Consider the following 57671-nt stretch of genomic DNA (forward strand, 5'->3'; position numbering starts at 1 on the left):
TCGGGAACTGAAGCTCACGATACTCTGTTCTTATAACTATTTTTTTAAAGCGATATCAGCATCAGAGTAAAAAGAATCTTGGCTTTCTTTAACTTTATAACGACGATTCATCATTAAAAAGATGCTGTCTGCAGCGACGCCGATAGGTTCGCCATTATAGTTTTTTTGCATGCCCGCTAAGTTTGCCGGATCACGCTCTAACTTAACCCCAGAACCACCGCCACCTGATCCATCAGAGGAATCTGATGAAGAAGCATAACCGCGACCACCGCCGCCACCTTCATCATAACCACCTGAAGCGGTCATTGCGCCGAGTTTTAATTTATCTACTTTATCTTGCATCTCTTTAGAAATTTTCGCGCCGTATTCCATCGCTCCAGAAATTGCTCCTGGTGGGAATCCCGCGGCCGCCATACCCTCTGGAGTTCCGCCATTTTTAAGATCATAAGTCTTACCATCATAAGTCGTTAGGGTTCCCTTTTTAACGTCGATCTTAGAACCCGCAACGCCTTTTTCAAGTTTCGCTAAAGCATCTTTAGCTTGTTGATAAGCCGCCGCCGTTTGTTCTGCATACGGATCATTATATGCTGGAGTAAAACCCGCGGAACCATCCGTCAACCCAGAGGAATAATTTGCTCCGGCGGCTGTTCCACCATGCGCCCCACCTTGCATCATCGACAGCGCACCCATCATTGCCTTCAAAGCTCCAAGCGCACACTGCGATCCATTTTTAGGGCATTTAGCAAAGTGCGCCGCACTTTCACCAAATAGTTTTGCCCCTGTTAGATAGGACATCATCTGTCCTGCACTGTTTTGGCTGCTAGTTTTATCAGAAGAATCCTTCACCGAAATAGTTCCGGCAGTCGTCTCTGTACCCGTGGCCAAAACGGCATTGGGAGCCATGAGGAGGCTAAGAGCACAAACGTATTTTATCGTTTTCGTTTTCATACTTTTTGCCTCCGGTTAGTTTTGATTCAAAAGAGTGCTTTTATTATCACGGTAACGGTCTTTGACTTTTTCCCAGTTGGATTTACCACCCTGGCCCGTGACTTCATTTTTCCAAGACTGCTGACCCGCTAAGGCTTTTGCCGGATCTTTAGCTCCACCTGGAAGATACTGACGATACTTATCGCCCGCTCCCCCGGCTCCCCACGCGCCACCGCCGGCTCCGCCGCCGCCTGCTCCGCCAAGGATATTTGTATTTAAACCTTTGCCACCGGCACCCTCGCCACCGCCCGCACCATTGCCATTACCGACAGTACTGCTTCCGATTCCTGCTCCACCGCCACCCATGGGGGCGCCAGCACCGCCGTCACCACTTGGTGAACGAGCCGCTTGTTCCATGCCACCAAGGCCGTTGTTATCGAGTGTTCCTGAATTGCCTGACGGATCCACGTTCGCTTTATCGTTAATACCGCCGCCCAATTCGTTTTTGCCGTTAGCGCTCATACTTTGATAAGCCGCCGAACAGCCCACGGTTCTTGGATTTGCTTTACAGATACACTCGGGCAAAGAAGCATTTTCTGGCTGCATACATTTGTCTGCCAGTGTTCCCAGCTGTTCAGCTGTACCATCAGTTTCTTCTTCGCATTTGCTACCTTGTTTCATTCCTGCAAGCATCGACATGATACCTTGCAAGGCCGAACCAATGTTTGCGGTGTATTTTTTGTCACAAAGTGACTGTTTTCCCGCTACAGCTTCTGGATCTTTAGAATCCATTTCTTGTTCAGCCGCTTGAATACCTTCTTGCAAAGCTGACTTGTAAGCCTCCAACAGAGCCGGACAAGCTGCTTGCTGTTCAGGAGTTACAGCTTGAGAACAATTTGCAGAGCTCATAGCCGCTTGCGCTTTTTTCTTAAGCGCCGCAAGACCCGAGGTCGCTTTAGAGCAGCTTGATGAACAGCCTCCTTTAGCTGCACCACACTGCCCATTAAAAGCTGCAAGACCGGCCTTAGCCAGATCCATAGCTTTAGAAAACTTACCGCAAGTGTCGGAAGCATTTTGTCCCACCTGACCAAGAACATTATTCACGCCTGCGGCTGCTTGATCCGTATTCGGGCTTAAGCCCTCAAGACATTGATTGGCAGCTCCTGCCTGATTTGTTAGGCAAGCTTCACGATTTTTTGCATATTCTTGCAAGTCTTTTTCAAGCGCAGGAAAGTTTGTTCCCGAAAGACCTTTTTTTCCGACTTCGCCTTGCTGATAAGCCTGACGAGCTCGCTGATCAAAGCTTCCGTTGATTTGCTGGCATGCAGATTTTTTACCAACTCCAGGTTTATCTGCTACACCGACATCGGCACCTTTATTTTTTAAGGTTCCTTTATTCTTCGCTTGGGTATTTTCTGGATCTGAAGATGTGTCGTTACAATTTGCGGAGCTAGATCCGCTAGAAGCCTGCTGTGGTTGTTCTTCATTTGAGTTCTGGTTTTGGTCTGGGTTTCCGCCAGTCCCTTGTCCCGAATTCGTGGGCTGTGGGTCCGATCCATCTTTTCCCTTTTTCTCGCACTTAGAAAGTCCGTTCGGCAATTTACATCTTGATGAAGTGCTTGAATTCTGTTTACACGAAAAATATGCGTCGCAATTTTCGTTAGGTATTGGAAGATTAGGATCTACCGTGAGTGTAACCCCTGCCGTGTTATCATTTGCCGCATCTTGAGTCGAAGCTAAGGCAAAAGAAACCGGCGCCAGCGATAAAAACGCGGCACTCGCAAGAATGCTAACTGATCTCATAAATAAATTCATAAGATTCCCCTACAGTCTTCTTTTCGGACAAAGGTCTGTTTTTCTAAAGAGAATTATGGGTCGTTTCAAAATGAGACACTAAGAATGAACTGATTAGAAATCGTCATCACTAGGCGGAGGATTCTTCAGTGGACCGGCCCCCGCAGCTTCGCCGCCTAAGACTAATTCTTGTGAGCGCAAGTACTGTGAAGACACCATTTTTACCGAATAGCCTGTCGATCCACCGACCACGCAATTACCTGGATTTGGGGGTTTGGGATTGTTGTCTTTAGCGCCTAATGGTTCGGCTTTGCATTTACCAAAGTTTTCCGTATCCAACGAATAATCCATCAAACTCTTTGGCGCCCACGAGGTTAAAAGATTCGCCCAATCCGTCACGGTGAAAGTAAATTTATCTTCGATCGGAAGATTCAAATCACCTTCTTTTAATACCTTCATCTGATCGCGGATCGTGTATCTTTCTAAATCATTCTGTCCAGATTTAAATCCCTTGTGATAACCGATATCAGGTCTAAATGGAGCATTAAGATCCTTGCCCGGTCCTTTTAAGTATCCATCCCTAATACGCAGGTAATAGTTGTGATAATAATCCGGATCTATAGAATAATAAGTCATATCGAAATTATCCGGCGCTATCCCCGCAATTTCCAAACGACGCATCATCGATGGTGTATCTCGTTTCACATCCCAAGCCAAAACATCGCCCGACCCCTCACCAAAATTAAATGGCAAGTCATCCCAATGAGCGAAGTTCGGCGAATCATCGCCTTGATACATGTCATCTTTTATCCCACTATCCATGGTATCCGTCTGCCACTTGGAATCCAGCTGATAAATGGCTTTTCCATAGTGAGCGAGCATACGAAGTGTTTTTAATCCAAACTTATCGCCAACGAATCGGCTAAAGTTTGCCGCACGGGTCGCCTTATTTTCCGCATCATTCATATTACCCAAGGCTGACAAATCCGTCACACGTGGAGGAAGTAATGGATCCACTTTATCACCAGCATTAGACCGTTCACTTCCCGGGGACCAACGTTCTTGATACCAAGGGCCAATGCGACCACCGAAAGGCTTATAAAATGCGCGGGCTTTTAATTTTACGCCACCAAATGGAGAAAATGGAATTTTCGGCATGGCTTCGGCCGAAACACCAACATACCCCATGCACCACGGATTCTTTTCAACACCCATAGAGAAATTGTAGTTGTCATTAAGATTTCCCCGATAGCCGATATATTGAGATAACGTTCGGATATCACGCTGAACATCGCTATCTAAATCATTCATGTGATGAGGAAAGTTCGCCGGATTCCCGTCGAGTTCTCGTCCCACGGGGGTGATGGATGCGCCAGAGCTTCCCGTTTCACCTCGGCAGATAGTGTCGATATAACTAAATCCCGGATAAATGCGAACCGGATTAAGCCACTTTGCCGGCTGTCCATCCGCGGCACCTTGAGAGTTACATCCATCAGCACCCAGAGAGTTAAAAATTTTAACGTCTGATTCACCCAAAGAACTGCGGTTTGCAGAGGTCAGGTTGTTCAGCAGTGTATTTTTAATTCCGGTACTCACTTTTTGCCCATCGATGTCGTAAAAATCATCCGGCGCTAGGCTTGAGGCTCGCGAAAGGCCCGCAATGAAATTCATGCGATCTCTTTGGTCTAAGTTAAATGTGACCATGAATTTTGAAAGCATGATGTAATTATAGGCCCCAAAGTCTCGACAACGTTGAAGGGCGTTATTCAACATCACCTTGGTGGCATTCTGAATGACTTTTGAAAAAGCCTGATGGGCGGCGATAACGGGAGGTGTTTTAAAGAGTTGAACTCCGCTGTACGTTGCCATTTGCTTACAAGTATTTTCACCGGGGGGCATCGGCTTAAATGGAATATAGGTGATACAAAAAGCAGGAGCGTCTTGCATCTTTTTGAAGTCTGCATTGCTGGAGTAACCTTCCGCGTCCCCACCGCGACTGTTATCGATCTGCTTGGTTTGTTTGTTAAATGGATGATTGTCCCACTCCCCCGCGCTTCCAATCATTCGATAACGCCAAGCTAATAATTTCCAGCTTTGACGAATTTGATAATTCACGTGAGCAATGGCGTTCATATTTTCTGCTTGCTTCATCGCGCCGTAATAGGCCGCAAGATCCACGGAATTTTGCAAGTTGATCTTGTGATGTACTAACAATCCGACGTTGATCACCATCGCAAAGAACAAAAATAGAATTTGAAATATCAACGCGACAAAAAGAGCCATCTGGCCTTTTTTATTGTTAACATTCTGAAGAAAGGTGCTTTTTTTGTTCAACATCAGCGTTTTATTATTCTCTCGTAGGATGTGCTTTGAAGCAATAACTCGACCTCGAAAACTTTGACTTGTTCTGGAATGAGATGACAGACTTTAGTATCTGATTCCGAAGGGAAACTCGACAATGGTCCGATTTAAATTATTGATCCTTATCGTCCTTATAGCATTGCCTTCGATCTCGCTGGCCGATGTTCTTTTTGAAGGCTATTCCAAAATCCTTTCCGGGGAAGATCATATCGGATATGTGATCAGCCGTTATGAGTTTGATTCCAAAAAGAAGCAATTTGTTTCCACGTACTTTCTTAAAACCGGCAAGGGTGCGGGTGAGTTGACCGAAAGCCTAAAGGCTTATGCTGACTCTGAATTGGCACCGATCTCTTACGAGTACACATCGCTGACGGGTAAAGATACCAAAACTATTGATGCAAAGTTTAAAAACGGAAATTTAAGTGCGATCGTTACCACCAATGGAAAAACTTCGCGCATTGAAAAAAAAGTTCCTAAGGGAACTTTCCTTTCCACGTTCTTAGTTTACCTAATGCTAAAAAGTAAAGACGGCCTGAAATCAGAAACAAACTATGAATATCAGGCTATCGCCGAAGAAGACGGCGGCATCTACAAAGGCCAAGCCCTTGTTGGTAAAGAAGAAATGTTTAACGGATTTAAGGTTTTTAAAATCTTAAACACGTATAAAGACAGCAAATTCTTAAGTTACGTGAACGAGCGTGGCGAAGTCTTAGGAACAAATGCCTTAGGCCAAGCTATTTCCACAGAACTTGTTGGCAAAGCGGGCGACGCCACCGCAAATCAGTCTGTAAGTGCAAACCTTTTAAAGACTTTATTTGGAGCCACACCGGCAGGCGAAGCCAATGTTATTTTTAGAGCCAAAAAGCTCAACGACGCTGAAGCACAAGCAGCCCCGGCAACAAAACAACTTGGAGTGCCGCAAGGAACCCCTGGACAAAATATTCAGATCAAAGCTCAACCAGGACAATCCGAAGAACCGAGCAAAGGAAAAGGCCGATGAGTATCAAGCACGTTATCGGGCAGCATTTTTTTATTGGCATCTCAGGTCACGCTCTGACGACTGATGAAAAGAAATTTATTGTTGAAAACAATATTGGTGGCATCTGTCTTTTTGGTCGCAACGTGGCAGATCCAAAACAAGTTCATGACTTGTGTGCAGAAATTCAATCACTCCGTCATCGTCAAGCTGACAAGGTTCCATTATTTATTGGTATCGATATGGAAGGTGGCCGGGTTCATCGCCTAAAGGCCCCTTTCACTGTTTGGCCACCGGCTAAAAAACTTGGCGACCTTGATGCGCCCACAGTTTCTTTTCATTTTGCAAATCGCATGGGCCAAGAATTAAAGGCCGTGGGGATTAATTTAGATTTTGCCCCTTGCGTGGATGTATTCACGAATCCAGAAAATAAGGTCATCGGTGATCGTTCATTAAGTTCAGATCCCGAAATCGTAGCAAAACATGCTTCGGCCCTGGTTCGTGGATACATCAAATCAGGCATCGTCACTTGCGCTAAACATTTCCCAGGCCACGGCAACACCTTGATTGATAGCCATGAAGACTTGCCAGTTGAAAATTCCGATATGGCAAGACTTGAAGAAGTCGAACTTATTCCCTTCCGTCGCACGATCAAAGCACGTGTTGATATGATCATGACTTCGCATATTAAGTTTCCGACGATCGATCCTGATTGGCCGGTGACCTTATCAGAAATCTTCGTCACTAAAATGATCCGTGAAGAGTTGCGTTATCGCGGCCTCATCGTCACAGATGACTTAGGAATGAAGGCCATGACTAAACATTATGGCATCGACGAAGTCCCCGTGCGCGCTTTGCAAGCCGGTGTTGATATGCTTCTTTACTGCAATGACCCTGAAGTTCCACCACAGGCCCTAGAAGCCGTTATCGGCGCCACGGCTCAAGGATCCCTGAGGGAAGAAAATTTGAAGGTTTCTTTCAACCGCATCATGGATTTGAAAAAACAAAAACTCGGAAATCCAGATCCACTACCGATGTCAGAGGTCTTGCAAATTGTAGGAAATGCGGAGCACCTAAAAATGGCTTCGGCGATTTCTCACGGGCAAATTCCTGAAGGACTTTTGCCGGAATAGAGATTTCAATCCACAAAAATTTCAACGCGTTCTTTGCCTTTACCGGGATTGACGCGTTTAAGCTTAATTTTCCCTATCTCTTTGGTATTCGCCAGATGAGTTCCTCCACAGGGCACTTGCGAGAACTCTTCAATCTTCCAGAATCGCCTTTCGGATTCTTGGTCACTAAAATCGCTAATGATAGGTTGAGATGAATCAATAATCTTTTGCGCAGCTGCTTGAATGTCCGGAAGAATTTTTGAAATATTCTCGGGCCACTGAAAGTCAATTCTAGCTTTATCCTGCGCGATATGGGCGCCCACTTTTTCGGTATCCGGAAATTTTTGGCAAATAAGCTCAAGAACAAGTTCCGCCGCAAAATGAAGTCGCATTAGACGATGACGACGCTCCCAATTTATCTTGACGGTGACCTTATCCCCGATCTTTAAAGAGTGTTCGGGTTTAAGTGTGTAGACAATATCTTTGTTACGCTTTTCCGCCTTTAACACTTCAAAGCCAGCGATAGTTCCCGAATCACTTTCTTGACCGCCAGAAAATGCAAAAAAAATAGTTCGGTCTAACTGAATATCCGCACCATCGACTGAAGTCACATGTGCCACCGATTCTGTTTTATATGGATCCATCCAAAACTCTTTTACAGTCATACATAGAGTATAGTGCGGGCAGGCCATGGCCAATCAAGAAACAAATGGAAATAAGTTTTAAGGCGGTTTATATTCTTCCTATGAGTGATTCACCATCAGCAGACTATTAAGCCGCAACAAATATCTTTATTAGTTGTTGCGGCACCGCCAGAATCTAATGGCAGCCGCTAAATGTAAACTTCCATTAGCGGAGATCTTTACTCATGCCTATTCACAATCAAAATCGTGGTTGGAGCTATTCGCTTACAGCCTCACTTATTCTAATGGCTCCTTTTGACCTGCTAGCATCGCTGGCCATGGACATTTATTTACCCGTAATTTCAGAAATGCCAAAGATACTACAGACGTCGCCCCAAGCGATTCAACTGACATTGAGTCTTTACCTGATAGTTCTCGGTTTAGGTCAACTTGCCTTCGGACCCATGTCTGATCAAGTCGGCAGGCGCCCTGTTTTGCTATTTGGTGCATTTCTGTTTGCGGGCTCCTCGCTTTTAATAAGCGTTCTTTCTTCAGCAAACTTGTTCATAGCCTTGCGCGTGCTTCAAGGGCTTGGCGCGTCTGCGATGTTAGTGGCGACGTTTGCCACTGTTCGCGATGTTTACGGAGGACGGCCGGAATCGGCGCTTATTTACAGTCTGTTTAGTTCCATGCTCGCCTTTGTTCCGGCACTGGGCCCGATTGCTGGCGCCCTGATCGCAAATCAATTTAGTTGGCGTGGGATTTTTATTTTTTTGGGAGTCGCGTCTTTCGCCGCAAGTCTTCATGCTTTCTTGCGGTGGCCGGAAACTCTCCTCACTCCTTCTGTGCAGAAGCGTGTCTCATTTAAAGAGATACTGTCTCATCAACATTTTTGGACTTACACCGTTGGCTTCAGCGCGGCGATGGGAAGCTTTTTTGTTTTCTTCTCTACCGCTCCAAGGATTCTGATTGAACGACAAGGATTGAGTCAGACGGAATTTAGCTTCGCGTTTGCCAGTGTGGCCCTGGTGATGGTCATCTCAGCTCGTGGCGCAAAAAACTTCATCAACAGATGGAAAATACAAGGCTGTTTTAAGCGCGGATTGGGAGTTCTAATTCTAGGAGCAATAATTCTTGCTTTGATCGAGATGACTGTCGGGCAGAATCTCTGGACGGTCCTGGCATCAATGTCGTTGATCGCCTTTGGTATCGTGCTCACCGTCTCGGTCACTGCAAATGGCGCGCTTGAACGCTTTGCTCATGTTGCCGGTTCCGCCACCGCTCTTTATTATTCGATCCAGAGCCTTATCGTCGGAACGGTTGGAACATTCTTTATTATGATTCTTCCCGGCGACACGATTTGGCCCTTGGCTGCATTTTCTGCCCTTATGGCTTCAGTTTCGCTGGGACTTTTAAAAGGGACGAGGTAGCTTGAAGACGCTAGAGGCGGCCGAATGGTCGCCTCAATCTGCCGTCAATGGTCGGAACGCTCCTGAATTAAATACAATAGGCAACCCCTCAGATCGCACATAATCCGTCTAAATCACTGAATTTTTGGCCCAAGATTTGGATGTTTGTGCTGTTGCTAGCAGAAGGAGTTTTCCATGGGCAATAACGATAAGAACTACAGTACCAGCGTTGCTGACTATGAACTATGGGCCCTGGCTCATCGTGAAAAAGAGCCTTCAAAAGCTCCTCGCTTTGTCACACTTTCTGCGGCGGCTCATCTTTCAGCCCTTATCGTGGTGGCTTTGTTTGCTACACCTTTAGTGAATGAAATTAAGCCTGAAACTATCACGATTGAAATCGAAGACGTTAACCCACCAATGGTTTCCAAGGGCCTTGATGTTCCCGCGACTCAAGGATCATCAGCACCGGTCACAGAAGAGCTGCCGAAGTTAGCCGAAAAAATTTCCGTCGACGATATCGTTGCTCCGACTGTTGCTGAAGTTCCAAAAGAACTGCCAGCGAAAGTCGTTGTCCCCCCTGCGCAAGCTTTGCCGGAAAAAGTGGTCGCCGCTAAAGCTCCGAAAGCCGCTGCTGCTAAGCCCGTAGCCGCCGCGAAATCCGTGGCACCAAAAACAAACTTCAAAGCTGTTCCAGCGACGATCGATGACATCGAAGCGCCGGAACTTGATAAAGGTGATTTTGCTAAAACTCCCGTGGCGTCTGATGATTTGGGTGATGATCTAAATAATGACTTTGCCAAAGTAGATCAAAAAAATGCTGACGAATTAGAAAACGAAAAGCGCAACATGGATCACATGGCAGCGGCTTTAGCTTCAGAACAAGATGAGAGTTTAAAAGGCCTTGCGCAAGATAATGAAGAAGAACAAGAACGCTTAAATGCAGCTCAGGAAGCTCTTCGCCAAAAAAATGCTGATGCCGTTGCAGCAGCTTTAGCTTCTGAACAAGCCGAAGCAAATGCCGCTGCTCAACGTGAAGCAGCTCGCCAAGCAGCGGCTGCGAGAGAAGCGGCCGCTCGAAAAGCGCGGGCGGATGCTGAAGCGCAAGCCTTGGCTGGCCAAGGTGTAGGGCAAAATCAAGGAAAAGGGGCCGGCAATAATGGTGATCCTAACCAAGCAAGTGCAGCTTTAGCCGGAGCCCCCACTGGAATCAGAAGCCTAGATCAGCTTCGCCAAATGCCCGGCAACCCACGTCCTCAATATGATCGTGAAGAACGTCGTCGTGGGGATCAAGGTGAAGTCGCTTTTGCGGCATACATCAGCAAAGAAGGCGTTCCGACACAGTTCCGAATGATGAAATCAACGGGGTTTAGAAATTTGGACGGAAAAACCCTGGCCGCCCTTAAAAAATGGCGCTTTTATCCAGGACAAGAAGGTTGGGTCGAATTGCCGTTCCGCTGGGACCTTAAAGGTGGGGTTCAAGAAGACGGCGGATTGTTAAGACGCGCTGTTAGCAGTAACTAAGTTTAAAAAATTAAAGTCTAAGAACAAAAAAAAGCCCACGGATGATCTCCGCGGGCTTTTAAGTTCTTGAAATAAGGGTAAAAACCCTAAATCAGCTTAATTAGTCTTTGAAAAGAGCTTTAGCAGATTTAGTCGTACCTTTAGTACGTTGAGCGGCTTTACGTTTTTTACCGCTAGTAGTTTTTTTCTTTTCGCGAATGTACTCAGTTTTTTTCGTTTTAGAAGCCATTTTTCCTCCGAGGGTCTCTAACGGAACGAGTTAATTATCAAAACGGAATCTCCAAGTCAACCGAATGGCGGTAATCTCCTGAGTTTTGTGGATTTCCCTGATAAGCGTAGTTTATAGCGAATTTAGGGCCTTTAAAGGCCAATCCCAGGGTTCCCAGGTCCCTTTGATCGTCCGTATCACTGGAATAACCGACTCGTAAAATAAAGAAATCATTCAAGTAACTCTCAAGTCCGCCCATGAAAATCGACTCTGATGTGATATCGGCGCGAAAACGGATCTTTGCCTCATAAATGTAATTAAATCCCGCGCCGACCGAAAATTTCTTCCGGAAGTTCTCAGGGATGTCCTTGTTCTCTCCAAAAACATTATAGGCCACCAGCCCCAGGCCGATGTGCGCTTTAGGTGTATACATCATCCCGATATCCCCATTGATTTGGCGATAAGAGTTTCCCGGAATTGTTTGTGTGTAGTAATGCCCCGTAACTCCTACCGACCACTTATCCTTCACGAAGTCAGAAAGAGCGAAAACAATGTCTTGTTCCTCAAGCTCCCCTTGAGGGACCTCTGACTTTTTTTGCAAAAATCCTAACGAAGCCGGCAAAACGCTCGCGGGAGAATTGTCAGTTAACGTGACGGCAAACTCATCTTTCGCAAACGAAGAATACAAAAACGATCCCCGCAAATGCACGAGTGTACTGGGGTTCAAGAAAACCGCATCACCGGCTTCCACCGCCGCACGTCCAGTTCCTCCGGTTGCAGAGGAGATTGAGGAATTAAAAACTTGGGCCGAGGCACTCAAGGCGATAAGATGAATTAAGAAAAACAAGGATGTTTTCATGAAGAACCTCGTCAAGTTTGTGATGCTATTTTTCGCACTCACATCCTATCAATGCGTAGAGGCCGCGGCCAACACTTTTGCAGCAAAGCCCATTCAAATTGGCGACAATGTCATTTCTATTTTGCGGCGCCACGGGTTTTCCCAAAAGCAACGTGATCAGGTTTTGGCTTCAAGCAAGGGTTTGCGCCAAGTTTTTCTGACCTTAGATACAAAATACCTCGTAAAACAAATTCCAAATGGGGCCGAGCTTCGTATTTATGATTCGCAAACTTCCGAAGCCTTTCGCGTGGTACGTCAAGGCACGACGGCGAGCGTATCCCCCTACAAACCGGCTTATTCTATTCAGATCAGTCGCACGGACGGTCGCATTTATGGTTCCATGCTAGGAAGTATTTTAGCCAAAATTAAATCCAATTGGATCGCTTCACGTTTTATGGATGCTTATGTTTTTGATATGGAGCATTCCCGTGACGTCGCCCGCGGCGCGCGATTTTCGCTGACTTTTGAGCGCCTTTCAGAAGGAGGTCAGTTTATAAAATACGGTGAAGTATTAGAGACTTCCCTAGAGCTTGACGGCGAGCTTGTTCGCAAAAGATTCATCCGCAGAAATAACGCCGGCATCTTTTTTTCTTCCAAAGATTTATTAGAGCAACGTCCGTTTTATGCGCCCGTTGAATACATTAAAGTGGCCAGCCGATTTAAACCCAACCGCTTGCACCCCATCACCAAAAGACTGCAACCCCATCTTGGAATTGATTTCGAACTTCCGGTAGGTGATCCGGTGTTTGCGCCTCGTCAAGGCACGGTGGTTCGATATGGACATAATCGCGCCGCGGGAAATTATATTGTTTTGCTTCACTCTAACGGCATGGAAACTTCATACAATCATCTCAACCGTATTGATCGCCGTATTCGCCAAGGCTTGCGCGTAAATCCCGGCGAAAAAATTGGCGAAGTGGGTTGCACAGGATATTGCACCCGACCGCACTTGCATTTTGCGGTAAAGAAAAAGGGCCGAATGGTCGACCCAGTTAAGTATATTAAATCTTATCCGTCCCAAATGGAACAATGGTTAGAAGATCGCGTCGCCGTTAATTAGCGCGTGCAAATCGAAATATAGTGCAAGCATTGAGCGGCGTTAGATTTTACTGGATAGCAATCTCTGGCTAATTCATATTCAACTGTAGGCAGACCGGCAACAACCGCCGATTCGTCATAACATGAAACACCTGTTTTCGGAACAGCACACATACGATTGACGTTGATTTCCCATTGGTCGGCGCGGAGATGACGACGAGCTATTGCAAGCTCTGAGCGAATGCGATCACTCTTTTCTATTTCATCTGCTGTATGCGGTGGACAATAAGCATTCGTACCCACCGCCGTTGAGTCCTCAACCCGGATGATCTTGTAAACACGATTGCAAGTCCAAGGCGTTCCTGACGTTGTCGGTTTAGAAAGATCTGTTTCCGTTACACCTGACAACACACGGTTGATCGAAGATCCTGTCGTGGTACCCGACATGGATGAGAAGTTCATGCTATAGCCTTTACCGTAAGCCGTTTTTACCGGATACGTCGTGCTGGCCGCCGCGACCTTATAAATTTCTTGATTGGGAGGAGTGAAGGTCAAAGCCAAAGTGGCTTGATTAGAAAGCTTGCCGCGAAAATCGGCCGCTTGATTTTCATCGTTATTGAAAGACAATGCGCCTTCCATCACCCGCAATTCTGGAGAAAATCTGAAATAATTCGCCGTCACACCTTTATTGATGATCGAGTCCGATACCAATGGATTTGATAATTCCGCGACCATTGGGATGATGTCTTTAAATAGAGTTAAAGCACCGGTGGTTTGATTGTAGTAGATATCCGTCAAGCTGCTTTTAGCCCGAACTGAAATGTTCGGCGTTACACGCGAATTCGCTGGTGAATCTTGCAAAAGTTCTTTGTATTTTTCATCGCTTAATGAGGTCGCCGGATAAATCGGGCTGAAGTTTTGATCGGCGTAATCAAAAAAATCCTGTTTTAGTTTAATACCACCTGTATTGTAAGCACCCGCTTTAATAGAAAAATAACCATCTTTACCCACGATGTTTTTTGTCGCACATGAGTTATAAGTGATGGTGTCCAAGCTCGCTTCATAGGCAAAAGGGATTTTAGAAACACGCTCTGCCGTGCTAGTGCCGTATTTAGCAGTCAGGGCCGCGTCGGAACCTAGATCCAGCTCTCCATCAAGGTTCGAGTCAAATCCGGCTTTACCGCAGTTCTGAAAAGAAACTACTAAAATGAAAGAGGCAGCAATGCCACCGACGGCCCGCCATGTCGTTTTTTGGAAACGTGCTTTCATGGTATCTCCCCTATTCATTACAGTACCATATACCTTTTCGGCTCATAGACAGAATTCCCCAAGCATTCTCACAATAAGACGTCCGCACCACAGGAAGTCAGCGCTTGTATTAGAATGAAACGTTTGAGATCAATTAAACATGTCTAAGATTCGCAAAGCCATTATTCCAGCAGCAGGTTTAGGTACGAGATTTCTTCCGGCAACCAAAACGGTTCCCAAAGAGATGCTCACTATTGTCGACGCCCCCATTATTCTATATGTCATTGAAGAAGCCGTGGCCGCCGGCATTGAAGATATCGTCCTGGTTGCCGGTCGCGGCAAGCATGCGATCGAAGATTTTTTTGATACTTCGTATGAGCTAGAAGACAAACTTGCTAAAGACGGCAAAGAAAAACTTTTAGAGCGTGTAACTCGCGTGCGCGACCGCGCCAATATCATCAGCATTCGTCAAAAACACGCCTTGGGCTTAGGCCATGCGGTTCTTTGCGGATTGCCGATCATTGGCAAAGATCCTTTTGCGGTTCTTTTAGGTGATGAAATCACCATGGGTTTTCACGGTGAGCCGAACGTCACCGCGCAATTGGTGAGTTCTTTTGAAGAAACCAACACCTCCACGATTTCGGTGATGAAGGTTTCTGAAAAAGATGTTTCGAAATACGGTATTGCCGAAGTTGAAGAAAAATCAGGTGCTCCTTATTTCAAAGTAAACTCTTTGATTGAAAAACCGAAACCGAGCGAGACTTCCAGCCGCTGGGCTTTGCCTGGTCGTTATGCTTTTGACAATGCCATTATGGACATTTTGCAGACCGCAACTGCTGGTTTGAATGGCGAAATCCAATTAACAGACAGCATGAAGGTTTTATGTCAGTCAAAAGGTCTGAATGCGATGACATTTACAGCAAAGCGCTATGACGCCGGGGACAAACTAGGGTATCTTCAAGCTAATATCGAGCTTGCTTTGCAAAACCCTGAGTTTGGGCAAGAGCTAAAAAGTTATATTTCTGAACTGGCGCAAAGTTGGAAATAGGAGTGTTTATGAAAACCACATGGATTGTACTGAGCTTGTTTTTATTTCCGGTTTTTTCGCAAGCCTACATCATTCCGACTCGCACCATTTTGCAAAAAACTTCTGAAAATGCAGGATCTGGTATTTACGCCATTGAACAAGAAGTTCAGTTTGCCAATGGTGATGATACGCTGACTTTAAAAGAAACTTGGCTGATCGAAAACGAACGCTCGATGCGTTTGACCGTCACGGGCGGTAAAGATTTACAGAACGCTTTTGTATTGCAGTTTGTATATTCTGCCGGTCAAAAATTCAGTCTTAACGGTGGCTCGCGCAAGGGCGAAAAAATCCCTGATGATTTTTTAGAAAAATATCTTCACTTCCGCAACCCTGAAGTGTTCGCTAATAACTTAGCGCAGTTAAAAATCATTCCAGCCAATGGTTATCAAAAAAGACCTTTAGCACGATCCGGAACCGATTTTAAACATGAACCAGAAAGCTGGGTTCGCTATTCCCGCACGGGCGGCACGGTTAATTATGCTTTAGGAATTGCCACGCCGGTGGAAAAAGATGTGAATTACCCGGGACTGTGGATCGAACAAGATCAATTTTTACTTAGAAAGCTAAGACTGCCGACTCAGGTTGAAATGAGTGCCAATAACTACAATCAATTTGCGAAGGGACTTTCTTTCCCTAAATCTCGTACTATTCGCTGGGGAAATCAGACCGTGACCATTCGGACTCTCAGTGTGTCCGCTCGCCCCGCAACGGTCGCTAACTTATTACAGCCGGCTTCACTTGATAAAACTTCCAACTGGGAAGGCATTCGTGCGTTGCCTGCTAAAGACGTCGTGACGGAGTTTTACTCGAGGTTTCGATGAGTTCTAGCTCTCTGTGGAGGGTCGCCGTCGATGCGCCCCTTCCTGAAGCGCTGACTTACAGCTCTTCTCTTCCTTTGCAGCGTGGCCTTTTGGTGGATGTTCCATTGGGAAAACGCACGGTCAAAGGATTGGTCTTAGGACCCACCAACGAAGTTCCCGAATTTGAAATTAAGAATGTCATCGACATCGATCCGGAATATCCCGTATTGCCTGAACCCTTTATGAAGTGGCTGGAGTGGTTGGCGCAATATTATCTGCATCCCATCGGTCAGGTCGCAGCTTCCGCCTATCCTCCGCTAAAGAAAACGGAGAAAACTCGAGCTTCCAAACGAGCTCCCGTAATTCCCCAACTTGAAAGTGATTCGGCTTTAGATTTAACGCCAGAACAAAAGCAGAGTTTTGAAGATATCAATCGTCATCAAGACTTTTCCACGCATTTACTTTTTGGGGTCACCGGCTCAGGAAAAACGGAAGTTTATCTTCGTCTTTTAGATGAAGTTTTAAAACGTGGTCAGCGGGGATTGGTTTTAGTGCCGGAAATCTCGCTCACCCCCCAGTTGATTCAACGCTTTGCTCGTCGCTTTGGCGATAAAATTGCAGCCCTGCATTCGCAGCTTACTGATCGAGAAAGAACCAATCAGTGGTGGGATGTAGTTGAAGGTAAAAAATCTATTCTGATCGGCGCAAGGTCCGCGCTATTTTGCCCGGTTCCCGATTTAGGAATCATTATCGTCGACGAAGAGCATGAGCCCAGCTTTAAGCAGGACGAAAAATTAAAATACAACGGGCGCGACGCCGCCGTTGTCATGGGTAAGATGATGAATTGCCCGGTCGTTCTGGGTTCGGCAACGCCAAGCTTAGAAACTTGGAAAAATGCCAAAGAAGGCAAATATCATCTGCACACCTTAAAATCCCGCGTCGCCAATCGATCGCTTCCAGAGATCGAAGTGATCGATTTGCGAAAGTTGAAGTCTGACGATGATGAGAAAAAGAAAATCATCGAAAAATATTCTCATCTGCCATTTTGGTTAAGTCCTGATCTGTATGAGCGTATGGTTGAAGTGTTAGATAAAGGCGATCAAGCAGCCTTGTTTTTAAATCGTCGCGGGGTCGCACAAATGGTGGTGTGTCCCTCTTGCGGTCATACGACCGAATGCCCGAACTGTGACATTTCTTTGACCTTGCATGGACATTCACACTTGGTTTGCCATTACTGTGATTATCATGAAAATTTTAAAACCAAATGCCCCGACTGCAAAGAAGGCACGATTGAAGCTGTCGGCTTAGGCACAGAGTTAATTGAAAGAGATTTAGCGCGCCTTTTTCCCGAAAAAAGAATTGCGCGCGCGGACCGCGATGAAATTCAAAGCCGTGCGGACCTTGAAGATCTGATTGCAGACATGGAAAATGGTTCGATAGACATCCTTGTCGGAACACAAATGATTGCCAAGGGCTTAGATTTTCCAAAACTAAAACTCGTCGGATTGGTATTAGCGGATGTGGGATTTAATCTACCCGATTTCCGCGCCACCGAACGAAGTTTTCAGTTAATCACCCAGATGAGCGGGCGCAGTGGTCGCCATGTTAAGGAGGGCGAAAGCCCCGGCAAAGTCATTATCCAGACTTACAACACCGAACATGAAAGCATCACTTTCGCTAAAAACCACGACTTCGTAGGCTTTGCGAATCAAGAGCTCGACATCCGAGGACAGCTCCATTATCCCCCCGTGGGACGCTTGGTAAGCTTTAGAATCCAAGGAACTCAACTCAGAAATGTTGAGGAAACAGCAAGCCTTTTGGCGAGACGCGCTCAAGCTTTAAAACAGCAATTTCCTGCCTACAGCTCGGTAGAGATTCTGGGACCGGCAGAAGCCCCCCTCGCAAAACTGAGAGGCCAGTTCCGTTATCATCTTTTGTTAAAAACAACCCAAGTTTCCGTCGCAAATCCTTTTTCAAGACAACTCCTCGGAAATCAAGACTGGGTTCCTTCAGGCGTGAGAATTTTAATTGATATTGATCCAATGAGTTTGCTTTAATTCCCCCTCTTCCTTTACCATGAAGAGCTGAGGTAATGCATACATGATCCAATGTCCCCGATGTGGCATCCAAGTCACTGAACTTCATCCGGTAGAACCGGATCTTATCGCCAAGCTGCAAGCGGCGGGAGAAGCAAACTTGCCGCCGCAAGTTTGTGCGGGTTGCATTTCCGATCTACGTCGCACACTTGCTGCCACCAGTGGTGGCGTATTGATGCAACAGGAACGCGCCAAAGAACAGCATCGTCAACAGCTATGGAAAAGTCGCGTGCTCTTAGTAAAAAAAGCTCGCTTATGTATGTCGCAAAAGTTATACGCCGATGCCGCCGTGAACTATGAAAAATATCTTAAAATTTTGGATATCGTTTTTGATGTCAAAAAAGGGGAGCGCTTAAAACCCGAAGCCTTTAAAGACACGGCACGAACAACTGAGTTAACGGTGGTGGCTTCAGTTTATTGGGATTTATTGCGTATCTATGATACTCACGAAAAATACGGCGATCGCATGGCGAATGCGGCAAAACAACTGGCGTTGTTTATTCAGTTCACGCCGATTTATCCTGACATTATTCGCAAAGCAGAGTCGTTCCAAAAAAGCGCAAAGAATCCGCAGATCGTAAAACAGTTTTTGAAACTTTCCGACAAAGAACGTCCTCGTTGCTTTATCGCGACCTCGGCATTTGCGAATCCTCAAAGTCCCGAAGTTTTAAGTTTGCGCGAGTTCCGTGATTTCACTTTGCGTAACTCTAAAGCAGGTCGCCGATTTATTGCGGTCTATTATCGAATTTCTCCTCGAGTTGCTTGCCTATTGGACAAGCACACGTGGCTCAAACCCGCGGTCAGAGCGTTTCTCCGCTTTATGATTAAATGCGTTAGCTAAGTTTTGCACGTTTGAGGCTTGCAAAGGCCGCCTTTTCTGGTGAAGGTATTCTGGCGGGTTACACCGCAAGATGTGTGGCGGGCTGGGCCCGCGGAACTGGATTAGAATGGCTCACATATACGATTACGCAATTATTGGTAGTGGTTTAACAGGTCTTAGCATCGCAGCAGCATTAAGTCGCGAAACAGAAAACATCGCGCTGATTGAAGCCGCCGATGTTCCGTATGGAGTAAATAAGAAAGTCAACTTCCCTACCGGTCCCCTTAATAACGGGATCCGTTTAGTTCCCGATTCTGTTTTAGCAGAAAAAGCCATGCGTTTTTTAGAAAGTGTTTTAGGAAAATCTGTCGTTGCGGATGTTTCCGAAGAAGCGCCAATCACTTATGAAAGTGGCGGATTTAAAACTTTCTTAGGTTTTGGCGACAATCCTCCCCCATTTTATGAGGAACTTGCTTACTTTACTTCGGCTAAACGCCAAGAATTAAGCTCTGAACCCTATGAGTGGACTCAAGGACTCATGGAGCTTTTTAAAGGCGACTTCATGCCGCGCTCTTACGTCACCAAATTCCACCAAGAAGGCGAGCGCGTAAGTCACGTGATCGTCAATGGCTCTAAAACTATTCACGCCCACAATTTCATTTTCACGGGTTCGGTAAAAGATCTTGCAATTCTTTTACCCGAAGATGCGATCTCGACTCGCGCTCGTTCCAAATTATCAAAAAATACTTATTGGACAGGCCTTTGCTTAGATCTTTGTCACGATAAAGAGGTGACGACATCTACCGCAATGCATGTCCTTAATGGCACGACTCAAGATGAAATCGGACCTTGCGTGGGTCGCTTCTTGCCTTCTGTAGAAATCGAAGGTGGTGCGCGCATTCAAACGTCCCAATGGATGACCTTCATCGAACACGAAGTCACTGAAGACAGCGAAGTCGTGGGGACCGCTTTGAAAAAAATCAAACGTCAGGTGAAACGAGCTTATCCGGAAGCTCTGGATAATTTGAAACAGGAAAGAATTTTCGTAACTCCGATTATTGCCGGCAATGGTGATATCAAGTTAAGTGCAAATATGACTTTGCCTGGCTTAGAAAATCTGTGGATCGGTTCAGCGACGGTTCACGAACAACGAAACCTGGTTGGAGCCTTGCTTCAAGCGGAAATGGTGATCGCCTCTTTGGGCTTTAGCCTACAAGTCAGCGAGGATTCTTACTCAGAGGCCTCGGTTTAAGCCGCACTCATCTCCTCGGATTTCAGTGACTTTGAAATTGCTAAGTCACTGAATTGCCGAGGAAATACCGGCGTGGCCGCGGCGCATTATAATTCCTTTATCCAAACACCTTTTGAGCATCAAGATTTTTCCCAAGATTCATGGGGAAGTTGCTTGCTCGTCATGGCTCACTGTGATATCCCAACAGTCCAACAATAAAGCACTCGTAGGCATTTACTGGTCCCTCAAAGTACTGAAAAAGAGGGTCTTCCGGCGAAAAAAATAAAGCTGGCTCTACCGACGAGGACGTTTAACCAGAAAGGAAGTACCACCATGGCACAAGTGACCATGAAAGAAATGCTAGACGCTGGAGTCCACTTCGGACATCAAACACAGCGTTGGAATCCAAAAATGAAACCTTACGTTTACACAGCTCGCGGAGGCATTCATATTATTGACCTTCAAAAGACTGTTGTACGCGCTAATAAAGCTGCTGATTTCGTAAAAGAAGTTGCTGCTAACGGCGGACGCTTGATTTTCGTAGGAACGAAAAAACAAGCTATCGAACCTATCCAAGAAGCGGCAGCAAAATGCGGTCAGTATTTTGTTACTAAGCGTTGGTTGGGCGGCATGATGACGAATTTTGAAACGATCAAATCTTCTATCGATCGTCTTCGCAAAATCGACGCCATGAAAGAAAAAGGCGAATTCAATTACCTAACTAAAAAAGAGCGCGCGAAACTTGATAAAGAGTACACTCGTTTGACTGATTTCTTATCTGGTATCCGTGACATGAAGGAAATGCCATCTGCAATGTTCGTGGTAGATTTGCCAAAAGAACACATTGCCGTTGCTGAAGCAAAACGCTTGGGCATCCCAGTTGTTGCTATCGCCGATACAAACTCTGATCCAGAGTCTGTTGAATATGCAATCCCAGGGAATGACGATGCGATCCGTTCAATCAAATTGTTCTCTAACCTAGTTGCTGAAGCTTACCTTGAAGGTGCCAAAGAGTGGGAAACTAAACTTCGCACTCAAACTGATAAAGGTTCTGACGTTGCTAAAGAAGCTAAAGAAGAAGGCCGTGAAGAAGCTCCTAAACGTCGTGGACCAGGTGGTAAACCTGCAGCTGCGGGCGCAAAAGATGCTCCTAAAAAATCTGCTGGCCCTGCAGTTATTAAAACAACGAAAGCTCGTCCTAAACTTGTTGCAGCAGGAACTGCTGAAGAAGTTGAAATCGCCGCTGAGTTGGAACAGCCAGAAAATAAAGACGACGCAGAATAGTCTCTTTGTTGAACAAAGGGTGGCATGACCACCCTTTGTTTTAAGTCCCTTGTCCCGCCGTAGCCTTGGCGTAGGCGGATTGAATTTGATTTTAATTAATAAAAGGAGTCTTCCTTATGTCTATTTCCCCTACTCTTGTTAAAGAACTTCGCGAAAAAACTAGCGCCGGCATGATGGATTGCAAAAAAGCACTTGAAGCTACTTCTGGTGATTTTGATGCAGCTGTTGAATGGTTGCGCGTAAAAGGTTTGTCTTCTGCAGCGAAAAAAGCAGATCGTATCGCGGCTGAAGGAACTGTATTTGCTCAAGTTGTTGGTAACAACGCTGTTATCCTTGAAATCAACTCTGAGACAGATTTCGTTGCACGTAATGACGGTTTCAAAAACTTCGTTGCTGATATGGCTCACCACGTATTGAATGCCGTTAACGCCGTCGGCGATATCTTGGAACAAGCTTTCCACAAAAACCCAACTAAAAAAGTTGGCGACATGTTAAAAGAATCTATCGCAACTATCGGTGAAAACATCGTTATCCGTCGCTTTGAAAAATACTCGGCTTCAGCGAATTCAATCGTTCACACTTATATCCACGGTGAAGGTAAAATCGGCGTGATGATCGAAGTGGCGGCGAGCACTCCAGCTGCTGCGGGTAACCCAGAATTGAAAACTTTCGCTCAAGACGTAGCTCTTCACATTGCTGCCATGAACCCAATGGCGATCTCTTCTGAGCAAATCCCAGCGGACGTTGTTGCTAAAGAAAAAGAAATCTTGAAAGCAAAAAACCTTGAATCAGGTAAAAAAGCTGAAATGGTTGATAAAATCGTTGAAGGCCAAATCCGTAAGTTCTTGGCTGAAAACTGCTTACTTGACCAAGCTTTCGTTAAAAACCCAGACATGAAAGTGTCTGACTTAGCTAAAGAAACTGGCAAAAAAATCGGCGCTGACGTTACAATCAAACGTTTCGTTCGTTTCGAACTTGGTGCTGGCATCGAGAAAAAATCCAATGACTTTGCCGCTGAAGTTGCAGCGCAAATGAAAGGACACTAGTTTGAAAGAGCCTGTTTATAAACGCATTTTGCTCAAATTAAGTGGTGAGGCTCTTGCTGGAAAGCAAGGGACTGGAATCAATACCGCGACGATCAAACAAATCGCGCAAGACGTAGCAGAGGCGCACAAAACAGGCGTTCAAATTGGTTTAGTCATCGGCGGCGGGAACATCTATCGTGGTGTTGCCGCTTCTGCTGAAGGCATGGATCGCGCCAGTGCCGACTACATGGGTATGTTGGCTACTTGTATCAACTCCCTAGCTCTTCAAGATGCTCTAGAAAAAGCCGGCGTTCCGACTCGCGTGCAAACCGCGATTGAAATGGCCGAAATCGCAGAGCCTTACATCCGTCGCAGAGCTATCCGTCATTTAGAAAAAGGTCGTCTGGTTATTTTCGGTGCAGGAACCGGAAATCCATTCTTTACGACCGACACCGCGGCTTCTCTTCGCGCCATGGAAATCAACGCCGAAGTAGTTATGAAGGCCACGAAAGTAGATGGTATCTACGATAAAGATCCTGCGAAACATTCAGATGCTAAAAAGTTCGATAAAATTAGTTACATCGACGTTTTAAACCGCGGCCTTCAGGTCATGGACTCGACGGCGATCAGCATGTGTATGGATAATAAGCTTCCTATTATTTCTTTTGACCTAACTCAGCCGGGCAATATTCTAAAAGCCGTGCAGGGTGAAAACATCGGTACCTTAGTTCACTAGCATCCGCCGACGCCAAGGCTTTGGCGGACAGGCAATTTGAAGGAGACGACAATGGCAATTGCAGACGTAAAAAAGAACGCTCAAGCAAAAATGGACAAATCTCTTGCCGCTTTAGGTGAAGAGCTAAAAAAAATCCGCACTGGTCGCGCTCAAGTATCTATGCTGGATAATATCCGCGTAAACTATTACGGCACCCCTTCTCCACTTTCTCAGGTAGCTTCAATCTCTACCCCTGATGCAAAATCTTTCTTGATCGCTCCTTGGGAAGTTTCAATTCTTAAAGATATTGAACAGGCCATCATCAAATCTGAATTGGGTATGGCCCCAATGAACGACGGAAAAGTGATTCGCTTGAAAGTTCCCGATTTAACTGAAGAGCGTCGTAAAGACCTTGCAAAACAAGTTAAAAAAATCGCCGAAGAAGCGCGCGTAGCTGTTCGTATGGCTCGTCGTGATGCAAACGATGAGGTTAAAAAACTTCAAAAAGACAAAGCGATTAGCGAAGACGAAGGCAAAAAAGCCGAAACGGACATTCAAAAAGCAACCGACGACTTCATTAAAAAAGTAGATCAGGTCGCCGAAGAAAAAGAAAAATCAATCCTTACTATCTAAGGTTTTCTTTTAAAGATGTCGCTGCCAAAACATATTGCCATTATTATGGACGGGAACGGACGCTGGGCTCAGCTTAAGCGCCGTCCGCGCACGTTTGGGCACATCAAGGGAACTCGCGTCGCTAAAAAGATCATCACGGATTGTTCTCGCCGAGGGATCAAAAATCTGACTCTTTATGCTTTCAGTACAGAAAACTGGTTTCGTCCTCAGGAGGAAGTCAGTTTACTAATGACGATTTTGCGTCGTTATTTGCGTCGTGAAACCGATAACCTTATCAAAGAAAATATTCGTTTTTCTATCATCGGCGATATCACTCGCATCCCTACCGATGTTCGAGAAGCTATTGCGAAATCGATGGAAGCCACGGCTCATTGCACGGGTCTTAATTTGGTATTTGCTTTAAGCTATGGTTCAAGACAGGAAATCACGGACTCTGTGCGTGAAATTGCTCAGCGTGTAGCTCGTGGAGAACTTGCCGTTCAGGATATCGATGAATCTATTATCAACTCTGCCCTTAGTACTTATCCTACTCCGGACCCAGACTTGATTATTCGCACAAGTGGCGAACAAAGACTTTCCAACTTCCTATTGTGGCAAGCCGCTTACTCAGAGTTTTACTTTACGGATGTCTTGTGGCCTAATTTTACCGAACACGATTTAGATCAGGCGCTGCAAGTGTTCGCTTCACGTCAACGCCGTTACGGCAGAGTTCTTACGAATGACAAAGTGGAAAAGCTTTCTAACTAGAGCCATCACCGCAATTATCGCTTTAAGCGTGTTAATCGGCCTTTATGTTTATCTTAATGTTGAAGGTTTAAAAATTTCCGTGTGGCTTGCGGTCGCCATTGGCTCTTGGGAACTGGTCGGCATCCTTTTCGGCAACGAAAAATCTTGGCTTCTAAAAGCTTTGTTTTACATTCTGTGCGTGGTCGTCTTTTACGCCACCATCAACTCGCTGGCCTTTGGTGCTTTAGCATATTCTTTGGCTCTGATCTTATTTGTGATCTTTGTTTTGCTAACCCAAAACCGCGCGGGCGAACTTGCCCACATGATGGAAGAACACGGCAAAGCCTCTTTGGGATTACTTTACATGGGTTTGCTGCCTGCGTTTTCATATAAAATTTTAGAGCAGTCTTCGGGCATTTCTTGGTTTGTGTTTTTACTAGCCGTCGTTTTTGCGGGCGATACCATGGCGTATGTTTTTGGAATGCTCATGGGGAAACACAAAGTCATGCCTGCCGTTTCCCCTAAAAAAACCTGGGAAGGTTCTATTGGTGGAATTATCGGATCTGTGGTGGCGGGACTTTTTTGCTGGATTTTTGCGTTCCCAGAAATGGGCCTCATACCCCTGTTAGTCCTTTCAGCTATTGCGGGTTTTGTGGGCCAATTCGGAGATTTCTTTGAATCTCTCTTAAAACGAGTCGCCGATGTGAAAGATTCCGGAAAAATAATGCCCGGTCACGGCGGCGTCTTAGATCGAATCGATGGCGTTTTATTCGCTAGTCCCGTGATTTTAGCAGGTATTTTGACCCTGTCTCATCTTTTGTCGTAAGCGCTTGGTCGAGGCACTCTATTTTAGGCCTAAATTTTCTGGCCCCCAGTGACCCCGCCATCTAGAATAGTCGAATGGACATTTTCTCAATTCTACATTCTGGTTTATCGGCAATTATTCCGTTTATCATACTTTTAGGAATTCTTATTTTCGTGCACGAGCTTGGACACTTTTTGGTCGCTCGTTGGTGCGGAGTTCGGGTCGAAGTCTTCAGTCTTGGCTTCGGCAAAAAGATCTTCAAATACAAAAAAGGCGATACGACCTATGCGATCTCTATGATCCCTTTGGGTGGTTACGTTAAAATGTTTGGTGATCAGAATGCGGATCAAATCGCGGAAGAAGACCGTAAGGTTTCCTTCACTCACAAAAACGTTTATCAACGTATTGCCATCGTATTGGCCGGCCCGTTGATGAATTTCTTTTTTGCGGTTTTAGTTTTTTTTGCTATCGCACTTATGGGCGAAGAAGCAAAAACTCCGGTAGTAGGCGATGTTACCGCGGCAAGTCCGGCTTACGTGGCGGGTTTCCGATCGGGCGATAAAATCATTTCGATCAATCAAAAGCCCATCAATACGTGGGAAGATATTCAACGCAGCCTTTCGTTAAAAGAAAAACAAGACCTCCTCTTGGACGTTCAAGTGCAAAGGGAAAATGGCACAGAAACTTCCAAAGTTTCTATGACGGCTAAAGCCGAACCAAGTCAAAATCCCTTAAGCAGTTATGATTACGTTGCTAATATTGAAGGTCTGAATCCGTATTCGTTGGGAACGACTATAGGTGTCCTGGATTCTTCGCCGTTAAAGGCTTTAGGAATGAAAACTGGTGACACTATCACCTCGATCAACGGACAGAAAGTCACTTTCTGGCGTCAACTTGATGCCGTTCTTGCCGCTCAAAACGCCAAAGAACCTCTCAGCCTTGAGGTTATGGGCAAGCGCGAAAACGAGCCCTCGAATAAACCGATGACAGTGACTATGGCGGCTTTATCTAGCATTCCAAGTTATTCACTTAAAAACTTGGGCCTAGAAAGTTCCGAGCTTTACCTAAGCAAAGTGATGGACGATTCTCCGGCACAGGCTGCGGGGTTGCTTGCCGGGGACCGCTTGTTAGCAATTAACGGAGCGCCGTTAGCGAAATGGGAAGACGTCATCAATAGCATTAAAACTTCAGACGGAAAAAATCCGGCAAAGATCACGGTTTTACGCGATGGCAAAAATATTGATCTTGAGATCACCCCTAAGATGACCAAACAAATGCTGCCAACCGGAGTGGAAGAAAAACGTTACACCATCGGTATCGCTCCGATTGTTAATATTGCTCCTTCAGAAACAATGACCGTGTATGCCGATGGAATCGGTGCAGCGTTAGTGCGCGGAGTGCAAAAAACTTGGGAAGTATCCGTCATGACGGTGATGAGCTTTGTTCGCTTATTCCAAGGACAAATCTCTCCAAAAAATGTAGGTGGCGTGATCTCTATCGGTCAAGCGGCCAGCGAAACCTTCAAGATCGGCATTAATCCGTTCTTACAGATGATGGCAATTATTTCCGTGAATCTTTTTGTTCTAAATCTTTTGCCGATTCCTGTTCTTGACGGCGGACACTTAGTATTTTACGTCATCGAAATGGTCAAAGGAGCCCCGCTAAGCTTACGCAAAATGGAAATGGCTCAACAAGTGGGTTTAGCAATTCTTATGAGTTTAATGATTTTTGCTCTGTTTAATGATTTCACCCGACTTCTTGGTTTATGAAGGTTCTTGCATTAGAAACAAGTACGCTTGTTGGGGGCGCAGCCCTCATTATTGATGGAAAAGTTGTCGCAGAAGAAACTTCTTTGCGACAAAAAACTCATAGCGAGAACATCAATCCGTTTGTCGACTTTTGTCTAGCCAAAGCCGGATTGACCCTTGAAGACATTGATCTTTTTGCCATAGGCCAAGGTCCAGGCAGTTTTACGGGAATTCGCGTTGCCGCTAATGCCGGAAAAACTTTTTCTTACAGCTATAACAAACCTTTAGTCACCATTGATTCGCTGATGCTGATGGCGGCTCAAGCCAAGCCTCAGTCCAAAAAAGTTGTAAGCATGATCAATGCTTACAAGAATATGGTGTACATCGGAATCTTTGACGTCAGCGGTGAAGAACCGACGTATTTGAAGGGTCCTGAAGCCATTCCCGTTCGCAATTTGAAGGACTATATCCAAGAAGATTGCGTCGTTGTTGGCGATGGTTGGGACGCTTATCAAGAGTATTTTCCCGATGAACTTCGTCAAAAATTGCATCGCCAAACCGATCTGCCCGATCATCCCTTGGCAAAAACTTTGGGTCTGATGGCGGAAGCCCGTGGCCTTAAGGGACTAACTTTAGACTGGAAATCGTTTATTCCCCTTTATATTCGCGCATCTGAAGCCGAAGAGACAAAAAAAGGAATTTTAATCTCTCCGCTGAAGTAAATAAGGGCTGCACCATGGAACGCGATCTTCACAAAATGTATCTAGATTCAATCGAGAAACAATCAACCTCAGCAAGCGCTGCAGGTGTCCCAAAATTGTGGGTGGTCGGCTCTGGTAAAGGTGGCGTTGGTAAAACGTTCGTGTCTTCCTCGCTTGGTATTACACTTTCTAAGCTAGGTCACTCGGTGGTAATTCTTGATTTAGATTTAAGCGGTGCCAACATTCATACTTCGTTGGGGTTGAATCCTTCACATATGAACATTCGCCATTTCTTTGAAGGCGTTAAATCTCTTCAAGAACTTGTCATCCCGACCCACATGCCACGCATGTCCTATATCCAAGGCTTCTGGGATTCTTGGACACCGACTGATTTCTCGTTTTCGCAAATTCATACTCTTCTGCCGGAAATCAAAAAATTGCGCGCTGACTATGTCATCGTCGATTTAGGGGCCGGCGCTTTGGAAGCACACTTGGAACTTTTTAAAGCCGCGGACGAAAAATTCCTAGTTACTACTCCAGAACCGACAAGCTTAGAAAAAACTTATCGCTTTATCGAAGCTTTCGTTTGTCATTCACTCAAAGAAAATGCGACTCCGGATGCCTTTGGACAAATGATTTCCACTTTAAGAAATCACCGTCAAAGAACTTTGGAAAAGCCTTTTTCATTCCGCTCGTACCTCAAAGAGCAAACGGGCTTGAACTATGACTTCTTTGAAGCTCTTTCAAGCCGCCCCGTTCGTTTGATCATGAACTCGGCTCGCAGCCAAACCAACATTGACTTGGGTCATTCGGTAAAGAGCGTCTGCAATAAGTACTACGACCTTAGTATTGATTATGCTGGCGCCATCGAATACGACAATGCGGTGTGGCAGTCAGTGCGTGCGAGAGAACACGTCTTAGAAGCCCAACCGTTCACGGCTCTTGCGGGACAATTTTTAGGAACATGCAAACAACTTATTGATCCTGAAGAGCTTCGCGCCGTAGTATAGAACTACGATGCAAGCGACGTCTCGATATAACTATTACGAAGTCCTGGAATTAGCTGCCAATGCTCCTCAACATGAGGTGACGACAGCCTATGAGCGCGCGCGTGTCACTTATTCTGGCGAAAATCCGGCGATCTATACTATTTTCTCTGAACACGAAGCCCGCGAGCTTTTAAGTGTGATCGAAGAAGCCTATCAAGTTCTTGGAAATAAAATTCTGCGTAATATTTATGATCAACGTTTGTTAAGTGGTCGTGCTTCATTGAATGACCTGACTTACGCTTCTATCGTCGAAGCAAGCAAACAAGCTTTTCCCGAACCTAAGCCTGAAAAAACCGCAGCCGCACCTTACAAGAAAGATGAAGCCTTTGAAAAAGAAATGGCCTCTCGTGAAGATTGGAACGGCGAATGGCTTAAGAAAGTTCGCGAATACAAACAAATCTCTACCCAACGCATGAGTGAAATTACGAAAGTAAATTCTTATTACGTAACTGCTATCGAGAATATGAATCCCGAAAATCTTCCGGCGATTGTTTTCGTTCGTGGATATGTTGTACAGATTGCCAAGGCCCTAGGACTTAACGATAAAATCGTCGCTGATTCCTATATGAAAAACTTCAAGAACGGTCTTGAAAAACGCTAACTCCTCCGAAAAATTGATATTTACTGCCAGCGAAGATATGCATGGTCTTCGCCTGGATAAAGCTTTGTCCTTGCGCCAAGAAATCGGAACAAGATCCCGCGCCGGACATCTTATTGACTCTTCACTAGTCACCGTTAATGGCAAGTCAGCTAAATCTTCCCTGGCTTTAAAAGCTGGCGACCGAGTGGAGGTCGCAATGCCTGCCCCTACTCCGACTGAGCTTCAACCTTATGATCTTAAATTAGATGTTTTGTTTGAAGATCAAGATTTGATCGTCATCAATAAGCCTGCGGGTCTTGTGGTTCATCCGGCAGCCGGGCATGCCCATGATACTCTAGTTAATGCGTTGATATCTCATACCGATGATCTTTCGATGAAATTTGGTGAGGAACGTCCGGGCATCGTGCATCGTCTAGATAAAGAAACCAGCGGCGTCATTGTCATTGCAAAAAATGACTCCACTCACGAAGCATTAACCGCCCAATTTAAAGAGCGCAGTACTCACCGCGTTTATTTTGCTGTCTGCATCGGAACAGCTCGAAATTTCAGCGGCGTCTTTAAAAGTTTTTTAGCTCGCCACCCCATTGATAGAAAAAGATACGCGTCTGTTCCGGGCCCTGATCGCAAACCCCTTCAAGATAAAGATCACCCGCCAGAGATTGGAAAATGGGCCGTCACTCATTATGAAGTGCTTAATCGCAAAAGTGGTTTAAGTTACTTAAAACTTAAATTAGAAACCGGAAGGACCCACCAAATACGAGTGCATTTGTCAGAAAACGGTCTTTCGATTGCCGGCGACACTTTGTACGGGGCTGATAAAAAAATTCGTTCTATCGAAGCTAAGGCCGTCCAAGAAGATGTCAAAAAACTTCCTCGCTTTCTACTTCACGCCGCAGAATTGGGGTTTACTCATCCCCGCACACAAGAGAGAATGTCTTTCCAACAGGACTGGCCTGAAGATATTCAAGCTTTATTGAAAAAATGGGGATTGCGGTGAATTTGACCGAAACAGCTTGGGGCTATGAACTTAAGACCGAAGAAATTACGATTTTGTTTGGAGCGATGAAAGCACAAACGGCGGATTTGCGTAAAGCTTTTCCCGATTTAAAACTGACTCGTCTTAAACAAATTCATAGCGACGCCATTCTAGAAACTCATCCTTTATCTCCGGACTATGAAATTCTAGGGGATGCCCATTGGACTAAAGCAAAAAATCTGGCCTTAGGGGTTATCACCGCCGACTGTGTTCCTGTTTTTTTATTTGATTCAAAAACTAAAATTATCGCTGGCATTCATGCAGGCTGGCGCGGGGTTGCATCAAAAATTATTCCCAAAACAATTGAAAAATTGTCGGCACAATCAAGCGCACCCCAAGACCTGCAAGTTTTTATCGGGCCTCATATCCAAAAAAACAGTTTTGAAATTGGAATTGATGTGCGCGATCAGATTCTTTCAAGTTTAGGACCTTTAAGCCCCGACGAGCGCCATGAATACTTTGATGATATCTCTAAAGACAAAGTTCTTTTGGATCTGCACAAAGTCGTTCTGACCCAATTAAATCAATCCGGAGTTTCACCGGAAAACACACACAGCCTTTATATCGACACGGTAAAAGATTCGCGATTTCATTCATATCGCCGTGACAAGGAAAAAGCCGGCCGCCAAGTCAGCTTCATTTGCCGCACATCATGATCCTGCCTCAAGAATTTTATTTTCAAGACACCAAGACAGTCGCCAAAGCCCTGCTGGGAAAAATCTTGCACCTCAAGATCGGTGATCACGAACAGAAAGCTCGCATCGTTGAAACCGAAGCCTATCTGGGAGTCGACGATCCTGCCTGTCACACCTTTGGCGGTAAAAACACCTCAAGGGTCCAATCCATGTATTTAGATGGCGGCCATTCCTATGTTTACCTTATTTATGGCATGTACCATTGTCTGAATGTGGTCACCCGCACCACTGAATTTCCTGAAGCTGTTCTAATCCGAGGGGTTCAGCCCCTCGAGGCCATTCCTCATTTAATGAAGAAGAAAGACTATAAGACCAATGGCCCGGGAAAACTTTGTAAATACTATGGCATTACTAAGGACCATGATGGTCTTCGTCTGTGGAAGAAAAACTCTGATTTGTTTATTGGCGAAGATGAACATGAAGTGAAAAAAAGTATGATCGTTTCTTCACCCCGTATAGGCGTGGATTACGCTGGGGAAGCGGCGAACTGGCCATTACGTTATCATTTAAAAAATAATTTATTCGTATCTCGTCCTTAGCCTCAATGAAGGACTAGTAAAATTTTACGGCTGACCTTTTCGTTAATTCATTGTAATATAAAAACATGAAAGATCGAATTCCTCGGAATCTGGCCGCTATTAGAATTGAAGAGGGTGAGCGCCTAAACACGTTCACACACGCGGTGGCCGCGCTCTTTGCAATTCTAGGTTCTTTCATGCTTTTATATCTGGCAGCTTCAAAGCAAGATACCTGGAGATTATTTTCTTTTAGCATCTATGCTTTCACGACAGTCGGTCTTTATCTCATCTCGACTCTTTATCATGCGGCTCCTTATTCAAAAAAACATTTTTATCGCAAGTTAGATTACATCGGAATTTATCTAAAAATTGCCGGAAACTACACACCTTACGCGATTTTAGCTTTACGTGGAAATGTCGGTTGGATGGTTTTGGGAGTGGTGTGGACTTTAGCTATCGTCGGAATCATGTGGGAGATTTATTCTCCTCATAAAAAACGCCATCTTTCATTTTTTATTTACGGCGCCATGAGTGTAACCGTCTTGCCAGCACTTAAAAACCTGATGGATGCATTGCCACCTCTTGGATTTGCCATGGTGCTTGCGGGTTATGCGTCTTATGCGATCGGCTGTTATTTCTTTTTTAATGATGAGCGTATTAAACATGGTCACGGCATGTGGCACGTCTGCGTAATGGCGGGAACTTTATTCCAGTTCCTTTGCGTTTTATTCTATCTTACTTAGAACCGACTCACCTTGAGACATATTTCCGTTTAGGAATCATAAACTCTTTCAACGTTTTTTCCGAATAGTTAAGTATGTTAGGACGTTTAAAGGTCCCCTTCATTTTAACTTTCTTTTCAATGCTGCTTTCAAGCTGTTCGGATATCAATCCGGAAGTGTCTTGTATCGCTAGCTGCAATGAAGCAAAGACTTTTGAATATTCTCAGCATGATGGATCTTTGAACTTTAAAGGTATCTTCATGCAGAACTCTGAAGTTCATCTTTTCGAAGACGGCGTGGAAGTTCCAGTACAATCCACGTTCGGCACTAATACTTTAAAAATAGTACCGATCGCAAATGCTCCTCATCAGTTAAAGCCTTCCTCGATATATAAGGTTTTGGTGATGAATGCGAATGCTAACGGCACCTCGACATTTACATTACCGGCAAGCACATCTGCCACTACGCTTTCGGGCGACGTGACCGGAGATATTAGCAACAACAGTGTTCAACGAATTCGCGGTGTCCCTATTTCGGCAACGGCACCAACCTCTGGCGGATTTTTAAAATATGATGGGACATCTTGGAGCAGTTCGGCCATTTCAACCGCCGACATCACCGGACTTTCGACTTCGCTAAACTCATTGTCCACAAATATCTCCTCGAAGTTAAGTCTGTCTCAATTTCCTTCGTCCTGTTCGGCTAATTCGACTTTAACATTTTCTTCGCCAACGGGAAATTTCCTTTGTACAAATATTGCGATCACGGACTCGCAAGTTACTTATTCAAGTCAGACTGCGCGCACCTTTTTGGCGGCACCTTCAACCGCTAACGGAGCTCCAACATTCCGCGTTCTCACTGCTGCTGACCTGCCGTCGGGTCTGACTTCATCACAATGGACAACGACAGGATCAAATATCTCCTATATCACTGGTTCCGTCGGAATTGGCACAACGAATCCTTCGGCCACCTTAGACGTGACAGGCGCGTCTGCATTTGCTGGAAGGATCAATTCCACTCCGGTTTCTCCAAATTATACCGCTGAAATTTCCGTCGGCTTTGAGGATGCGAACAAACAGGGGCTCAGAATAATAAGTTTAGGCTCAGCAAGTTCAAATCCGTTTCGTTCAATTATTTACGGAAATTCCAATGGAACTCCAAGTGCAGGTGGTTATATCGACTTTGATACACCCACGAACACCATGCGTATCCGCCCCTCTGGAAGTTCGGGTGCCATCTCCATCGTCAACAGTTCCGATGTTGAACGCATTCGCATGATGCCAGCAGCTCCGGACAATGGAGAAATGATGACCGTGGTAGGCGCCATACGTTCCTACGCCTTTAACTACTCATCAGATGCGCGCTATAAAAGAAATATTTCTTCTGTGGAAAACTCTCTGGATAAGCTTTCGATGATTCGAGGGGTGACTTATGACTGGCGCCAAGACGAATTTCCAGAAAAGCATTTCAGCACTCGTCGACAAATTGGTTTGATCGCGCAAGAGGTAGAGAAGCAATTTCCGGAAGCCGTTTCTACTGATGAAAAAGGATATAAATCTGTGGGCTACGCAACACTGGTTGCTCCCATTATTGAGGCACTTAAGGAACTTCACTCAAATAAAGTCGAAAAAGTCGAGTTCGATAAACTAAAAAAAGAAAATGAAGAGCTCAAAGCTCGTTTAGACCGCTTGGAAAAAGCTTTGGACAAAAAGAATTAAGTTAGCCTCACTTATTAGTTGGCTTTCCCCCGACTAAATACGATTTCATTTTTATTTAACCTTAAGAAATCTCAGAAAAACTCCGATAAGTTCCTCATGGAAAGCTTCGGTACGATTAAGGGACGTTCATGCGCCGGCTTAGCCATTCTTTTAAGAATGGCTACGGCGTTGTGTATCCTGATTTTGTTACCGCTTTCTGCTCAATCAACTCCTCGAACATTAAGTTATCAAGGTCGCATCATTAAAACCGATGGAAGTCCTTTACGTCATTCTTCCGTTTCTTTCATTTTTAAAATTCTAAATCCATCTGGAACTTGCGTGATCTATCGCGAACAAATCAGTGGATTGGATATGAGTAACTCTAACGGTCTTTTTGACCTGGCCATTGGCTCTGGAGCCGTTGTCTATCCCACGACGGGAAGCTTTAATATCTTAGATGCTTTTAACAACTCCACCGCTTCTTATTCATGTGAAGGTGGCACGAACACTTACTCTCCGTCAGCAGGTGACAATCGCCGTTTGCGCGTTCAGTTCTGGGATGGGCTTGGATGGTCAGCACTCGAGTCTGACTTAGTCATTCGCACCGTGCCTTATGCCGCTTACGCAAATGCCGCTGAGCGCCTCGGAACTTATTTACCTTCAGAATTTGTTTTGAATTCCTCTGTTCCTAGTTGCGCCGTCGGGGAATATCTTTCGTTCAACAGTGGCACTTGGGCTTGCGTTCCGCTTGGATCAATGGGGTTGGGAACCGTGACTTCCATTACCGTGGGTACAGGTCTTACCGGTGGCACAATCACAACCACTGGATCCATTGGATTGGGTACTGAACTTGCTGGGGTTAATGCCTTGGCAACCACAGGTTTTGTTAGCCGCACAGGTCCAGGCGCGTATTCAACCTCGACATCGATCAATCTTACAAGTGACGTATCTGGAATCTTGCCGGTCGCTAATGGGGGTACAGGAGCAACGACCCTTGCTGCGGCATTAACGAACATCTTGCCGCCACAATCAGGCAACTCGGGTCGCATTTTACAAACCGACGGAACAACGGCGACTTGGGTTGTACCACCCGCAACCGGCATCACGGCCTTAACCGGAGAAGTCACGGCTTCTGGATCTGGATCAGTCGCTGCCACCATCACTGACGGCGCTGTTACCAGCGCAAAAATCCTAGACGGAACTATCGCGACCGCCGACATCGGTAACGGGCAAGTGACGGATGCTAAAATCGCAAGTCTTAGTATTGATAAAATCACTTCAGGGTCTGGAAAGTATTTAAGCTATCTGCCAAATAATGCGGCCTGTGCCGATGGTGAAGTCCTTAAATGGAATAACTCAAACTCACGCTGGATTTGCGGTACCGACAATGAAGGCGCCGGCGGCATTACAGCCCTTTCTGGTGATGTTAGCACGACAGGTTCAGGTGCAGTTACAGTGACTGTCGATAGAGTTAAAAATGTTCCCATCACTTTGACTTCACCAGCAACGGGTCAATACTTGAAATACAATAGTGGTTCTTGGGTGAATTCAGCTATTGCTATTAGCGACATAACTAATTTATCAACGCAATTAGCGGCAAAGATTGACTCATCACAAATGCCAGCAAACTGCTCTGCGGGTCAAACATTAACGTTTACCTCTGCCACCGGAACGTGGGCATGTTCGACAATCAGCGTTTCAGGTTCTAACTTTGCCTCTGCGACGGCCAATTACGTTTTAGCGGCACCAAATGGATCTGCAGGAGCGCCATCATTCCGCGCCCTCGTAGCAGCAGATTTACCTAACAGCGGTGCGACGGCAGGTACGTATACCAAAGTCACCGTCGATGCAAAAGGACGCGTCACGACAGGGGCCAGCCTTGCATCTTCTGATATCACGACGGCCTTAGGATACACGCCCGTCAACAAAGCTGGGGACACGGTGACTGGCGCTTTAACAGTCAATTCTACGTTGACTGCAGGCGCAGCCATTGTCATGGGCGGCAATACCGTGATCGACTCTGGTGGCGGATGGCATCGTACGTATGGAAACACGGGGTGGTACAACGGAACGCACGGTGGCGGTATCTATATGATAGATGCCACGTATGTCCGCGTTTACGGAAGCAAAGTATTCCACAGCGATAATACGATTCAAACCGGAACGGCGATGTATTCACCGGCTTATTACTATACTTCTGATAGACGCCTTAAAGAAAATATCGAAACTCTTAAGAATCCAATGGAAAAAACGTTGCAACTTCGCGGGGTCGCGTTTGATTGGAAAAGCACAAAAGGTCATGACATTGGTTTCATCGCCCAAGAAGTCGAAAAAGTTCTTCCCGAAACAGTCAGCGAACAAAAAGACGAAAAGCTTGGTACGATTAAGACCGTTAAATACGGAAACATCGTCGCTTTGGCCATTGAAGCTCTCAAAGAGCTTTGGAGAGATTTGCGCGGCGTTGATAGTCGCGTGAAATCATTAGAAGCTAAAATGAGTCAAGTAGAAGAACAAAATCAGTTACTTATCGAACAAAACCAAAAACTTATTGAAAGATTAGAGGCGTTAGAAAAAAGAGTCCCTAATTAAAACCTTAATTGAAATTGAACACCATCGCGTTTAAGCAAAGCACGTGCTGCTTGATAGCCTGCATTGGTCACACCGGTAATCCCGTGCGAGGACGTCCACGCAGAGGCGTAAAACACATTCTTTAATATCGAATCTACAGGCTCGTACTGCGCCCATCGACGTTTTAATACCTCTTCGAGGTCCATTGAGTTTGGATCATAGCCATAGATGGCGCCCGCGCTGTTGCGGCTGAATCTTTGGATCGTTTGGGGCGTTGCCATCTCGACCCATTCAACACTTTCAACAATTTTTGGAGCAACTTCTTCTAATCTTCGCAACCAACGATTCTGAACTTCAGTTTTTAACAACGAATATTCTTCTTCTGAAACATTCCACTTGTCCCACGAGTCCAAAATAGTCGCGTCAAGTGTGGGCCGCTTATGATCAGCATTGGGTAAGGCCGCATAATTAACTAATGAAAATTCTAAGGCTGAGGGACTCATGCGATTTTCGGATTTGCGTTCAAAGTCGCCAAAGAAATTAAAATATGAAAACCTTTTGGGAGCGACGTAATCGCTTTTCATTCCCAAGAATAGGGTCACCGCCGATCCACTGGGTTTTGGGTTTTCAGGTTTTGACCTTTTCAAAATTTGCGTGTGCTGGGAGGGGCTGCAGTTAAAGATAAACTTATCCGCGACGATCTTAGTTATTTCCGCCTTATTCCCTTTAGATCTTCGGGCAAAAATGGCGCGACAATGCCCTTCTGTCAGTTCCGAATCAAAGACTTCATGTAAAAGCAAAATCTCACCGGCATGATCCTTGATAATCTTCGCCAGATGATCTGAAAGAGCCTGGCTGCCCCCTTCAACATAATATCCGCCACCTTCATAGTAAAAAGCTTGGTTTAATAAAAACATTGCCGCCGAATAGGCTCCAGGTGAATCATTGTAAAAACCAATATTCGCCATAAGAATCCACATAAGCCGTTGGTCCTTAAATAGACTATTCATATAGTCGGCAAGTGAAATGGTCATAAACTTAGTGAAGGCGGGATAAGACAATGACAGCATCGGATTTTTCAAGCTCATAAAAATAGAGCTCTGCTGAAAGCGGATATGCTCTTTTGAAATCTGCCTCATATCCTCAAAGTATCGGCGCAATCCCGAAACTTCATTTGGAAATTCCTGGCCGAGCCGAACCAGCGCATTTTCATAATCGCAGGGCATCGAAAAAGACTTCTCGCCAAAGTGCACAGAAAAAAAGTCAGGTGACTTAATTAAAGGAACGTCCCAAATATTCAGCTCATCAAAAACAAGATCGCGAAAATTAGACGACCCTTTGCCCTCAATTAAATGCACAGCGACTTCAAATGAATATCCCTTGCGACGAAAGTGACTGGCAAAACCACCCACTTTATCATGAGCCTCAACAACGATAACCTTGTAACCTTTTTGGCTTAAGAGGGACCCCGCAACGAGACCGCCGAATCCCGATCCAATAATGGCAACGTCATATCTTAAATCTACCATAGGGACTCATTGATGGCGTGATATCCGACCGGCAAAGTTTCATATTTGATAACGATTTCACCTTGCATCTTATTAAGACTCATCACAACTTGGCCTTCGTCGTTCAGTACGTCACACTTCCCTTCCCAGCGGGAATCAGAAAGTGGACGGATTTCTTTTACCAAAATATAACGACACTCGCCCTTCTTAGAAAAATCAATGGAAACATTAGAAAGATGTGCGGGAACCATCGTCATTTTCTCGCTCCACATGACTTGTCCGCCCACCATCAAAAAGCAGGCCTCAAAAGTATTCATCAACTGATATGTTTCTTCATCCAAGTGGGCTGGCTTTTGATATTTTTTAAGTTTGCCGACCAATCGACCTTGGGAATCTACACGAACCCATTCTAAATTTACGAACATTCCCGAAAGCTCTAAAAACTTATCACTATAAAAATCCCCAATCTCAAGTTCATTTTGTAAGTTTAAGCCTGAATGAAACCCTAAAGGAGTGTGTTGAATCAAAGAGCCGCTGACAGTCTCGAAATTTTCAAGCTGTGATTGTACTTTGATCCGTAAAACCCCCTCTTTTGGAAATTCACAGACCGTGCGAACTTCAACAGGGCCCACCTCAAGAGTGATAAGATTTTTTAGATCGTAGGATTCTAAATTTGGAAACGCCTGAAAATAGCTTTTATAGGCGACGACCAATTCAGCGAAAAACAGACTGGCTGGCGCAATTCTTTGCCCTGAAATCTTGTGGTCATTTAGGAAATTCTGCTTTGCTAGATCCAGCGTTTGATAAAAGTGTAAATCCGAATCCCGACGACGTCCGATACTCATAAATGCATGCGGATTGGGCTGACCCTGAAATCCAGTCATAAGCTGATTTTGATCCGACATCAGGTAAACGGATTTGGGTCTTGTCAGCATTAATCGTTTAAACAGCTCTACAATATGATCGGCACTTAGAAGTTTTAGGCCCAACATTTTTACGGAACGTAATACCATCGGGTCTTCGGTCATGCCCACCTGGTCCGTCGGAGGAAGATATATCGGCGTTATATTATCATCCCAGCACGCCCACTCGTTACTAAAGGCGTAAATAGATTGGCCCATATTTCCATGTGAAGCGGAAATTGAATTCAGCTTATAGATTGTTGGCTTAAGAGATCTTGAACTGAAATACCTACTCATGCCCTCCACGGAAAGGTTTTTACTTCGAATCTCTTCAATAATTTCTTTAGCCTCTTTTCTTTCAAAAAGCTGGCTGTATTCCCGTCCGCTGGCATCAAAAATCAAATCAATCTCACCAAAATTAGACTCGGCTTTTTTTAGGGCCGCTAATAATGAGGATGGATTTTCTGCATCCACTTGAAGATATGTGACTGACTTCCAATTCACTTTTGTCGGTTGATAATTTGATCGCCCCACAATTGTTAGGTGAGTGTCCGGAAATGAAGAGCCCTCAAAAAAGGTTTTTAGAATGCCCTTAGAACCACCAATCGAAAACACATGTCGAGGCATATGACCTAAATCAAAGTCTTCTGGTTGCAACGCGGTCAGGGCTAAAGATTCACGACGGCCCCCTCGATAACGAATTTCTTTTAAAGAGTGTTCGAAGAATTCTTGATAGGCCGCTTTTTCGAATTCAGAGGAGCTATCAACATCGACCGCCTTAAAAGCCATCGTACCAAATTCAAGGGCAATGCATTTAAGGAACGCCTTAACTGCATTAAACCAACGACTTTCTTGACCCGATAAAATAAAATAGAAATTTCCACCTCGCTCGCGAATCTGCGCTAGGCTTGAATAGATATTATTTAATTTTTCGACAATTTCTTTTTCGCCAAGGTCGTTTTTGCTTAACGTCTTCAAACTCATCAAATATTTATCTGTGGCGAACTGCTTTAGTGCAAAATCATCACCATCAAGCAAAGTTTGAAGTGCGGGCTCTTCACCAATGGGGCCTAAGATTGGATGCGGGACCTGAACCCAAGAGCCTTTTTTTAATTCAAAGTGAACTTCTTGGTCTGTCAGCGAAGCATCTCTTTGCTTCATGCCCTCTAAAAGTTGCACGATGTCGCCAACTCTTTTTAGTTTGGCAATTTCTAGATTAGCGCCGATATCGACATTTCGTTCTTTAAAAGATCGAAATAAAATCTCTGCTTTTTTGATCGAATCAATCCGCAGATCTTCCTCAAGTCTTTGTTCCAAACGAATTTCTTCAATGCTGTAGCCCGTGATCTGACTAATAAAATCGCCAACCATTTTAAAGACTTTATGGTCCTTAATTTTAAATTGACTGACAGCTCCTGCTTCTTCTTCTTTGACTTCATAATCACGAGCAGAAAAAGACTGAATCGCGCCATTAGAAACAGATTTAACGAACGGTGATACAACGGAGCTGCTTCCCATCTCCACCGCCCCGGTGACTCCATAGCTTAATAATGAATCTATCTGCTTAAGAAAAAGCACTGGCCTTAAAAGCTGCTCACAAATAACGCAAATCAATTCTGCGCGTTCAAAAACATATTCTTTTTCGTAAATTTTTTGATTTACAGAAGAAAGCAGGGGTATTTTGACCGGCGAAATCTCAAAATCAATTTTTAAAACACTTTCTTTAAATGATTTTTCAGACGGGCTCATCAGGGTTGAATGATAAGGACGCCCCACGCGCCTAAGTTCAGTAGCGGCAATTTTATTGGCACGCAAATCCCGCAAAAAAGATTTGATGTTTGTTTTTGCGACAGCAACTGTAATTTGTTTTTTAGAATTTATATTGGCTATTTGCTGATCTTTGCTAATCGCAAGCGCGCGGAACTCATCCGTCCCGCTTGAAAGAACTACCAAACCACCCAAAGTTCCTGGTGCCGGGCTTGCCTGCTCTCTGAGTCCCACGATGTGATAGACAGTTTCAAAATTAAGAATTCCACTGGCATAAAAAGCCGCGTATTCGCCGAAGCTATGCGCAGTTACAATATTGGGCAAAGTCAGCTTTCGACAAAACTCCTCATAAAGATAGCACTGTTGAGTCAACTGCAAAAGATTCACTTGAAAAGCTTCTTCCGACGAAAGATAGGCGGCGTCTTCTTTTTTTTGTTTTTGAGTCAAATAGGCAAGGGGAGATGGGAATTTAAATTTTTTTGAAAGCTCGTCGGCTTTTCGCACCCATTCTTTAAATCTCACCGACTTGTTATAAAGATTTCTGGATTCGTTAACATCAAAAGAGCCTTGACCGGGAAAGATATATGCGGCTTTCGGACTTAATTGTGCGGTCACTTCCTTGAAGAAAATTTCTTTCATCGCACGCCCACTTCAAGCTTTGGTTTTAAGAATAGCTTATTGGCCAATTGTTCCTGGGCATAGATTTCTACTTCAACTCCCTCGCGAGTGAGATCCGGTCCCGCGCCCTTTTCTAAGACATGGATAAGTACACCCAAAGGATTTTCTCCGAACGCAATTTTATGAAAAAGCAGGTTTCGCGCTACACTTAGCGATCGAGGGCCTGCTTCGATATTGTAACTAATCCCCCGCATATCGAATGCATGGCAAACCCGACCGGCAATAACGTTATTTAAAACGCCTGTGGCGAAATCCTCATTCATCCCAATTTTTTCTAGATCTTTTTTAAGGTCGTTCAAAATTTCTGCAGATCGAGATCCGGGGTGCGATTCAAAGTATTTAATGTAAGACTCTAGCTTGAGCTTTTTTGCCATCAGTTCTGAAACTTCTAGCCCTAAGGTGCTTGTGGAAATGACGGCAGTATCTTCAAAAGGCCACACGCTTAAGTCCCGGTTCATATCTGAGAAGGCTTCAAGAGTGGCCGCCAAACCTAAGATCTGCATGGCATCGATATTAGATCGACTGTTGGGTGGGATTTTATAGAACGTATTGGTTTCCAAAAACTTGTCGATCGAAAAGTCGGCTCTGCTTAAGCCGACTTTAGAGAGCATGACGACGTTATTAGCAGGCTCTGCTTTTTCAGCCTGGGGATTTTTGGAAACTACGCAATGAAAGCTGCTTCCACCAAAACCGAAAGACGAAACCCCTACACTATTGATCTCTCCAGAAACATTTCTTTCTTCCAGTTTTAAAAGCAGCTGATCCGTAATCGGATTGTTCAGGTACTTAACCTGAGGGATCTTTTGCTGCTCAAGCATCTTAATTGCCTTGATCAAGCCGGCAGCCCCAGCCGCCGCCTTAGTATGCCCGAACTGAAATTTGGTAGAAGACGTTGGAATTTTTTGTCCCTTGAAAAAATCAACGATCGAAGAAACCTCTGTCTGATCACCGACCACCGTTCCCGTGCCGTGAGCCTCTAAATAGTCCAGCTGGAAGTTCAATTGCTTATGAGCCCGTCGATAAGCCAGTGTCTGTCCTTCGACATTGGGCTGAAAAAGACTGGTGGTGCGGCCATCACTAGCACCGCCCACTGACGAAATGAAAACCGAACTTTTCTCGCCGTCTTTTATTTTTTGAATGAGAAGTAATCCGCAGCCCTCACCCTGCAACAAGCCATCACTTTCGCGATCAAATGGCTTGCATCCTTTCTTGGACAAGGCACCTACGACATCAAAAGCTTTGAATGAGCCTTGAGACAGATTTGTTTCCGCGCCGCCAACCAAAGCGTAATCCCACTGATCAGAACGAATCATCGTCATTGCGATATCCATCGCCGCTATCGACGAGGCACAAGCAGCATCAACAATAATAGAGTCCTCTGAAAGGCCCAGTCTGTTTTGAATTCGATCCAAGATAAGATGGCTGCCATAGCGATCGGCGAAGTCATATTCCTTCTTATATTTTTTCCGAATTGAATCCTCGAAATCTAAAAACTCTTGAGACTGCCGCGAATTTCCTCCGGCCTTTTTTATAAATTCTACGTCAAATCTTTGCCCTAGGCTTAGATTGAATTCATCATCAGGATTCATCATACCTAAGACAAGTCCACCTCTGCCGGAAGGCGCGCCTTTATATCCAATAGCTTCACGGGCCGCTGATTCCACCATCACCTCAAGACGTGTGGCATCTTTGTCAATATTCCATTTTTTCCGAAGTTCAGAAATAAGGGAGTCATCAACCACTGCGGCTTCATACTGTACGAAATATTTTTTATTATCGTCTTCGGTTCCTTGCGGGTTCCACCGAGAAAGTGGCACTTTTTCCCTGAAGCTTTTTCCCGACAGAATATTGACCCAGAATTGTTCCGTATTTGGGGAATGCGAAAAAATGCATCCCATGCCGGTGATCGCGACGTTTTTCATAGGGGAAATTACACTATACTTTTTTTACAAAGAAAAGGACTTTACCTTGGTAAAGCGCCACTAGCAGCGAAGACAATCCCACTGACACGAAGCCGACAAACCCTGCATACACCCAGTACGAAAGCATCGCATCCTTAATTAGAAGCGCCCACGTGTGGACTGTCCAATAGGCGATAAGATAATGGATGACATAAAATATGATTGCACCCGAGCTCACCAAGCGCAAAAGCAAATGAGGCAAACTCACCCACGAGGCCCCCAACTCGCAGAGGCGTCTTAAAATCCAATACACTGATATCAGACCAAAAATATCACATATTCTTGCCGCAAAAATTCGGGATGAAAACAAGTATCGCGCGTCGAACTTCGCGTAATAATCAGGGTAAAGACTTGTAAAATAGAAAACAAAGTACGCCACCAAAACAATATCCAAAAAATATTTTATTTTTGTTCCTGATTTTTCACTTTGGTTTTCTTCAACCAAGTGACGAACTAAAAAACCAAATACAGGAAGCCACAGCCATGGAATCAGTGGCCAAATGTGCCCACCCGTCGCCGCCATCGATGTTAATGCCAAGAACGGCACGTTATAAATGGACGCGCCGTAAGTCGGAACCGTCGACCAGTAATTTATATGTAAGAATGAAAACAAAAACGCTAAAACCGTAAATACTACAAACTGAATTTTACCGGGCAAATCTTTAATTAGGTAATGAAGAATCGAAATTACTAACACTAACGAAATCAGCATGACCCAAGAAGACAACGTCGAACTTGAAAATTCGGCAACTCTCGTCGGAGTTGATATGACAAAATCATAAAGTAAAGGCTTTGAGACCTCTACGATGACCTGTAAAACAAAAACGACCACCGGAATTAGTAAAACCCGCTTTCCCCACTTAAGCGTCTTCATCATCAGTAGTATGCTCGCTGCTATAAAGGGCAAAATATCCCAGCGAATCACGTTATAAAATCCGACGGACAAAAGATTTTTCACCGAATCCATCAGCGCCAATAAAAGCAATAGTTTGACCGAGAGCAGTTGATCTATCCCACTCCACTGTTTAAAGCGGATCGGTGCCGACAGACGCACGCGCAAAAATTCACCCGCGGCCATTGGGAAGCACATTGAAATCAATCCCAAGAGACTGATATAATTGATAGATTCTCGGGGCATTTGAAAGGGTAATTGATCATAAGGCTTATAAAAGGCCATAAAGAATCGACAATGAACCAAACACATGCCAATCATCGCAATAACGACGAAAAGCTGGATGTTAATGGTCGATTTAGAAGAGTTTTTATCGTTCACGAAGAAAATTAGATATGAAGACCATTGTGAAGAAAAGCTTTATTTGCCATATTTCTAAATATGATAAGCATGCCTATGCCAGTTAAAATTCTTTTAAAAGTTTCTGGCCCCCAACGTCTTTCCCAGGAAGAAAGAAACGCCTTAATTCTTAAGCGACTTAATATTTCTAATAGAAACGTTACCTACACAGAATCGGGCCAACCTTATATTTGGATGCCCGGGGATTTTTCTCTTAGTCATAAAGACAATGTCTTCTTAGCTGTCCTCAATACCGATCAGAGATACTCGGTCGGATGCGATTTGGAGATTTTCCCCACCTCCACCGATTTTCCATTTGATGTTTTGTATGGACGCTTGCCACAGCAGGAACGACTCTTTGTCGACTCCAATACTTCAGGCCTTACTTGGGAGAAAAAGCTTCTAAGCCTCTTTGTATGCAAAGAGGCCCTTTTCAAGGCTTCTGCCGACCTCAAAAACCGATCGGCTCATCTGGTATTTTTAGAAAAAAAAGAAGATATGTGCTCTTTCTTGTACCGGGTTCAGGGGGTCACCCGAGGTCATCTTTTCGTTGAAGATCAACAAGATCATCTGCTCGGCGTTTGTCTTTTAGAACGGACAACATAAATCACGCCAAAGATCAGCGCCAACGCTGTTCCAAGAGAGAAAGCGATGAGTGGATTTTTATTTGATGGCTTCTCATCAGTCAAAGAAGGAACTGGAGCTGTGGCCCCTGGCGCGGGAGCACCCATTTGAATAGCGACGGGAGATTCTCCCGCAGCAAGAGTTTTCCCCGCAGCCAAAGTTGAAAAGCTGTATTTACCAAAAATATTATTAGGATATTGTTCTTTGAGCATTTTCATAAAGTCTTGATTTTGCTGAAATGCCATAAGATCTTCGATGGAAAGTGTTGTGCGTATTTTGCCTTCGAATTTGTCCGCAACTCCGCTATTTTTCAAGCTTTGCTGAACATAATTGGCACACGCCGCGACCGTTCTTCCCGTGCCTTTTTTAAAATCCCGATCAACGTAGACGATCTTGGCGTCTTCGGCAAAATAAGACGGCGGATATTTGGATATGGGTATCATACAGGCAGGCTTCGCCTTTTTAAAGAGCGCGGTAAGTTCTGGATTTTTATATTTCCATTCCACTTCAGTCGCAAAAAGATCAAACATCTCTGAAACTAAAAAAACGCCTTCGTCTTTACTTGTTTTAGCTGGAAGATTTTCAAGCTCTTTGGCGCCGCGAGGCTTAAAAGGCGCAAGCTTTTCAGCCCCTATGCCGGCTAAGGGAAGAATAATAAAAAAAACTAACAAGCCTTGGCGCAGCAAGCAAGCACCGTAACATTTGGCGGAGGCTTAGCAACAAAAGAAGACCATTCGGCTGACGAACGTGTCGGGATGAAATACACGCTCGCACCTGCGTTCGAAACGCCATGACAGTTCGCGTGCTCATCAATGATTAAAAATTCGGACCCTGATCCGCTCGCCCCGAGAACATAATAGTCCGCCGCGATCACCGGCAAGGTAAGGGCGAGACTTAAAATGAAATACGTATAAATTCGTTTCATACCCCTATTGTAAAACAGCTCTGTTTATAAGGTCAATAGAGTCTCGACCAGGCTCAAAACGAGACGCGTCTTTCGCCGCAGATCGACCTTGATTTGTGTGTGGTGTAGCAACACAATTTCTTAAACAGAGTTTAAACTAATGCGATTTATGCGGAGCCACCAGTGAGACTTATTCCGTTGCTTTTAAAAATCACCTTCTTCACGCTGTTAGCAGGGTGTATAGTAGCAATCTTCTTCCCGGTCGAAGAATATTTGGAAGGCGAATTACCTCCGACCGAAGTAAAGTTGGTAGATATTAGTGACGAGAGTGGTTTGAATTTCACTCATGCGGATGAACTTTACAGTCTTTTTCGCCATCTTCCTCACGTAACACACTTGGGACGCTGGCTAGAATCCATTTCTGCATCAGTAGCAGTCGTGGATATCAATAACGATGGTTTATATGATGTATTCCTAACGTCCACACAGATCGGCTCGGCTTCCAAGTTCTTTATTAATCAGGGCAACAATAAGTTTGTTGATAAAGCCGCCGACTACAATCTTTCAAGTCTTGTCACTGCAGCTCGTGGAGTCTTTTTTGACTGCGATAACGACAAAAAGATGGAAGTCTTAATTACGGCGCATACTCAGAACAAAATCATGAAAATGGATAAATACGGAAAGTTTCGCGATAAGGTCGTCCTTACATTTAGTAAGGACGCCCAGCTTTCCACCGCCGTAAATGTATTCGACTTTAATCGCGACGGAAATCTTGATATTATCGTCAATGGTTTTGGTCACTTAAATGTTCCCGAAAGCCTTGTTTCTGCCCGCAACGGCAGTGAAATGCGTCTTTTTGAAGGAAAAGGCAATTGTGAGTTTGAAGACGTGACCGAGAAATTAAACTTTGGCCGAAACTTTTTTGCGCACGCTTTTGCGGTCGTCGATTTATGGAACCGTGGCAATAAGTTAGACTTATGGATGGCCACTGATTTTAATGAAGACCACATCTTTGAGCAGCAAGACAACTATGAATACAAAGACGTGTCTTATTTAAAAAGCAAATCTCAATCGCAAAGCGGTATGGCGGCCGAGGCGTATTATGAAAACAATTCGCCGTATCCTTCCATTTATGTGTCACACGTTTTTAAAACTGGCTATGTAACCGACGGAAACAAAATTTGGACCTGGGATCCGAAAAACAAAATGTACTTCAACAGTGCCCGTGACATGGGTGTCAACCGCTGTGGTTGGGCCTGGGGTGGCGCAAGTCTTGATATTGAAAACGATGGCGACCCAGATCTTTTAGTCGCCAACGGTTTCGTTTCTGGTGACAGCACAAAAAACTGGTGGTTCGTTTTCCAAACAACTATGAATTCAGCTCGTCCGTTGGTGGGAACCCCAAAACATTGGCCCGACATGCGTAACTTGAATATGTCTGGTCATGAACAAGACTGTTTATTCATTAACAATGGAAAAGGTCACTATCGCGACTATTCTAAGGCGCTAAACTTTGATGTCGATAAGCGTGACGGTCGAGGAATTGCGCGTATCGATTCTGACAATGACGGTTTGATAGATTTGGTCGTCGCCAATCAAAAGCAAAAAGCTTACTTCTATCACAATCAAAGCTCTGGAAATTACAACTGGATTGGCTTTGAGCTAGAGGCTACAAAAAGCCAATGGCAAGCTTTGGGTGCAAAACTGATTCTGACGTTAGAAGACGGAACAGTGATGCGCAAAATCTATTATTCCATGAATGGTTATGCCGCCCAACACGATCCCCGTGCCGTATTCGGGATGGGACGGCAGAAGCCAACAAGCCTTATGATAGAATGGCCTTCTGGAAATCAAACAACTATAACTGATTTGCAAACCAATAAGTATCAAAGGATTGTCGAGCCATGATGACAAAAAAAGGTTTCATCTACCCTTCTTACCGTGACCCCCGCTTACATTTCTTGCTGTTTGCGGTTTTCTTTATATGGTTTGCTTTGAGCACCATGTCTTTTGGGCGCACGCCTCAGCAGTTTCTATTCTGCTTGGTGTTGTTTTCGACATTAGAGTTCATCTTTGTTTATCTTTACAAACATCAGATTGCCGTACCTACCAGCGGCATGGTTTCAAGTATTGGAGCTTTTCTACTGGTGGATACACAATATCCCCTGGTTATGGCGACCATTGCTTTTCTAACCATTGCTTCGAAATACTACATCCGCATTGATGGACGTCATATTTTTAATCCCAATAACTTTGCGATAGTTATCATAGCCCTCGCCATGCCAAATATGGTTTCACCGGTCGGCGGCTTGCGATGGGGGGGTGAACTTTGGGTTGGCGGAACTATTTTTGCAATGGGACTTCTTTTAGTTTGGTCGGCCAACAGATTTTTTGTGTCAGTCTCTTATTTAGCCACATTCTTTACGATCGGAATGGCTTTTAAAATGTTCGCGGTGAATAGATCTCTTTACACTTTGCTAAGTCCCGGGACCCAGCTTTTTGTATTTTTCATGATTTCAGATCCGAAAACGTCTCCGAATCGTTTAAAGGCACAAATTCTTTTTGGAGCAGGCATTGCTATTATAGATCATTGTTTAAGGCTGATTCAGTTTAGGCTTGCAACATTAACGGCGCTCTTTATCGCCACCCTCTTTTATGCCATCATTAATAAGTACACTAAAGACAAACAATCCACCGAAACATGGGTGAACTTAACAGCAGGTAAAGAGGCTTCAACATGAGTTTTATCAAAGGTCTTTTAATCGGTATTTTTGTCAGCTCTATCGGGTATTTCGTGATGACTTTAAATCAGAAGCAACCCGATCCTGGGCAAATAAATTTGAACGCATTTAAACAAACTGCTGGTACCAAGTACGCTGAGGTCGTGTTTCACGAGGCCGCTTATCAGGCCATTAAAGGCAAAACATTTAAAGAAGCTTGCGGTAACATCGCAGACCTTCATAAAAAAACTTTCTGCGAAGAGGGATATTATTTTGTCGCTTTCTCTAACGACATTAATAAAGTCAGTCATAACTTAGATAGCCAATCAGCCTCCAAAGTAGTAAGAATTGGAACTCCTGTTCAAGGGGTTTCCCTAGGAATGGCTTTAGCATTGAGATTACTGGCTTTTGATTTCTACAAGGGTCCTGAACATGAAATATACCAACCCTATATCGAAGACGGCTGGGGATTTCATTGGGCATTTCAGAACTATGACCCGACTTATCCGTTTAATTCAATTTGCGCGCAATTACCCAATAAGAAGTATTGTGAATTTGGAATTGGACGGGCGTTGTTTTTCAAAGATTTTTCACCCGATAAGGCGTTTAAAATCAGTCCTTACACTTTAAAAGGCCTGCAATTCGCTAGTATTTTTGGAGTCCGAGAAGAAGTAAAACCAAGTCCAGATGTTCCGATAGAGATGTTTGCTTACAATCTAAAAAACTGGAGAAATGTTCCAAATAAAAGTGTCGAGTGTACGTTAAATGAAAAACGACATTTCTTAGATTGTATGGAAGCGAAGGCTTATTAAATAAAAAAACCGCCTGAAGGGGCGGTTTTTTTGTACAAGTTTACCGCCAACGGGCGCTAAAAATGGTGGCTTGAGACGGAATTGAACCGCCGACACAAGGATTTTCAGTCCTCTGCTCTACCAACTGAGCTACCAAGCCATGTCTTGCTTTGAAGAGACCAAGGTTTAACTTTTGGTCCCCACGATGTCAACAATTAGGCTTTATCAAAAGCAGTTTTTAGATCGTTAAGTAAGTCTTGAAGGTCCTCAACCCCTACCGAAAGACGAATCAAAGAATCGTCAATGCCCAAAGCCTTGCGGTTTTCAGGCGGCACGGAGGCATGCGTCATGATCGCCGGATGCTCAATAAGGCTTTCAACACCCCCTAAGCTCTCTGCCAAAGAGAAAACATTCACATTTTCTAGGAACTTACGGGCCGATTCCAATCCGCCCTTAATATAAAAAGTAATCATTCCGCCAAAACCATGCATTTGTTCTTTTGCTAGAACATGCTGAGGATGGCTTGAAAGACCCGGATAAATTACTTTTTCCACTTTAGGATGAGTTTCTAAGAATTTCGCGATCGCCATCGCATTTTCTTGATGAGCTTTCATACGTAACGGCAAAGTTTTAAGACTTCTTAGATACATGAAAGAGTCAAACGCCCCCAAAGTCGTACCCATAGAGTTGCTTAAGAAAGCCAATCTTTCAGCAATCGCATCACTTGAAGTCACCGCGATACCCCCCACGATATCACTATGACCACCGATGTATTTAGTGGCGGAGTGAACCACGATATCCGCACCCAACTCTAAAGGGCGTTGGAAATAAGGGCTCATAAAAGTATTATCGACCGCGACCAGAATGCCTTTAGATTTCGCCACGGCCGCTATCTTCTTAATATCCACTAATTTTAATGTCGGATTGGTCGGCGTTTCTAACCAGACAAGCTTGGTGTTAGGTTTGATCGCCTTTTCAAAGTTTTCAAACTTAGTCAGGTCGGCAAATGTAAAATCAATACCGTCATGCTTTAAAACTTTATCAAATAAGCGGAAAGTTCCGCCGTACATATCATCCATGGCGATAACATGATCCCCACCTTTTAAAAGGTGCAGGATGGTCGCCGTTGCCGCACAACCCGAAGCGAAGGCAAATCCATACTTACCGCTTTCAAGGCTCGCCAAGCAGTCTTCGTACGCGCGACGAGTAGGATTATGGGTGCGAGAGTATTCCCAACCTTTATGAACGCCCGGTGATTCTTGAACAAATGTCGATGTCAAATAAAGCGGAGTCATAATCGCGCCTGTTGTAGGGTCTGGGGATTGCCCTGCATGAATTGCGCGAGTAGAAAAACCAAGATTTTCAGTCACTTTTTTCATATCAATTCCTATTTTTCGAAAGGTTTTGGATGGCTTCTTCCGCAGTGATTACCCGATTGAAGGCATTTTTAACGTCATCCGCCTTAAGAAGTTTGTTGTCGACCATCCATTGATCATTAAAGGCTTTGCTTAAATACTGACGACCGCTGTCGGGAAGAATCACGACAATATTCATCGGTTTATCGAACTTTTCTGCCGCCTTCATCGCTCCTACTAAAGCAGCTCCACTTGAAGGACCTACTAAAAGACCTTCTTCTGCTACCAACCGACGAGTCATCGCAAAAGCCTCTTGGTCATTAACGCGGACAAAGCCATCATAAATATCAAGATGGACGTTATCCGGAAGCATGTCTTCGCCGATGCCTTCCACCATATACGATCCCGGTGGATCTACGATTTTTTTACTATAGAAAAGGTCAAAAAGAATGCTGCCGACAGGGTCTGCACAGAATACTTTTACCGCTGGGTTTTTTTCTTTTAAATACTTAGCGCATCCAGAAAGAGTTCCCCCCGTTCCGGCACCACCGACAAGCATGTCGATTTTTCCGTCCATCTGGTTCCACATCTCTGGTCCAGTTGATTGATAATGGCGCGTGGGGTTGTCATTATTATGGAATTGATTGACTAAAAAAGCGCCCGGAGTTTCCGCCGCAATTTTTTTAGCGACGGAATAATGACTCATAGGATGATCCGGCTCCACCATCGGCGTGATAACAACTTGGGCCCCGTAAGCTTTTAAAATAGCTCTTTTTTCATCGCTCATTTTTTGCGGCATCACGAAAATACACTTGTATCCTTTGACCGCAGCCACCAACCCTAAGCCAACACCTGTATTGCCCGAGGTTGCCTCAACAATCGTGCCGCCCGGCTTCAAATCACCGCGTTTTTCGGCCTCTTCGATCATCGCAACAGCCACGCGATCCTTAATGCTTCCCCCTGGATTAAAATATTCCACTTTTGCGAAGAATTTATGTTTAGTTTCTTTGCCAATGTGTTGCAACGCGACCATCGGGGTGTCGCCGATGGTTTCTAGGATCGAATTATAAATGTGGGACATGGTTTTCTAACTTTCTAGGTCTTTTCTTCTGTTGGATTGAAGATAAACCGAGTTCATGGACTGCAAAACTGTATTCATTTGCGTAAGAGGGTCCACGGAATAAGCCATGCCAAGCTCTTGCGTAAGCTGCTTTACGGTTTGGCGACGAGGTTCATCTTTCATCAACTCGTCCACCAATTTTTCGAGCGCTAACTGCTTTTTCTCTTTTTGAGCCACAGCTTATCCTCCAACTATGGGGACTCTATCATCCGGATCCCAAAGAGTGAAAAAAATTTTTCAACAGAGGCCCAAAAAGGAGGGCCAGAAAGGCCGGAAATTGGAATAAAAGCAGAGGGACCATCATTTGGAAGGGCAATCTCGCAATCCTGGAAGATATCTCTTCATTGCAGGCTAGAATAATTTCCTCCTCCATTTGGTTTAATAGATTATAAATGGGCTCTCCCTTTAATCCACGCTCCAATATTTGCAGCAGGGACCTTCGATAAATCGACGAACACCCCTGCAAACATGCGCGGGAATCCTGTCCCTGTTGCAAAATCGATAGCCACTGCGTCACTAAATGAGGAAAATCACCGGATTCTTTTCGAACATAATTTAAAATTCCCTGTTTTACCGATTCCCCTTTTTCAACGGAGCGTTTTACCGACATCAAAAGTACAATTGGCGGCGCTACACCTTCCATTTTATTCTCCTTCCCATCAAAAAAATCCAAACGAGCCCCAAAATAAACGTCATTGCGGCGCCAAAAATTAATTTTCGATGTTCTTGGAAACCGAATTGCTTAATTACAAACAAAAGAAGCGCCACAAAAAGAGCGGTGACAATTATCGCCTGCATCTTCAATTGCTGGGTCACCTGTCCAGACCTACGTCGAAAATCCTGGAGCATCTTGATGTCTTTGCGAAGTGCGCGCAGCTGATCTAAGCAGCGACTTTTCGAGCGATCAATTTCCGCGAGTTCTCTTTGCAAATCCGCAAGCAGCGCGGATTTCATGGCGATGACATTTTCCGACATCACCAACGAATCATATATTTCCATCAACTGATGGCGGACCCAACCACTCTGAAGTTCGATGGCAGAATGAAGTGATGAACGGAAAGATTTGCCTGTTTGCAATCCTAGAATGACGGCATCAAGAAGTGGTACAAGGACATCACGCAGTCTTTTCAGCAGGAAAATACGCAAAACCACGGGAAAAAACTTTAAAGTTATTAAAAGAATGCCGATGAAAAGCCAGAGCGCGAGGGTTGAGCGACTTACAATCGCAAAAAAAGCGATGATGAAGAGGTTGATCACGTGCAAATGGCGCAGAAGTTGCGGAGAGAACGCAAAATCACGCGCCATCTGTGCAAGAATTCGATGTGCGAGCGTATGTCCGAGCATCGAAACTAAGAAAACAATCAACAAAGGTCACCTCCGCGAGGTCGAATGCTCGCAAAAAATATGCAAGGTAAATTTTTTGTTGACGTGGCTGGTTGAATTGGGAAGACTTAACTTAAGTAAAGTTTTTTAAGTTAGAGAAACAACAACAACGTTTGCATCCTAGGAGGAGCACATGGCAAAAAAGAAAGCAGCTAAAAAAGCTACTAAGAAAGCAACTAAAAAAGTAGCAAAAAAAGCTACTAAAAAAGCGACTAAAAAAGCTTCTAAAAAGTAATTTTTAGGAACTAAATTAGTTCTTGAAACCCCAGAGGCAACTCTGGGGTTTTTTTATTGTCAAAGCGGCTCCCCGTGCGGGTTTCAGGCCGATACAACATCCGAAAAATGAAATAAAAAAAGGCCAAGATTTCTCCCAGCCTTCTGTATTTTCAAATTATATTTTTTCGCTCAGTAACTAGAAATAATAAAGTGCCCCGATAGAGCCTGTCGGTAATAGCATGGTTCTTTTAACTTCATACATTGCGGTCAACTCTCCGAAAACGGAGAATCCAGCAAAATCCCCACTGAGTTGGTTGTATTGCAACCCCAGGGATCCGTTCACAAAATCTGTGCCAAACTGGCCTTCTTTTTTCTCTGCATCGGTCAAAACACGGTCCAGAATGCTTGATTCGCTATAATCCGTTGTACGACCTCGAGAATTATACCAGCGAGAGTAGCTCGCGGTGGTGTAAGGAGTTAAATAATAACCTTCAAACGAGTGTTTCCATCCAAGCTGGATCGTATTATATCCTGGACCTGTTCCAAAAGCGGCGATCACACCATCTTGATCCTCAAAATTGAGCTCCAACATAGCACCCACCAAACCACTCGCTCCGCCCACCATCATTCCGGCACCAGCACGACGATCTTCACGCATCTTTAAATTGGTATCGTACTGAAAGCTGCTCGCCATCGGCGCGCTATAGTAACTATTTCCTTCACCCGGAATACTTTGAATCTCGGACACTTCTTCCACCGCTGGCATATCATCTTCCGGCACAGAACCATGGCCCTCGTCTATAATCAAAGCGCCTTGATGTTCGTTGTTAGCGCTATTGCGCATATCACGGCTGTACTCTTTTTCGATAGAGCGAGCTTTGTTCGTGATTGTTTTTGAATCTGAGCGCAGATTCAAGGTTGAGTTTGCAGCGTGCCCTTGAACCACAAATAGAAGTGCGGCGCTCACACATAGCAAAGAAATCTGTTTCATCATGAACCTCCCCGGCCAATTAGAAGATACGGGCTCTTACACCCTCTTCTTGGAAAAACTTTTTAATTACAGGACCATCAAGTGGCTCTAAGCGGAACAACAGCTTATGAACCAAGTCGTATGTCTCTTCCGCTTTTTTTGATCGCAGATTGTGTGTCAAATAAGCCACGTCATCACTGATTTTAATGGCGTTATCCAACAATCGAGACACTTCTTTATTTTTTGACGTTTTATCCAGAAGAGCCAGCGTTTTATTAAAATTTGTCATCAACCGATCTATTTGTTGGATTGTATTCGACACGGAGCCTTCATTTTTCTCTACCAATTCTAATAGTTTTCCGGCCAAACCATATCCTTGAGATATTAATTGATCAATTCGTGGGGGATCTTCCCCGCGAACATAGGCTCCGGAAGATAATTCCCCAGCTTCCATGGTCCCCGGCGAGATTTCCAGAAACTTTTCCCCGATCACGCCGGCTAAGTTGATGAAAAATTTGGAATCTTTGCGGACACTGGTCCAGGCTTTTTTATCAATGGTGATTGTAAGACGAAGTTTGACCTCTTCACCGTTTTCAGCACGATAACCTGGATCAAAAGTGATGGATTTCACTTTGCCTACTTTAATCCCCATAACTCGTACCGGAGAACCCTCTTCAATCCCGCCGGCATAGTTGTACATGACATTTAATTCTCGAGCGTTTGAAAAGGGAGAAATAAAGCCCATTAAATATGCGAAAAAAACGACCATCATGGCCGACACAAATGCCAGCAAACCAACCTTGGTTTCAACTTTCATAGGCTCTCCTAATACAGATGAGTAAAAGTGTAGGATAAAACAAAATCAATCACAATAATTGCAATCGATGCCACGACCACCGTGTTTGTGGTAACTCGCCCCACTCCCTCGGCTCCTTGCTGACATCGAAATCCAAAATAACAAGCCACTAAGGGGATCACCGCCCCGAAACAAGCACCTTTAATCATCGCAAAAAACAGATCTTTCATCTGTACAAAACGATGCATGGAAGCGATGAAAACTCCGGGCGTGTAACCAAGGTAACTTTGGCTCACCATCATTGCCGCAATGATACAGGTTACATTCGCGATGACCGTTAATAGAACGCCCCCAACAATACAGGCTAATAAGCGCGGAACCACTAAATAGTTAATGGGATCAATCCCCAACATTTTTAGTGCATCGACCTGTTCGGTAATTTGCATCGTTCCTACTTCGGAGGCATATCCAGCACCCACGCGTGAACACAAAAGAAGAGCTGTCACCAAAGCGCCAAGTTCTCGTAATATAAGTACGGCCGCAAATCCTGGCACCATCGAATCGTTTTGAATCACCATTTTCATATGAAAAGAAGATTCTAAGATCGTGACGACCGCAGCAAAACTAACACATAAAGCAATAATAAAAAGACTGCGATTAGCGACAAAATAAAGCTGATGCGTAAACTCTTTAATCCTTAAAGGAGGGGTAAAAACACCCGTAAATGTATCTGCTAAAAAGGATATCATGATCTGTATCCTCGAATCATTTGCAGGACTATTTCACCAATAAAGCTAGTAAACCAGTCCATGCCGACGATACAAACCATCGTGATCACTGACGTCGAAACCACCGCTCGGCCCACCCCTTTAGCGCCCCCGCTGGCAGTATATCCTTTATATGTACACACCGTTGCCAACACGATGGCAAAAGCACCACATTTTACCAATCCACTTAATATAGACACCGGACTCACAATCGTGGGCACATGACGAAGATATTCTTCATAATTAACCCCCGCAAAAGCTTGTCCCATCAGCATTCCACCGAAGACGGACATCATTAAGCCACCACCCAAAAGAAAGAAGCTTGAAATCACAATGCCAATAAACCTTGGGCCAATAATTTCTTGCATTGGATCTGCGCCCAAGCAGCGAACGGCATCAATTTGCTCTGTCACGCGCATCGTTCCCAATTCAGCCGAGGTGTAAGCGCCCACTTTTCCGCTGAGCATGAACGCTATTAATAATGGACCGACTTCCCTAAATGTCGCGCTCGTAGCTAGCCCCCCCAGATACCCCAACGCTCCGAACTCTTGAACTTGCATCCCGAACTGCACCGTCATGATGGCGCCCACAAAAAACCCCGCCATGGCCGTCGTAAAAAAGCTGTCCTTAGTAACATGCCAAATTTGTTCAAAAACATCGTGAGGCTTGATTTTTTTGAATATTAACGTGCCTAAGATTTTCTTAAAAAATAAAAGCGTCGCGCCCACTTCATCAATAAAAGACAGAAAATAGAGGCTCATCAGTTTAAAACCTCAGAAAGGAAATCTTTTACCAGGGGATGATCTGATTTTTTTAGTTCGCTTGGAGTACCTAAGGCAACGATATTGCCCTTATCTAAAACCACGATCCGATCGGCAATGGATAAGGCACAGTTCATGTCGTGACTGACCACTAGTGAAGTGGTTTTTAGTTCCCGTGAAAGATCTTGAATCAGTTGATTCACCGCAGTCGTTGTAACTGGATCAAGACCCGTTGTCGGTTCATCAAATAAAAGAATCTTGGGTTCAAGTGCAATGGTGCGAGCTAAACTCACCCGTTTCTGCATGCCATATGAAATTTGCGCAGGCCTTTTGTTTTCTGCCCCCACGATATGGACAAGCTTTAACGCTTTCATCACTTTATCGTGGATAATCTCTTCAGGTAACTGATAGTGACGCCGCAATCCAAAAGCCACATTTTCATAGACAGTTAAAGAATCAAAAAGGGCCGGATGTTGAAATACCAT

General features: G+C 44.7%; 54 protein-coding genes and 1 tRNA gene (2 of these 55 only partly in view). 31 read left to right on the forward strand and 24 right to left on the reverse strand.

What is annotated here, in order from left to right; translation table 11 throughout:
* On the forward strand, positions 1-36 hold the 3' end of the coding sequence (locus AZI86_RS05880; protein ID WP_061834137.1) for a sugar phosphate nucleotidyltransferase. It extends 960 nt beyond the left edge of the window; 36 of the gene's 996 nt are visible here — the last part of the coding sequence; its start codon lies beyond the left edge, outside the window; its stop codon occupies positions 34-36.
* Here the strand turns inward: AZI86_RS05880 and AZI86_RS05885 are convergent, their stop codons facing one another.
* From AZI86_RS05885 to AZI86_RS05895, 3 genes are all read right to left on the reverse strand, one after another.
* Positions 37-948 (reverse strand): hypothetical protein, encoded by a 912-nt coding sequence (locus AZI86_RS05885; protein WP_061834138.1) that lies wholly within the window; start codon positions 946-948, stop codon positions 37-39.
* A 15-nt stretch (positions 949-963) separates the two neighbouring features.
* On the reverse strand, positions 964-2742 hold the full coding sequence (locus tag AZI86_RS05890; RefSeq protein WP_061834139.1) for a hypothetical protein: 1779 nt from the start codon (positions 2740-2742) through the stop codon (positions 964-966).
* Positions 2743-2835: 93 nt separating this feature from the next.
* Positions 2836-5058 carry a Tad domain-containing protein gene (locus AZI86_RS05895; protein WP_061834140.1) on the reverse strand — a complete coding sequence of 741 codons (2223 nt, stop codon included), beginning with the start codon at positions 5056-5058 and terminating at the stop codon, positions 2836-2838.
* Between the two features lie 121 nt (positions 5059-5179).
* Between AZI86_RS05895 and AZI86_RS05900 the strand changes: the two genes are divergently transcribed.
* Together AZI86_RS05900 and nagZ are read left to right on the forward strand one after the other, a co-directional pair.
* Positions 5180-6082 (forward strand): hypothetical protein, encoded by a 903-nt coding sequence (locus AZI86_RS05900; protein ID WP_061834141.1) that lies wholly within the window; start codon positions 5180-5182, stop codon positions 6080-6082.
* On the forward strand, positions 6079-7191 hold the full coding sequence (gene nagZ / locus AZI86_RS05905; protein WP_061834142.1) for a beta-N-acetylhexosaminidase: 1113 nt from the start codon (positions 6079-6081) through the stop codon (positions 7189-7191). The genes AZI86_RS05900 and nagZ overlap by 4 nt, the downstream gene beginning before the upstream one ends.
* Before the next feature lie 5 nt (positions 7192-7196).
* On the opposite strand, the gene AZI86_RS05910 is transcribed toward nagZ, so the two are convergent.
* Positions 7197-7835 (reverse strand): alanine--tRNA ligase-related protein, encoded by a 639-nt coding sequence (locus tag AZI86_RS05910; RefSeq protein ID WP_061834143.1) that lies wholly within the window; start codon positions 7833-7835, stop codon positions 7197-7199.
* A 203-nt stretch (positions 7836-8038) separates the two neighbouring features.
* On the opposite strand from AZI86_RS05910, the gene cml reads away from it, so the two are divergent.
* On the forward strand, positions 8039-9223 hold the full coding sequence (gene cml, locus AZI86_RS05915; RefSeq protein ID WP_061834144.1) for a CmlA/FloR family chloramphenicol efflux MFS transporter: 1185 nt from the start codon (positions 8039-8041) through the stop codon (positions 9221-9223).
* A gap of 174 nt (positions 9224-9397) precedes the next feature.
* The gene (locus AZI86_RS05920) at positions 9398-10723 is read left to right on the forward strand and encodes an energy transducer TonB (protein ID WP_061834145.1); all 1326 of its coding nucleotides are present in this window, start codon (positions 9398-9400) and stop codon (positions 10721-10723) included.
* 100 nt (positions 10724-10823) lie between these two features.
* Here the strand turns inward: AZI86_RS05920 and AZI86_RS19445 are convergent, their stop codons facing one another.
* Both AZI86_RS19445 and AZI86_RS05925 read right to left on the reverse strand, forming a co-directional pair.
* Positions 10824-10952: a hypothetical protein gene (locus tag AZI86_RS19445; RefSeq protein WP_301335742.1), complete on the reverse strand. Its 129-nt coding sequence runs from the start codon at positions 10950-10952 to the stop codon at positions 10824-10826.
* 37 nt (positions 10953-10989) lie between these two features.
* Complete coding sequence (locus AZI86_RS05925) at positions 10990-11790, reverse strand: hypothetical protein (protein WP_061834146.1); 801 nt, start codon at positions 11788-11790, stop codon at positions 10990-10992.
* Between AZI86_RS05925 and AZI86_RS05930 the strand changes: the two genes are divergently transcribed.
* Positions 11789-12889: a M23 family metallopeptidase gene (locus tag AZI86_RS05930; protein ID WP_061834147.1), complete on the forward strand. Its 1101-nt coding sequence runs from the start codon at positions 11789-11791 to the stop codon at positions 12887-12889. The genes AZI86_RS05925 and AZI86_RS05930 overlap by 2 nt on opposite strands.
* On the opposite strand, the gene AZI86_RS05935 is transcribed toward AZI86_RS05930, so the two are convergent.
* Positions 12886-14136, reverse strand: a complete 1251-nt coding sequence (locus tag AZI86_RS05935) for a hypothetical protein (RefSeq protein WP_061834148.1) — start codon at positions 14134-14136, stop codon at positions 12886-12888. The genes AZI86_RS05930 and AZI86_RS05935 overlap by 4 nt on opposite strands.
* 139 nt (positions 14137-14275) lie before the next feature.
* On the opposite strand from AZI86_RS05935, the gene AZI86_RS05940 reads away from it, so the two are divergent.
* The 21 genes from AZI86_RS05940 to AZI86_RS06040 all read left to right on the forward strand — a co-directional run bounded on the left by AZI86_RS05940 (position 14276) and on the right by AZI86_RS06040 (position 36693).
* Positions 14276-15163: a UTP--glucose-1-phosphate uridylyltransferase gene (locus AZI86_RS05940; RefSeq protein ID WP_061834149.1), complete on the forward strand. Its 888-nt coding sequence runs from the start codon at positions 14276-14278 to the stop codon at positions 15161-15163.
* Between the two features lie 8 nt (positions 15164-15171).
* Positions 15172-16023, forward strand: coding sequence for a hypothetical protein (locus AZI86_RS05945; protein WP_061834150.1), 852 nt, complete (start codon positions 15172-15174; stop codon positions 16021-16023).
* Positions 16020-18059: a replication restart helicase PriA gene (priA, locus tag AZI86_RS05950; protein ID WP_061834151.1), complete on the forward strand. Its 2040-nt coding sequence runs from the start codon at positions 16020-16022 to the stop codon at positions 18057-18059. The genes AZI86_RS05945 and priA overlap by 4 nt, the downstream gene beginning before the upstream one ends.
* Positions 18060-18102: 43 nt before the next feature.
* On the forward strand, positions 18103-18939 hold the full coding sequence (locus AZI86_RS05955) for a CFI-box-CTERM domain-containing protein (RefSeq protein ID WP_061834152.1): 837 nt from the start codon (positions 18103-18105) through the stop codon (positions 18937-18939).
* Between the two features lie 106 nt (positions 18940-19045).
* Positions 19046-20170: an NAD(P)-binding protein gene (locus AZI86_RS05960; RefSeq protein WP_061834153.1), complete on the forward strand. Its 1125-nt coding sequence runs from the start codon at positions 19046-19048 to the stop codon at positions 20168-20170.
* Positions 20171-20482: 312 nt separating this feature from the next.
* Positions 20483-21433 (forward strand): 30S ribosomal protein S2, encoded by a 951-nt coding sequence (gene rpsB, locus AZI86_RS05965; protein ID WP_061834154.1) that lies wholly within the window; start codon positions 20483-20485, stop codon positions 21431-21433.
* Between the two features lie 116 nt (positions 21434-21549).
* Positions 21550-22479, forward strand: a complete 930-nt coding sequence (gene tsf / locus AZI86_RS05970) for a translation elongation factor Ts (protein ID WP_061834155.1) — start codon at positions 21550-21552, stop codon at positions 22477-22479.
* Position 22480: 1 nt separating this feature from the next.
* Positions 22481-23194 (forward strand): UMP kinase, encoded by a 714-nt coding sequence (gene pyrH, locus AZI86_RS05975; protein ID WP_061834156.1) that lies wholly within the window; start codon positions 22481-22483, stop codon positions 23192-23194.
* A gap of 51 nt (positions 23195-23245) precedes the next feature.
* A complete protein-coding gene (gene frr / locus AZI86_RS05980; RefSeq protein WP_061834157.1) occupies positions 23246-23806 on the forward strand; it encodes a ribosome recycling factor in 561 nt (186 codons plus the stop codon).
* Positions 23807-23821: 15 nt separating this feature from the next.
* Positions 23822-24553 (forward strand): isoprenyl transferase, encoded by a 732-nt coding sequence (locus AZI86_RS05985; protein ID WP_061834158.1) that lies wholly within the window; start codon positions 23822-23824, stop codon positions 24551-24553.
* Entirely contained in the window at positions 24525-25358 is an 834-nt protein-coding gene (locus AZI86_RS05990) for a phosphatidate cytidylyltransferase (protein WP_061834159.1), read from the forward strand. The genes AZI86_RS05985 and AZI86_RS05990 overlap by 29 nt, the downstream gene beginning before the upstream one ends.
* 74 nt (positions 25359-25432) lie before the next feature.
* Positions 25433-27106 (forward strand): RIP metalloprotease RseP, encoded by a 1674-nt coding sequence (rseP, locus tag AZI86_RS05995; protein ID WP_061834160.1) that lies wholly within the window; start codon positions 25433-25435, stop codon positions 27104-27106.
* Positions 27103-27807 (forward strand): tRNA (adenosine(37)-N6)-threonylcarbamoyltransferase complex dimerization subunit type 1 TsaB, encoded by a 705-nt coding sequence (gene tsaB / locus AZI86_RS06000; protein WP_061834161.1) that lies wholly within the window; start codon positions 27103-27105, stop codon positions 27805-27807. The genes rseP and tsaB overlap by 4 nt, the downstream gene beginning before the upstream one ends.
* Before the next feature lie 14 nt (positions 27808-27821).
* Complete coding sequence (locus tag AZI86_RS06005; protein WP_253715782.1) at positions 27822-28796, forward strand: P-loop NTPase; 975 nt, start codon at positions 27822-27824, stop codon at positions 28794-28796.
* Positions 28797-28803: 7 nt separating this feature from the next.
* Positions 28804-29436, forward strand: a complete 633-nt coding sequence (locus AZI86_RS06010) for a helix-turn-helix domain-containing protein (RefSeq protein ID WP_061834162.1) — start codon at positions 28804-28806, stop codon at positions 29434-29436.
* On the forward strand, positions 29423-30433 hold the full coding sequence (locus AZI86_RS06015) for an RluA family pseudouridine synthase (protein ID WP_253715784.1): 1011 nt from the start codon (positions 29423-29425) through the stop codon (positions 30431-30433). The genes AZI86_RS06010 and AZI86_RS06015 overlap by 14 nt, the downstream gene beginning before the upstream one ends.
* Positions 30430-31128: a peptidoglycan editing factor PgeF gene (gene pgeF, locus AZI86_RS06020; protein ID WP_061834163.1), complete on the forward strand. Its 699-nt coding sequence runs from the start codon at positions 30430-30432 to the stop codon at positions 31126-31128. Before AZI86_RS06015 ends, pgeF begins: the two co-directional genes overlap by 4 nt.
* On the forward strand, positions 31125-31706 hold the full coding sequence (locus tag AZI86_RS06025; protein WP_061834164.1) for a DNA-3-methyladenine glycosylase: 582 nt from the start codon (positions 31125-31127) through the stop codon (positions 31704-31706). The genes pgeF and AZI86_RS06025 overlap by 4 nt, the downstream gene beginning before the upstream one ends.
* 65 nt (positions 31707-31771) lie before the next feature.
* Complete coding sequence (trhA, locus tag AZI86_RS06030) at positions 31772-32428, forward strand: PAQR family membrane homeostasis protein TrhA (RefSeq protein ID WP_061834165.1); 657 nt, start codon at positions 31772-31774, stop codon at positions 32426-32428.
* A gap of 74 nt (positions 32429-32502) precedes the next feature.
* Positions 32503-34125 (forward strand): tail fiber domain-containing protein, encoded by a 1623-nt coding sequence (locus AZI86_RS06035; RefSeq protein ID WP_061834166.1) that lies wholly within the window; start codon positions 32503-32505, stop codon positions 34123-34125.
* A 96-nt stretch (positions 34126-34221) separates the two neighbouring features.
* The gene (locus AZI86_RS06040; protein WP_061834167.1) at positions 34222-36693 is read left to right on the forward strand and encodes a tail fiber domain-containing protein; all 2472 of its coding nucleotides are present in this window, start codon (positions 34222-34224) and stop codon (positions 36691-36693) included.
* Here AZI86_RS06040 and AZI86_RS06045 read toward each other — a convergent pair.
* Genes AZI86_RS06045 through AZI86_RS06060 form a run of 4 tightly spaced genes read right to left on the reverse strand, consistent with a single transcriptional unit; the run spans position 36690 to position 44761 of the window.
* Positions 36690-38201 carry a phytoene desaturase family protein gene (locus AZI86_RS06045; protein WP_061834168.1) on the reverse strand — a complete coding sequence of 504 codons (1512 nt, stop codon included), beginning with the start codon at positions 38199-38201 and terminating at the stop codon, positions 36690-36692. The genes AZI86_RS06040 and AZI86_RS06045 overlap by 4 nt on opposite strands.
* The gene (locus tag AZI86_RS06050) at positions 38195-41488 is read right to left on the reverse strand and encodes an acyltransferase domain-containing protein (RefSeq protein WP_061834169.1); all 3294 of its coding nucleotides are present in this window, start codon (positions 41486-41488) and stop codon (positions 38195-38197) included. Before AZI86_RS06050 ends, AZI86_RS06045 begins: the two co-directional genes overlap by 7 nt.
* A complete protein-coding gene (locus AZI86_RS06055; RefSeq protein WP_061834170.1) occupies positions 41485-43449 on the reverse strand; it encodes a polyketide synthase in 1965 nt (654 codons plus the stop codon). Before AZI86_RS06055 ends, AZI86_RS06050 begins: the two co-directional genes overlap by 4 nt.
* 13 nt (positions 43450-43462) lie before the next feature.
* Complete coding sequence (locus tag AZI86_RS06060) at positions 43463-44761, reverse strand: hypothetical protein (protein ID WP_061834171.1); 1299 nt, start codon at positions 44759-44761, stop codon at positions 43463-43465.
* 69 nt (positions 44762-44830) lie between these two features.
* On the opposite strand from AZI86_RS06060, the gene AZI86_RS06065 reads away from it, so the two are divergent.
* Positions 44831-45385, forward strand: a complete 555-nt coding sequence (locus AZI86_RS06065; protein WP_157684641.1) for a hypothetical protein — start codon at positions 44831-44833, stop codon at positions 45383-45385.
* On the opposite strand, the gene AZI86_RS06070 is transcribed toward AZI86_RS06065, so the two are convergent.
* Positions 45346-46074: a hypothetical protein gene (locus tag AZI86_RS06070; RefSeq protein WP_157684642.1), complete on the reverse strand. Its 729-nt coding sequence runs from the start codon at positions 46072-46074 to the stop codon at positions 45346-45348. The two genes, AZI86_RS06065 and AZI86_RS06070, sit on opposite strands and share 40 nt — an antisense overlap.
* Positions 46068-46328 (reverse strand): hypothetical protein, encoded by a 261-nt coding sequence (locus AZI86_RS06075; protein ID WP_061834174.1) that lies wholly within the window; start codon positions 46326-46328, stop codon positions 46068-46070. Before AZI86_RS06075 ends, AZI86_RS06070 begins: the two co-directional genes overlap by 7 nt.
* Positions 46329-46490: 162 nt before the next feature.
* Here AZI86_RS06075 and AZI86_RS06080 point away from each other — a divergent pair, with 162 nt between their 5' ends.
* Genes AZI86_RS06080 through AZI86_RS06090 form a run of 3 tightly spaced genes read left to right on the forward strand, consistent with a single transcriptional unit; the run spans position 46491 to position 49839 of the window.
* Positions 46491-48215: a CRTAC1 family protein gene (locus AZI86_RS06080; RefSeq protein WP_061834175.1), complete on the forward strand. Its 1725-nt coding sequence runs from the start codon at positions 46491-46493 to the stop codon at positions 48213-48215.
* Positions 48212-49048: an RnfABCDGE type electron transport complex subunit D gene (locus AZI86_RS06085; protein ID WP_061834176.1), complete on the forward strand. Its 837-nt coding sequence runs from the start codon at positions 48212-48214 to the stop codon at positions 49046-49048. The genes AZI86_RS06080 and AZI86_RS06085 overlap by 4 nt, the downstream gene beginning before the upstream one ends.
* Positions 49045-49839, forward strand: coding sequence for a hypothetical protein (locus AZI86_RS06090; RefSeq protein WP_061834177.1), 795 nt, complete (start codon positions 49045-49047; stop codon positions 49837-49839). Before AZI86_RS06085 ends, AZI86_RS06090 begins: the two co-directional genes overlap by 4 nt.
* A 63-nt stretch (positions 49840-49902) precedes the next feature.
* Here AZI86_RS06090 and AZI86_RS06095 read toward each other — a convergent pair.
* The 11 genes from AZI86_RS06095 to AZI86_RS06150 all read right to left on the reverse strand — a co-directional run.
* Positions 49903-49978: transfer RNA gene (locus AZI86_RS06095), tRNA-Phe, on the reverse strand.
* A 55-nt stretch (positions 49979-50033) separates the two neighbouring features.
* Positions 50034-51197, reverse strand: coding sequence for a cystathionine gamma-synthase (locus AZI86_RS06100; RefSeq protein WP_061834178.1), 1164 nt, complete (start codon positions 51195-51197; stop codon positions 50034-50036).
* Position 51198: 1 nt separating this feature from the next.
* Positions 51199-52254 carry a PLP-dependent cysteine synthase family protein gene (locus AZI86_RS06105; protein ID WP_061834179.1) on the reverse strand — a complete coding sequence of 352 codons (1056 nt, stop codon included), beginning with the start codon at positions 52252-52254 and terminating at the stop codon, positions 51199-51201.
* A gap of 6 nt (positions 52255-52260) precedes the next feature.
* On the reverse strand, positions 52261-52470 hold the full coding sequence (locus AZI86_RS06110) for a hypothetical protein (protein ID WP_061834180.1): 210 nt from the start codon (positions 52468-52470) through the stop codon (positions 52261-52263).
* A gap of 28 nt (positions 52471-52498) precedes the next feature.
* On the reverse strand, positions 52499-52936 hold the full coding sequence (locus tag AZI86_RS06115; RefSeq protein WP_061834181.1) for a hypothetical protein: 438 nt from the start codon (positions 52934-52936) through the stop codon (positions 52499-52501).
* Positions 52924-53661 (reverse strand): hypothetical protein, encoded by a 738-nt coding sequence (locus AZI86_RS06120; RefSeq protein ID WP_061834182.1) that lies wholly within the window; start codon positions 53659-53661, stop codon positions 52924-52926. Before AZI86_RS06120 ends, AZI86_RS06115 begins: the two co-directional genes overlap by 13 nt.
* A gap of 427 nt (positions 53662-54088) precedes the next feature.
* Positions 54089-54886, reverse strand: coding sequence for a hypothetical protein (locus AZI86_RS06130; protein WP_061834184.1), 798 nt, complete (start codon positions 54884-54886; stop codon positions 54089-54091).
* A gap of 16 nt (positions 54887-54902) precedes the next feature.
* Positions 54903-55679 (reverse strand): MlaD family protein, encoded by a 777-nt coding sequence (locus AZI86_RS06135; RefSeq protein WP_061834185.1) that lies wholly within the window; start codon positions 55677-55679, stop codon positions 54903-54905.
* Positions 55680-55687: 8 nt separating this feature from the next.
* Entirely contained in the window at positions 55688-56407 is a 720-nt protein-coding gene (locus AZI86_RS06140) for an MlaE family ABC transporter permease (RefSeq protein ID WP_061834186.1), read from the reverse strand.
* Entirely contained in the window at positions 56404-57186 is a 783-nt protein-coding gene (locus tag AZI86_RS06145) for an MlaE family ABC transporter permease (protein ID WP_061834187.1), read from the reverse strand. Before AZI86_RS06145 ends, AZI86_RS06140 begins: the two co-directional genes overlap by 4 nt.
* Positions 57186-57671: the 3' portion of an ABC transporter ATP-binding protein gene (locus tag AZI86_RS06150; protein WP_061834188.1), read on the reverse strand. The gene runs 243 nt beyond the window's last position; only the last 486 of its 729 coding nucleotides appear in the window; its start codon lies off the right edge, out of view — the gene reads right to left on this strand; the stop codon is at positions 57186-57188. Before AZI86_RS06150 ends, AZI86_RS06145 begins: the two co-directional genes overlap by 1 nt.

It is taken from the genome of Bdellovibrio bacteriovorus, assembly GCF_001592735.1.
GTDB lineage: Bacteria > Bdellovibrionota > Bdellovibrionia > Bdellovibrionales > Bdellovibrionaceae > Bdellovibrio > Bdellovibrio bacteriovorus_D.

What these genes read in the sequence shown, in the direction of transcription:
- AZI86_RS05885 (WP_061834138.1), bottom strand. Translation starts at nt 948, where the DNA reads ATGAAAACGAAAACGATAAAATACGTTTGTGCTCTTAGCCTCCTCATG.
- AZI86_RS05890 (WP_061834139.1), bottom strand. Translation starts at nt 2,742, where the DNA reads ATGAATTTATTTATGAGATCAGTTAGCATTCTTGCGAGTGCCGCGTTT.
- AZI86_RS05895 (WP_061834140.1), bottom strand. Translation starts at nt 5,058, where the DNA reads ATGTTGAACAAAAAAAGCACCTTTCTTCAGAATGTTAACAATAAAAAA.
- AZI86_RS05900 (WP_061834141.1), top strand. Translation starts at nt 5,180, where the DNA reads ATGGTCCGATTTAAATTATTGATCCTTATCGTCCTTATAGCATTGCCT.
- nagZ (WP_061834142.1), top strand. Translation starts at nt 6,079, where the DNA reads ATGAGTATCAAGCACGTTATCGGGCAGCATTTTTTTATTGGCATCTCA.
- AZI86_RS05910 (WP_061834143.1), bottom strand. Translation starts at nt 7,835, where the DNA reads ATGACTGTAAAAGAGTTTTGGATGGATCCATATAAAACAGAATCGGTG.
- cml (WP_061834144.1), top strand. Translation starts at nt 8,039, where the DNA reads ATGCCTATTCACAATCAAAATCGTGGTTGGAGCTATTCGCTTACAGCC.
- AZI86_RS05920 (WP_061834145.1), top strand. Translation starts at nt 9,398, where the DNA reads ATGGGCAATAACGATAAGAACTACAGTACCAGCGTTGCTGACTATGAA.
- AZI86_RS19445 (WP_301335742.1), bottom strand. Translation starts at nt 10,952, where the DNA reads ATGGCTTCTAAAACGAAAAAAACTGAGTACATTCGCGAAAAGAAAAAA.
- AZI86_RS05930 (WP_061834147.1), top strand. Translation starts at nt 11,789, where the DNA reads ATGAAGAACCTCGTCAAGTTTGTGATGCTATTTTTCGCACTCACATCC.
- AZI86_RS05925 (WP_061834146.1), bottom strand. Translation starts at nt 11,790, where the DNA reads ATGAAAACATCCTTGTTTTTCTTAATTCATCTTATCGCCTTGAGTGCC.
- AZI86_RS05935 (WP_061834148.1), bottom strand. Translation starts at nt 14,136, where the DNA reads ATGAAAGCACGTTTCCAAAAAACGACATGGCGGGCCGTCGGTGGCATT.
- AZI86_RS05940 (WP_061834149.1), top strand. Translation starts at nt 14,276, where the DNA reads ATGTCTAAGATTCGCAAAGCCATTATTCCAGCAGCAGGTTTAGGTACG.
- AZI86_RS05945 (WP_061834150.1), top strand. Translation starts at nt 15,172, where the DNA reads ATGAAAACCACATGGATTGTACTGAGCTTGTTTTTATTTCCGGTTTTT.
- priA (WP_061834151.1), top strand. Translation starts at nt 16,020, where the DNA reads ATGAGTTCTAGCTCTCTGTGGAGGGTCGCCGTCGATGCGCCCCTTCCT.
- AZI86_RS05955 (WP_061834152.1), top strand. Translation starts at nt 18,103, where the DNA reads ATGATCCAATGTCCCCGATGTGGCATCCAAGTCACTGAACTTCATCCG.
- AZI86_RS05960 (WP_061834153.1), top strand. Translation starts at nt 19,046, where the DNA reads ATGGCTCACATATACGATTACGCAATTATTGGTAGTGGTTTAACAGGT.
- rpsB (WP_061834154.1), top strand. Translation starts at nt 20,483, where the DNA reads ATGGCACAAGTGACCATGAAAGAAATGCTAGACGCTGGAGTCCACTTC.
- tsf (WP_061834155.1), top strand. Translation starts at nt 21,550, where the DNA reads ATGTCTATTTCCCCTACTCTTGTTAAAGAACTTCGCGAAAAAACTAGC.
- frr (WP_061834157.1), top strand. Translation starts at nt 23,246, where the DNA reads ATGGCAATTGCAGACGTAAAAAAGAACGCTCAAGCAAAAATGGACAAA.
- AZI86_RS05985 (WP_061834158.1), top strand. Translation starts at nt 23,822, where the DNA reads ATGTCGCTGCCAAAACATATTGCCATTATTATGGACGGGAACGGACGC.
- AZI86_RS05990 (WP_061834159.1), top strand. Translation starts at nt 24,525, where the DNA reads ATGACAAAGTGGAAAAGCTTTCTAACTAGAGCCATCACCGCAATTATC.
- rseP (WP_061834160.1), top strand. Translation starts at nt 25,433, where the DNA reads ATGGACATTTTCTCAATTCTACATTCTGGTTTATCGGCAATTATTCCG.
- tsaB (WP_061834161.1), top strand. Translation starts at nt 27,103, where the DNA reads ATGAAGGTTCTTGCATTAGAAACAAGTACGCTTGTTGGGGGCGCAGCC.
- AZI86_RS06005 (WP_253715782.1), top strand. Translation starts at nt 27,822, where the DNA reads ATGGAACGCGATCTTCACAAAATGTATCTAGATTCAATCGAGAAACAA.
- AZI86_RS06010 (WP_061834162.1), top strand. Translation starts at nt 28,804, where the DNA reads ATGCAAGCGACGTCTCGATATAACTATTACGAAGTCCTGGAATTAGCT.
- AZI86_RS06025 (WP_061834164.1), top strand. Translation starts at nt 31,125, where the DNA reads ATGATCCTGCCTCAAGAATTTTATTTTCAAGACACCAAGACAGTCGCC.
- trhA (WP_061834165.1), top strand. Translation starts at nt 31,772, where the DNA reads ATGAAAGATCGAATTCCTCGGAATCTGGCCGCTATTAGAATTGAAGAG.
- AZI86_RS06035 (WP_061834166.1), top strand. Translation starts at nt 32,503, where the DNA reads ATGTTAGGACGTTTAAAGGTCCCCTTCATTTTAACTTTCTTTTCAATG.
- AZI86_RS06040 (WP_061834167.1), top strand. Translation starts at nt 34,222, where the DNA reads ATGGAAAGCTTCGGTACGATTAAGGGACGTTCATGCGCCGGCTTAGCC.
- AZI86_RS06045 (WP_061834168.1), bottom strand. Translation starts at nt 38,201, where the DNA reads ATGGTAGATTTAAGATATGACGTTGCCATTATTGGATCGGGATTCGGC.
- AZI86_RS06050 (WP_061834169.1), bottom strand. Translation starts at nt 41,488, where the DNA reads ATGAAAGAAATTTTCTTCAAGGAAGTGACCGCACAATTAAGTCCGAAA.
- AZI86_RS06055 (WP_061834170.1), bottom strand. Translation starts at nt 43,449, where the DNA reads ATGAAAAACGTCGCGATCACCGGCATGGGATGCATTTTTTCGCATTCC.
- AZI86_RS06065 (WP_157684641.1), top strand. Translation starts at nt 44,831, where the DNA reads ATGCCTATGCCAGTTAAAATTCTTTTAAAAGTTTCTGGCCCCCAACGT.
- AZI86_RS06075 (WP_061834174.1), bottom strand. Translation starts at nt 46,328, where the DNA reads ATGAAACGAATTTATACGTATTTCATTTTAAGTCTCGCCCTTACCTTG.
- AZI86_RS06085 (WP_061834176.1), top strand. Translation starts at nt 48,212, where the DNA reads ATGATGACAAAAAAAGGTTTCATCTACCCTTCTTACCGTGACCCCCGC.
- AZI86_RS06090 (WP_061834177.1), top strand. Translation starts at nt 49,045, where the DNA reads ATGAGTTTTATCAAAGGTCTTTTAATCGGTATTTTTGTCAGCTCTATC.
- AZI86_RS06100 (WP_061834178.1), bottom strand. Translation starts at nt 51,197, where the DNA reads ATGAAAAAAGTGACTGAAAATCTTGGTTTTTCTACTCGCGCAATTCAT.
- AZI86_RS06105 (WP_061834179.1), bottom strand. Translation starts at nt 52,254, where the DNA reads ATGTCCCACATTTATAATTCGATCCTAGAAACCATCGGCGACACCCCG.
- AZI86_RS06115 (WP_061834181.1), bottom strand. Translation starts at nt 52,936, where the DNA reads ATGGAAGGTGTAGCGCCGCCAATTGTACTTTTGATGTCGGTAAAACGC.
- AZI86_RS06130 (WP_061834184.1), bottom strand. Translation starts at nt 54,886, where the DNA reads ATGATGAAACAGATTTCTTTGCTATGTGTGAGCGCCGCACTTCTATTT.
- AZI86_RS06135 (WP_061834185.1), bottom strand. Translation starts at nt 55,679, where the DNA reads ATGAAAGTTGAAACCAAGGTTGGTTTGCTGGCATTTGTGTCGGCCATG.
- AZI86_RS06140 (WP_061834186.1), bottom strand. Translation starts at nt 56,407, where the DNA reads ATGATATCCTTTTTAGCAGATACATTTACGGGTGTTTTTACCCCTCCT.
- AZI86_RS06145 (WP_061834187.1), bottom strand. Translation starts at nt 57,186, where the DNA reads ATGAGCCTCTATTTTCTGTCTTTTATTGATGAAGTGGGCGCGACGCTT.